Source organism: Embleya sp. AB8, assembly GCF_049739465.1.
Classification (GTDB): Bacteria; Actinomycetota; Actinomycetes; order Streptomycetales; family Streptomycetaceae; genus Embleya.
This window is the reverse complement of sequence record NZ_JBMHHY010000018.1, coordinates 115,344-173,014: the sequence shown is the minus strand read 5'-3', so window position 1 is coordinate 173,014 and position 57,671 is coordinate 115,344. Positions and strand designations below refer to the sequence as shown.

Annotated in this window: 50 protein-coding genes (2 of these 50 cut by a window edge); 28 read left to right on the top strand and 22 right to left on the bottom strand. The window is 71.5% G+C overall.

Going from position 1 to position 57,671, the window contains the following annotated elements; genetic code table 11:
• A protein-coding gene (locus ABIA38_RS26855; RefSeq protein ID WP_424641409.1) for an ABC transporter ATP-binding protein crosses the window boundary here: on the top strand, positions 1–969 show its final stretch. Its footprint begins 1,014 nt before the window's first position; 969 of the gene's 1,983 nt are visible here — the last part of the coding sequence; its start codon lies off the left edge, out of view; the stop codon is at positions 967–969.
• Between the two features lie 110 nt (positions 970–1,079).
• Here ABIA38_RS26855 and ABIA38_RS26850 read toward each other — a convergent pair whose 3' ends face one another.
• From ABIA38_RS26850 to ABIA38_RS26840, 3 genes are all read right to left on the bottom strand, one after another.
• Complete coding sequence (locus tag ABIA38_RS26850) at positions 1,080–1,805, bottom strand: hypothetical protein (RefSeq protein ID WP_424641408.1); 726 nt, start codon at positions 1,803–1,805, stop codon at positions 1,080–1,082.
• A gap of 269 nt (positions 1,806–2,074) precedes the next feature.
• Positions 2,075–2,719 (bottom strand): hypothetical protein, encoded by a 645-nt coding sequence (locus tag ABIA38_RS26845; protein ID WP_424641407.1) that lies wholly within the window; start codon positions 2,717–2,719, stop codon positions 2,075–2,077.
• 60 nt (positions 2,720–2,779) lie between these two features.
• Positions 2,780–2,989, bottom strand: a complete 210-nt coding sequence (locus tag ABIA38_RS26840; RefSeq protein ID WP_424641406.1) for a hypothetical protein — start codon at positions 2,987–2,989, stop codon at positions 2,780–2,782.
• A 316-nt stretch (positions 2,990–3,305) separates the two neighbouring features.
• Here ABIA38_RS26840 and ABIA38_RS26835 point away from each other — a divergent pair, with 316 nt between their 5' ends.
• The 7 genes from ABIA38_RS26835 (at position 3,306) to ABIA38_RS26805 (ending at position 11,486) form a co-directional block, all read left to right on the top strand.
• The gene (locus ABIA38_RS26835) at positions 3,306–4,460 is read left to right on the top strand and encodes a porin PorA family protein (RefSeq protein ID WP_424641405.1); all 1,155 of its coding nucleotides are present in this window, start codon (positions 3,306–3,308) and stop codon (positions 4,458–4,460) included.
• A gap of 88 nt (positions 4,461–4,548) precedes the next feature.
• Positions 4,549–5,508, top strand: a complete 960-nt coding sequence (locus tag ABIA38_RS26830; RefSeq protein ID WP_424641404.1) for a threonine ammonia-lyase — start codon at positions 4,549–4,551, stop codon at positions 5,506–5,508.
• A gap of 136 nt (positions 5,509–5,644) precedes the next feature.
• Positions 5,645–7,021, top strand: coding sequence for an alpha-L-fucosidase (locus ABIA38_RS26825; RefSeq protein ID WP_424641403.1), 1,377 nt, complete (start codon positions 5,645–5,647; stop codon positions 7,019–7,021).
• Between the two features lie 103 nt (positions 7,022–7,124).
• On the top strand, positions 7,125–7,796 hold the full coding sequence (locus ABIA38_RS26820) for a FadR/GntR family transcriptional regulator (protein WP_424641402.1): 672 nt from the start codon (positions 7,125–7,127) through the stop codon (positions 7,794–7,796).
• A gap of 223 nt (positions 7,797–8,019) precedes the next feature.
• The gene (locus ABIA38_RS26815) at positions 8,020–9,429 is read left to right on the top strand and encodes an L-fuconate dehydratase (protein WP_424641401.1); all 1,410 of its coding nucleotides are present in this window, start codon (positions 8,020–8,022) and stop codon (positions 9,427–9,429) included.
• Complete coding sequence (locus tag ABIA38_RS26810; RefSeq protein ID WP_424641400.1) at positions 9,426–10,184, top strand: SDR family NAD(P)-dependent oxidoreductase; 759 nt, start codon at positions 9,426–9,428, stop codon at positions 10,182–10,184. The genes ABIA38_RS26815 and ABIA38_RS26810 overlap by 4 nt, the downstream gene beginning before the upstream one ends.
• A gap of 354 nt (positions 10,185–10,538) precedes the next feature.
• Positions 10,539–11,486: an aldo/keto reductase gene (locus ABIA38_RS26805; RefSeq protein ID WP_424641399.1), complete on the top strand. Its 948-nt coding sequence runs from the start codon at positions 10,539–10,541 to the stop codon at positions 11,484–11,486.
• 73 nt (positions 11,487–11,559) lie between these two features.
• Here the strand turns inward: ABIA38_RS26805 and ABIA38_RS26800 are convergent, their stop codons facing one another.
• The 5 genes from ABIA38_RS26800 to ABIA38_RS26780 all read right to left on the bottom strand — a co-directional run bounded on the left by ABIA38_RS26800 (position 11,560) and on the right by ABIA38_RS26780 (position 18,373).
• Entirely contained in the window at positions 11,560–13,827 is a 2,268-nt protein-coding gene (locus ABIA38_RS26800; protein ID WP_424641398.1) for an alpha-L-fucosidase, read from the bottom strand.
• A 151-nt stretch (positions 13,828–13,978) separates the two neighbouring features.
• Positions 13,979–15,106 (bottom strand): ABC transporter ATP-binding protein, encoded by a 1,128-nt coding sequence (locus ABIA38_RS26795; protein ID WP_424641397.1) that lies wholly within the window; start codon positions 15,104–15,106, stop codon positions 13,979–13,981.
• A gap of 25 nt (positions 15,107–15,131) precedes the next feature.
• The gene (locus tag ABIA38_RS26790; RefSeq protein ID WP_424641396.1) at positions 15,132–15,968 is read right to left on the bottom strand and encodes a carbohydrate ABC transporter permease; all 837 of its coding nucleotides are present in this window, start codon (positions 15,966–15,968) and stop codon (positions 15,132–15,134) included.
• Between the two features lie 2 nt (positions 15,969–15,970).
• Positions 15,971–16,969 (bottom strand): carbohydrate ABC transporter permease, encoded by a 999-nt coding sequence (locus ABIA38_RS26785; protein WP_424641395.1) that lies wholly within the window; start codon positions 16,967–16,969, stop codon positions 15,971–15,973.
• Positions 16,970–17,053: 84 nt separating this feature from the next.
• On the bottom strand, positions 17,054–18,373 hold the full coding sequence (locus ABIA38_RS26780) for an ABC transporter substrate-binding protein (protein WP_424641394.1): 1,320 nt from the start codon (positions 18,371–18,373) through the stop codon (positions 17,054–17,056).
• 477 nt (positions 18,374–18,850) lie between these two features.
• Here ABIA38_RS26780 and ABIA38_RS26775 point away from each other — a divergent pair, with 477 nt between their 5' ends.
• From ABIA38_RS26775 to ABIA38_RS26765, 3 genes are all read left to right on the top strand, one after another.
• Complete coding sequence (locus tag ABIA38_RS26775) at positions 18,851–19,285, top strand: cytidine deaminase family protein (RefSeq protein ID WP_424641393.1); 435 nt, start codon at positions 18,851–18,853, stop codon at positions 19,283–19,285.
• A gap of 77 nt (positions 19,286–19,362) precedes the next feature.
• Positions 19,363–22,113, top strand: a complete 2,751-nt coding sequence (lanL, locus tag ABIA38_RS26770; RefSeq protein WP_424641392.1) for a class IV lanthionine synthetase LanL — start codon at positions 19,363–19,365, stop codon at positions 22,111–22,113.
• Between the two features lie 3 nt (positions 22,114–22,116).
• Positions 22,117–22,245 carry a hypothetical protein gene (locus ABIA38_RS26765; protein ID WP_424641391.1) on the top strand — a complete coding sequence of 43 codons (129 nt, stop codon included), beginning with the start codon at positions 22,117–22,119 and terminating at the stop codon, positions 22,243–22,245.
• An 83-nt stretch (positions 22,246–22,328) separates the two neighbouring features.
• Here the strand turns inward: ABIA38_RS26765 and ABIA38_RS26760 are convergent, their stop codons facing one another.
• Both ABIA38_RS26760 and ABIA38_RS26755 read right to left on the bottom strand, forming a co-directional pair.
• Positions 22,329–23,954 (bottom strand): TROVE domain-containing protein, encoded by a 1,626-nt coding sequence (locus tag ABIA38_RS26760; RefSeq protein ID WP_424641390.1) that lies wholly within the window; start codon positions 23,952–23,954, stop codon positions 22,329–22,331.
• 580 nt (positions 23,955–24,534) lie between these two features.
• Positions 24,535–25,131, bottom strand: coding sequence for a hypothetical protein (locus ABIA38_RS26755; protein ID WP_424641389.1), 597 nt, complete (start codon positions 25,129–25,131; stop codon positions 24,535–24,537).
• A gap of 84 nt (positions 25,132–25,215) precedes the next feature.
• Between ABIA38_RS26755 and ABIA38_RS26750 the strand changes: the two genes are divergently transcribed.
• Both ABIA38_RS26750 and ABIA38_RS26745 read left to right on the top strand, forming a co-directional pair.
• Positions 25,216–26,472: a helix-turn-helix domain-containing protein gene (locus ABIA38_RS26750; RefSeq protein WP_424641388.1), complete on the top strand. Its 1,257-nt coding sequence runs from the start codon at positions 25,216–25,218 to the stop codon at positions 26,470–26,472.
• A 105-nt stretch (positions 26,473–26,577) separates the two neighbouring features.
• Positions 26,578–27,228 (top strand): leucine-rich repeat domain-containing protein, encoded by a 651-nt coding sequence (locus tag ABIA38_RS26745; RefSeq protein WP_424641387.1) that lies wholly within the window; start codon positions 26,578–26,580, stop codon positions 27,226–27,228.
• Between the two features lie 269 nt (positions 27,229–27,497).
• On the opposite strand, the gene ABIA38_RS26740 is transcribed toward ABIA38_RS26745, so the two are convergent.
• The 3 genes from ABIA38_RS26740 to ABIA38_RS26730 form a co-directional block, all read right to left on the bottom strand.
• Entirely contained in the window at positions 27,498–28,238 is a 741-nt protein-coding gene (locus tag ABIA38_RS26740; RefSeq protein ID WP_424641386.1) for an SDR family NAD(P)-dependent oxidoreductase, read from the bottom strand.
• 65 nt (positions 28,239–28,303) lie between these two features.
• Positions 28,304–29,320: a GNAT family N-acetyltransferase gene (locus ABIA38_RS26735; protein WP_424641385.1), complete on the bottom strand. Its 1,017-nt coding sequence runs from the start codon at positions 29,318–29,320 to the stop codon at positions 28,304–28,306.
• A gap of 88 nt (positions 29,321–29,408) precedes the next feature.
• Complete coding sequence (locus ABIA38_RS26730) at positions 29,409–30,113, bottom strand: TetR/AcrR family transcriptional regulator (RefSeq protein ID WP_424641384.1); 705 nt, start codon at positions 30,111–30,113, stop codon at positions 29,409–29,411.
• A gap of 79 nt (positions 30,114–30,192) precedes the next feature.
• Here ABIA38_RS26730 and ABIA38_RS26725 point away from each other — a divergent pair, with 79 nt between their 5' ends.
• From ABIA38_RS26725 to ABIA38_RS26705, 5 genes are all read left to right on the top strand, one after another.
• A complete protein-coding gene (locus ABIA38_RS26725; RefSeq protein ID WP_424641383.1) occupies positions 30,193–31,662 on the top strand; it encodes a DHA2 family efflux MFS transporter permease subunit in 1,470 nt (489 codons plus the stop codon).
• An 80-nt stretch (positions 31,663–31,742) separates the two neighbouring features.
• Positions 31,743–32,936, top strand: a complete 1,194-nt coding sequence (locus ABIA38_RS26720; protein WP_424641382.1) for a GDSL-type esterase/lipase family protein — start codon at positions 31,743–31,745, stop codon at positions 32,934–32,936.
• 58 nt (positions 32,937–32,994) lie between these two features.
• Entirely contained in the window at positions 32,995–33,600 is a 606-nt protein-coding gene (locus ABIA38_RS26715; RefSeq protein WP_424641381.1) for a short chain dehydrogenase, read from the top strand.
• Positions 33,601–33,661: 61 nt separating this feature from the next.
• A complete protein-coding gene (locus ABIA38_RS26710) occupies positions 33,662–34,411 on the top strand; it encodes an ABC transporter ATP-binding protein (protein WP_424641380.1) in 750 nt (249 codons plus the stop codon).
• Positions 34,408–36,051 (top strand): DUF6297 family protein, encoded by a 1,644-nt coding sequence (locus ABIA38_RS26705; protein WP_424641379.1) that lies wholly within the window; start codon positions 34,408–34,410, stop codon positions 36,049–36,051. Before ABIA38_RS26710 ends, ABIA38_RS26705 begins: the two co-directional genes overlap by 4 nt.
• Positions 36,052–36,349: 298 nt before the next feature.
• Here the strand turns inward: ABIA38_RS26705 and ABIA38_RS26700 are convergent, their stop codons facing one another.
• The 4 genes from ABIA38_RS26700 to ABIA38_RS26685 form a co-directional block, all read right to left on the bottom strand.
• Positions 36,350–37,693, bottom strand: a complete 1,344-nt coding sequence (locus tag ABIA38_RS26700; RefSeq protein ID WP_424641378.1) for a hypothetical protein — start codon at positions 37,691–37,693, stop codon at positions 36,350–36,352.
• A 149-nt stretch (positions 37,694–37,842) separates the two neighbouring features.
• The gene (locus tag ABIA38_RS26695) at positions 37,843–39,192 is read right to left on the bottom strand and encodes a nucleotidyl transferase AbiEii/AbiGii toxin family protein (RefSeq protein ID WP_424641377.1); all 1,350 of its coding nucleotides are present in this window, start codon (positions 39,190–39,192) and stop codon (positions 37,843–37,845) included.
• A gap of 157 nt (positions 39,193–39,349) precedes the next feature.
• Positions 39,350–40,786, bottom strand: coding sequence for a GuaB1 family IMP dehydrogenase-related protein (locus tag ABIA38_RS26690; protein WP_424641376.1), 1,437 nt, complete (start codon positions 40,784–40,786; stop codon positions 39,350–39,352).
• A gap of 127 nt (positions 40,787–40,913) precedes the next feature.
• Entirely contained in the window at positions 40,914–41,798 is an 885-nt protein-coding gene (locus tag ABIA38_RS26685) for a sigma-70 family RNA polymerase sigma factor (RefSeq protein WP_424641375.1), read from the bottom strand.
• A gap of 387 nt (positions 41,799–42,185) precedes the next feature.
• Between ABIA38_RS26685 and ABIA38_RS26680 the strand changes: the two genes are divergently transcribed.
• Genes ABIA38_RS26680 through ABIA38_RS26670 form a run of 3 tightly spaced genes read left to right on the top strand, consistent with a single transcriptional unit; the run spans position 42,186 to position 45,385 of the window.
• Positions 42,186–43,775 (top strand): MFS transporter, encoded by a 1,590-nt coding sequence (locus ABIA38_RS26680; protein WP_424641374.1) that lies wholly within the window; start codon positions 42,186–42,188, stop codon positions 43,773–43,775.
• Positions 43,762–44,190 carry an OsmC family peroxiredoxin gene (locus ABIA38_RS26675; RefSeq protein ID WP_424641373.1) on the top strand — a complete coding sequence of 143 codons (429 nt, stop codon included), beginning with the start codon at positions 43,762–43,764 and terminating at the stop codon, positions 44,188–44,190. The genes ABIA38_RS26680 and ABIA38_RS26675 overlap by 14 nt, the downstream gene beginning before the upstream one ends.
• 58 nt (positions 44,191–44,248) lie before the next feature.
• Positions 44,249–45,385 (top strand): hypothetical protein, encoded by a 1,137-nt coding sequence (locus ABIA38_RS26670; RefSeq protein WP_424641372.1) that lies wholly within the window; start codon positions 44,249–44,251, stop codon positions 45,383–45,385.
• Between the two features lie 53 nt (positions 45,386–45,438).
• Here the strand turns inward: ABIA38_RS26670 and ABIA38_RS26665 are convergent, their stop codons facing one another.
• Positions 45,439–46,119: a class I SAM-dependent DNA methyltransferase gene (locus ABIA38_RS26665; protein WP_424641371.1), complete on the bottom strand. Its 681-nt coding sequence runs from the start codon at positions 46,117–46,119 to the stop codon at positions 45,439–45,441.
• A 212-nt stretch (positions 46,120–46,331) separates the two neighbouring features.
• Here ABIA38_RS26665 and ABIA38_RS26660 point away from each other — a divergent pair, with 212 nt between their 5' ends.
• Positions 46,332–46,838: a GNAT family N-acetyltransferase gene (locus tag ABIA38_RS26660; protein ID WP_424641370.1), complete on the top strand. Its 507-nt coding sequence runs from the start codon at positions 46,332–46,334 to the stop codon at positions 46,836–46,838.
• A gap of 83 nt (positions 46,839–46,921) precedes the next feature.
• Here ABIA38_RS26660 and ABIA38_RS26655 read toward each other — a convergent pair whose 3' ends face one another.
• Positions 46,922–48,007, bottom strand: a complete 1,086-nt coding sequence (locus ABIA38_RS26655; RefSeq protein WP_424641369.1) for a hypothetical protein — start codon at positions 48,005–48,007, stop codon at positions 46,922–46,924.
• A gap of 187 nt (positions 48,008–48,194) precedes the next feature.
• Between ABIA38_RS26655 and ABIA38_RS26650 the strand changes: the two genes are divergently transcribed.
• The 4 genes from ABIA38_RS26650 (at position 48,195) to ABIA38_RS26635 (ending at position 51,562) form a co-directional block, all read left to right on the top strand.
• Entirely contained in the window at positions 48,195–48,779 is a 585-nt protein-coding gene (locus ABIA38_RS26650) for a toxin-antitoxin system HicB family antitoxin (RefSeq protein ID WP_424641368.1), read from the top strand.
• A 29-nt stretch (positions 48,780–48,808) separates the two neighbouring features.
• Positions 48,809–49,645 (top strand): DUF4097 family beta strand repeat-containing protein, encoded by an 837-nt coding sequence (locus tag ABIA38_RS26645; protein ID WP_424641367.1) that lies wholly within the window; start codon positions 48,809–48,811, stop codon positions 49,643–49,645.
• A gap of 94 nt (positions 49,646–49,739) precedes the next feature.
• A complete protein-coding gene (locus ABIA38_RS26640; RefSeq protein ID WP_424641366.1) occupies positions 49,740–50,780 on the top strand; it encodes an ATP-binding cassette domain-containing protein in 1,041 nt (346 codons plus the stop codon).
• Positions 50,777–51,562: an ABC transporter permease gene (locus tag ABIA38_RS26635; RefSeq protein WP_424641365.1), complete on the top strand. Its 786-nt coding sequence runs from the start codon at positions 50,777–50,779 to the stop codon at positions 51,560–51,562. Before ABIA38_RS26640 ends, ABIA38_RS26635 begins: the two co-directional genes overlap by 4 nt.
• Before the next feature lie 318 nt (positions 51,563–51,880).
• Here ABIA38_RS26635 and ABIA38_RS26630 read toward each other — a convergent pair whose 3' ends face one another.
• Positions 51,881–52,663, bottom strand: coding sequence for an ABC transporter permease (locus tag ABIA38_RS26630; protein WP_424641364.1), 783 nt, complete (start codon positions 52,661–52,663; stop codon positions 51,881–51,883).
• A complete protein-coding gene (locus ABIA38_RS26625; RefSeq protein ID WP_424641363.1) occupies positions 52,660–53,625 on the bottom strand; it encodes an ABC transporter ATP-binding protein in 966 nt (321 codons plus the stop codon). Before ABIA38_RS26625 ends, ABIA38_RS26630 begins: the two co-directional genes overlap by 4 nt.
• Positions 53,626–53,827: 202 nt before the next feature.
• Between ABIA38_RS26625 and ABIA38_RS26620 the strand changes: the two genes are divergently transcribed.
• Together ABIA38_RS26620 and ABIA38_RS26615 are read left to right on the top strand one after the other, a co-directional pair.
• The gene (locus tag ABIA38_RS26620; RefSeq protein WP_424641362.1) at positions 53,828–55,048 is read left to right on the top strand and encodes a sensor histidine kinase; all 1,221 of its coding nucleotides are present in this window, start codon (positions 53,828–53,830) and stop codon (positions 55,046–55,048) included.
• Entirely contained in the window at positions 55,045–55,797 is a 753-nt protein-coding gene (locus tag ABIA38_RS26615; protein WP_424641361.1) for a response regulator, read from the top strand. Before ABIA38_RS26620 ends, ABIA38_RS26615 begins: the two co-directional genes overlap by 4 nt.
• Before the next feature lie 60 nt (positions 55,798–55,857).
• Here ABIA38_RS26615 and ABIA38_RS26610 read toward each other — a convergent pair whose 3' ends face one another.
• Positions 55,858–57,671: the 3' portion of a GH116 family glycosyl hydrolase gene (locus tag ABIA38_RS26610; protein WP_424641360.1), read on the bottom strand. Its footprint extends 1,654 nt past the window's final position; only the last 1,814 of its 3,468 coding nucleotides appear in the window; its start codon lies off the right edge, out of view; the stop codon is at positions 55,858–55,860.

Below are 57,671 nucleotides of genomic sequence, written 5' to 3'. Positions count from 1 at the left end.
CAGGTCAACCGGCTCTACGAGGATTCCCTGTATCTGCGCGACCTGGAGGACGCCTGTACCGAGTCCGCCCGCCGGGCGATCCCGGTCGGTGGCCGGCCGCTGCCCCGGGAGGTGGACGAGGTACGACTGGAGGGGGTCTCGTACCACTACCCCGGCAACGACACACCGGCTCTGGACAAGGTGAGCCTGAGCATCCCGGCGGGCAAGGTGGTCGCACTGGTCGGCGAGAACGGCTCGGGCAAGACGACGTTGTCCAAGCTGGTCGCCGGCCTGCTGCTGCCCAGCGAGGGCACGCTGAGCTGGGGCGGGGTGGACGTGCGCGAGGCCGATCGGGACGACATCTTCGATCGGGTGGCGGTACTCGGCCAGGACTTCCCCCGGTGGGGGATGACCGCCCGCGCCAACGTCTTCATCGGCCGCCCCGACCGGCCGATCGACCAGGCACGGGTGGCGGAGTCGGTGGCTCGCGCGGACGCGACGGAGTTGGTCGACTCGCTCCCGTATGGGTGGGACACCCTGATCGTCAAGGGTTACCAGCGCGGTTCGCAGATCTCCGGCGGCCAGTGGCAGAAGATCGGCACCGCCCGGACCCGCTATCGCGCCGCGCCGTTCGTGATCGTCGACGAGCCGACCTCGGCACTGGACCCGGAGGCGGAGATCGCCGCGTTCGCCGCGCTGCGCTCGATGACCGAGGACGGGACGACGGTATTGCTGATCACCCATCGGCTGGCAGCGACGGCGACCGCCGACCTGATCTACGTGCTTGCGGACGGGCGGCTGATCGAAGAGGGCGACCACGAGGAGCTGATGGCGGTGGACGGGGGTCGGTATCGGGCGATGTACACGGCACAGGCGGCGCAGTACGGGATCCGTGCGAACACCGCCGCAGGCACCGCCACGAGCGCCGACAGGGCCACCACCCGCGCCGGCGCGGTGCCTCGGGCGCGGGCGGGGGGTGGCGAGGGCTGACGCTGCGGACGTCGGGCAACATCCGGCCGGTCGGCAAGGGACCAGGGCCCCGGAGCGGAGCTCACCGCTCCGGGGCCCGACGGTCCGATCCAACCGCGCCGGGCCGCCGCCTACTTCGGGTCGGCGCCGCCGTTGCCGATGCGGCCTGCGCCGGTCGACAGCAGTGCGTGGTCGGCGAGGGCGTGGTCGGTGAGGGCGTGGTCGGTGAGGGCGCGGACCAGCGCGGGTGTACCGGGGGCCGGGTCGGCGGCGGCGAGCGTGCGGACGTGGTCCAGGGCCTTGGCGTAGGCGGGTTGGCGGCGGCCCGCGTTGGGCCGATACCTGGGTCGCAGGCCGACCGCGACGCCGGCCGCCTCGGCGAACAGCGGCTCGGCCTCGTCGTCCCGGCCGCCCTGGACGAGCCAGACGGCGACGGCGAGCAGCGCTTCACCCAGGTCCCACCGGTCGCCGGTGCCGGCTCGGGCCAGTACGAGCGACTCGCACCGCACGGCGTGCGCCTCGACGTGCCGGCCACAACGATCCAGCGCCCATTGGTGGGTGGTCAGCATGCCGGCCAACACCGCGTCACGGTCCCGGTGTTCGACCGGATCCAAGCCGCGACACAACTCGATCGCCTCGGTCAACCGCCCCAGCGCAAGGCCCATCTCGGCGCCGTTGCGGGCGAAGATGTGCCCGGTCGTATGCAACACCACAGCCAACCGCCGCGCGTAGTGCGCGGGCCCGTCGACCTCCCCCAACACCCGGTAGATCCCGACCAATCGCTCCGCCGAAACCCGCTCGACGTCGAACAACATGACCCGCGCGCGAGCCACGACATCGGCATTCGCCACATGCACCCCTGTTATCCGTATCCACCCCGCCGCACCGAACGGCACGACGCCACAACGAACCCGGATCGCGCACGCGACATCGGAACCACCGGACTCCCCCGGCGGCTCGAAATCGACATGGCTGACCCGACATCCGACACCGCACCCGATCCGGCGGCTCGTTGTCGCGGAACCGTACAGCGCACCATGCGCCTTCAGAGTGCACACGAATTCCCATAGAGTTACGGTGTATTACCCCCCGGGCGGGCAGAACGACGAGGCAGAGGATCCGGCGCTCAGTCCTCGTCCTCGGCCCCAGGCGCACTGATGTTCAACCCCGCGTCGATCCTCGCGATCAACTCGGTGGCCGATTCGGGCACATGTGTGTCGGCCCATTCCGCCGCCGAAGCCAGAAACCCGCGCAGGTTCTCGTGCACGCCGGCCAACAGGGCGGGCAGGTCGGCGAGAGCGATCTCCAGCCGCTCCTCGGCGGGCGGCGGCCCATCGGGCCGCACATCGGGCCACAAGTGCACGACGTTCCCGGTGAGTTCGACGCGCGGCCACGGATCGTGGCCGATCCACAGGGCCTCGCCGTCGAGCAGCCCGAACCACTCCCGCCAGTTCTCCAAACCCGTACAGCAGCCCGACACGACCTCGAGGCCGGTGTAGGTGTCGCGCACGCGCAGCCCGCCGGGGGCGGCCAGGTCCTCGCCGGCAAGAACACGACGGGCCAGTTCGGCGGGGTCCGTCGCCGGACCGTCCCTGCCGTCGGTCGATTCGCGGCCGTTGTACGACATCAGCACCGCCATCGCCCTGGAGACCTCCGAGGGCGCAAGCCGAGCGGACAGCGTCAGGCGTCGGTCGGCGGTTGGTTCGGCGATCGGCCACAGCACGAAGTCGCCGACGTCGAAGGTTTCCAGGAATGCGCTCATGATCAACACGGCCTCAGTCTGGCCGCCACCGGGATCGAGCGCTCCGAGATTTCCGCCGGTCGGCCGGGGTCACGGAACCTGGCGGAGGTAGAGGGCGCCGCAGGTGTGGCAGAAGGGTTGGGTTGGGCCCCATTCGTGGTCGGGGCGGGTTTCGGCGTCCGGTTGCAGGGCTCGGCCGCACAAGGCCCTGGTGGCCGCGTTGCGGATCATGTGCCACAGCCTGATGTCGCCGGGGTCGGGTCCGGCGTATTCGGCGCGCAGTTCGTAGACCGCCAGCATGGTTGCACCACCACCCGGGGCAGGAAAGCCAATTCAGCCTGGAGGGTAGTTTGGCATGGTTTGGCGCTTGATGCGACCAAGAGTGGTTCATCTTTTTGCCGGGTGAACGTCCGTTCGGCGGTGCGGAGTTGCCGGGTGCAGGCCGCTGCGCGCCCGATATACCAGCAATGCGGCCGCGCGGGGCGGGAATCCGGGTATCCGGCGCGATCTCGGGTGGATCCTGGTGGGGTACCGGCCATCAGGTCGCGTGCGCCGACGCGGCGGGGGGACATCCGGCCCTCCCGGGGCCATTCGGCGACCTGCGGAGGCTGGTTTGATGAGAAAGACGTCCTGGTGTCTCGGCGCCGCCGCCACGCTGCTCGTCGCGGCGAGCGCGGTGACCCGGTTCGCCGTGTTGCCCGCCGTGCACCAGGTGCCCGACGACGCCGACTTCACGATGCACTTCGCCGGCGCGATGACCATGCTGGACCCACACGCGTTGCAGGCGGGCAATCTGCCCGGGGCGATCGTCCGCGACCTGCCGGTGACCGTCGACCGGCATGTGCACGCGGTGCATACGTCCGGGTCGACGGTCGTGCTCAGCGACCACACGGTGGTGTCCGGTCCGCAGCGGCAGCCGCTCAACAATGTCGAGAAGCGCTGGGCCGTGGACCGCAAAACGCTGCTGGATCGGCCGATTCCCAAGGGTGTCGCCGCCGATCCGCACCAGGGGTTGACCGCGGGCTTCCCACTGGAACCGGAGCGGAAGAACTATCCCTTCTGGGACTCGCCGACCGGGACCACCGTCCCCGCCACCTACGTGCGCACCGAACACCGCGCCGGCCGCGAGACGTACGTGTTCTCGATCCGGGCCGGCGGCCCGCTGACCGACCCGGCCTCGATACGGGCATTGCCGCCGGCCATGCCGAGGGCCGTCGTCCAGGGCCTGGCCGGCGTGGCGTTCCCGGGCCGGGCCCCGGAGTTGGCCGGGGGGCAGACGGATCCGGTCCCGCTCGCCTACACCTCGACCACCGACCTCACCGGCTGGGTCGACACCGAGACCGGCGTCACCGTGGACCTGGAGTCCACGCAGGGGGTCGTCGCGACCGCCGCGTCGGCGAGCGGCACGCAGACCGAGGTCTTCCCGGTGTCCTCGCTGCGGATGACCACCACGCCCGCCTCGCGCGCCGAGTTGGCGGACACCGCCGCGAGCGGCGCCCGCGCGCTGTGGCTGCTCGGCGATGTCGGCCCGTCGGCTGCCCTCGGGCTGGGTCTGGCACTGCTCGCGCTGGCCGTGTACCTCGAACTCCGGTCCCGCCGCGCCCGGTTGGCCGCAGACCCGACGCTGCCCGGCCCACGCGCCGAGGCAGCGCCGGCGCCGGATGCGGCTGCACACACGGACCTGAACGCGGATGCGAACGCGGGTTCGGACGCGGACGCGAACGCGGGTTCGGACGCGGGTTCGGCGACGAACAAACCGTCGGCCACCTAGCGCCGTGCCCGGCACCGGGATTCCGCCGACCCCGGTGCCGGGCGATCGGCAGTGGACCGATGGGTCGGCAACCCCCCACCATGGCCCGATGGAAGCCGATCCCACCTTCGCCGACGTCCTGGCCGCCCGCGACCTGCTCGCCGCGCATCTCCCGCCCACCCCGATGTGGTCGTATCCCGCGCTCGACGCGGCCGCCGGCGCGCAGGTGTACGTCAAGCACGAGAACGTACAACCCGTCGGCGCCTTCAAGGTCCGCGGCGGCCTGACCCTGCTGGCCGGCCTGACCCCCGCCGAGCGGGCCCGGGGCCTGGTCACCTATTCGACGGGCAACCACGCGCAGTCCATCGCCTACGCGTGTGCCGCGTTCGACGCGGCCTGCACGGTGGTGATGCCCGCCGCCGCCAACCCGGCGAAGGTACGGGCGGTACGCGCCCTGGGCGCCACCGTCCTGCTCGACGGCGCGAACATGGCCGGCGCCCAGACCCGGGCCGAGGAGTACGCCGCCGCCGCGGACCGCCTCCTGGTCAGCCCCGGCGACACCGCCTCCCTGGTCGCCGGGGTGGGCACGGCGTATCTGGAGATCCTCACCGCCCGGCCGGACCTGGACGCGGTGATCGTCCCGGTCGGCAGCGGTACCGGCGCCGCCGGGGCCGTCCTGGTGGCCGCCGAACTCGCCCCGAACTGCCGGGTGATCGCGGTCCAGTCGGCCGCCGCACCCGCCGCGCACGACTCGTGGCGGTCCGGCTCCTGCGTCGCCCGGGCCAACACGACGGCGGTGGACGGCCTGGCCACCGGCCGCGGCTTTGCCCTGCCGCAACGTGTCCTGCGGGCCGGCCTCGCCGACTTCCACCTGGTCACCGACGCCGAGATCGCCGCCGCCCAGCGGCTGTTGGCGACCCATGCGCACACGCTCGCCGAGGGCGCGGGGGCTGCGGCACTGGCCGCCGTCCTGACCCGGCCGACCGAGTTCGCCGGGCAGCGGATCGCGATCGTATGCTCCGGCGGCAACGCATCCCCGGCCGAGATCGCAGCGTTGGGCGCAGCGTGAGCCCGGCGGCGTGCACACCGATCTTTTGGTGAGCAATATGCGGCTTATCAGCCGATCTTGCGCCCGCTGATCTTGTCAAACGATCCTCAAGTCGGAATATTGATCCTACCTTTCTGCTCCGGCCCGAGGATCCGCCATGCCCATATCCGAACCCACCCGCCCGCTGCCGCCGTGGTTCGACGACGCCAAGCTCGGCATCATGATCACCTGGGGGTTGTACTCGGTACCCGCCTGGGCACCACTGGACGACCGGCTGGTCCGGCTGCTCGCCGAGCACGGCGACGGTGCGGACCGGGATCGGTCGTACGGCGCCGAGCCGGACGCGGACGGGTTCGATCCGATCGTGACCACCAGCTACAGCGAGTGGTACCTCAACTCGGTCTCGGTGCCCGGCAGTCCCACCTGGCGCCACCACCGCGAGACCTACGGCGCCCGGCCCTACGCCGACTTCCGCGCCGAGTTCGCCGACGCCGCCGCCCGGTGGTCGGCCCGGCCGTGGGCCGAGTTGTGCGCCGCCGCCGGTGCGCGCTACGTGGTGCCGCTCGCCAAGCACCACGACGGCTACCTGCTCTGGCCCAGCCGCACGCCCAACCCGCACCGCCCGGACTGGGCCCTGGAGCGCGATGTGCTGGGCGAGCTGAAGGCGGCCGTCGAGGCGGACGGGATGCGGTTCGGGCTGTACTACTCGGGCGGGATCGACTGGACCTTCGCCAACCTGCCGATCCTGCGCGCCGACGATGTGGCCAAGGCCGTACCGGACTCGGCGCAGTACGCCGCGTACGCCGACGCGCACTGGCGCGAGCTGATCGAGCGCTACTCCCCCGCCGTGTTGTGGAACGACATCGGCTATCCCGCCGCCGCCGAGCCGGAGAAGTTGTTCGCGGACTACTACGCGGCGGTCCCGGACGGCGTGGTCAACGAACGTTTCTACGCCGGCACGCCGGACTTCGTCACGCCGGAGTACGCCGCGCGAGCCGACGCGGACGGGCCCAAGTGGGAAACCGTACGCGGGGTGGGCCTGTCCTTCGGCTACAACCGCCAGGAGGACGCGGCGTGGACGATGTCCGCGACGGAGTTGGTCGAGTTGCTCGTGGACGTGGTGAGCAAGGGCGGCAATCTGCTGCTCGGGATCGGTCCGGACGCGGCCGGGCGGATCTCCCCCGAGCAGGAGCGCGCGCTGCGCGGGCTCGGTGCATGGCTGGCGGTCAACGGCGACGCGATCTACGGAACTCGCCCGTGGCACACCCCGGAAGGTCGGACGGCTGACGGCGTCCCGCTGCGCTACACCACGCGGGACGGCGACCTGTACGTGACCCTGCTCGCCCGCCCGGCGAGCGGCACCGTCGACCTCGCGGAGCTGCCCGGCGGGCCGACCCAGCGTTGCGCCTGGTTGGGCGCGGCGGCGCCGATCGATCCGTACCAGGCCGCCGGTCCGGTGCCGTTGCCGCCTTCGGTCGCCGGGTTGCCGGCGCCGGCCGTGCTCCGGATCAGCCCGGCGCCGCGGGCGGACTGAGCGGCCGGCGGCCCGCCCCGCGCGTCGCGGCGGGCGGGCCTGTCCTTGTGCGGGTCGACCAGCCATACTGGGGAGTCATCGGATCTCTGGAAGGGTCATCGGCGTGGCGGTCACAGACGAAGCCATCGACAAGATCAAGGGCATGATCGTGTCCGGGGAGCTTCAGCCGGGCGAGAAGTTGCCCAAGGAAGCCGATCTGGCGGCGAAGCTCGGCCTGTCCCGCAATTCGCTGCGCGAGGCGGTCAAGGCACTGTCGCTGATCCAGATCCTGGACGTACGCCAGGGCGACGGTACGTATGTGACGAGCCTGGAGCCGAATCTGCTGCTCGGCGCGATCTCGTTCGTGGTCGACTTCCACCACGACAAGAGTGTGCTCGACTTCCTGCAGGTGCGCCGGATCCTGGAGCCGGCCGCCACCGCGCTGGCCGCCGAGCGGATCGACGCCGAGGGTATCGCCAAGTTGCGTGCGCTGGCCGACGCGCCGAGTCCGGACGCCGGGCACGAGGCGTTGATCGAGCAGGATCTGCGCTTCCACCACGAGATCGCCGCGTTCAGTGGCAATCAGGTGTTGTGCTCGCTGTTGGAAACACTGTCCAGTCCGACGATGCGGGCGCGGATCTGGCGCGGGCTGACCGAGGACGACTCGTGGCAGCGCACGATCCGCGAGCACCACGCGATCGTGGACGCGCTGGAGAACCACGACGCGGCGGCGGCGCACGCGTGGTCGACGGTGCACACGAGCGGCGTCGAGCAGTGGTTGCGGCGAATGGCCTGAGGTCGGACCTCGTGCTCATGATTGCTCCGATGTCTCTAGCCGTTTCACTGCCAAGGAAGCAATAAAAGCCGCATTATGCGATCAGTCATCCGATGAATCCTGGACTCGCGCTGCGAAACGGGATATACATCGGATGTCTGATCGCCGTTCACCCCCGCTCGGGCGGACTTCCGTTCCCGTGCCCGGTGATCGGGTCGCACGGCCGAGAACCGAGGAGCCGCACGTGATCCCGCACCACCCCGATGGCCCGCCCGGGCCCGGCGCAGCCGCTCGCGCGGCCGCCCCCGGCGTCGCCCTCGTCACCGAACTCGTCACCGCGGACATCCGCTTCCCCACCTCGCGGGAGTTGGACGGCTCGGACGCGATGAACCCCGACCCGGACTACTCGGCCGCGTACGTGGTGCTCCGCACCGACGCCGGCGAGGGACACGAGGGACACGGCTTCGCATTCACCATCGGGCGCGGCAACGACGTCCAGGTGGCCGCGATCGAGACGCTGCGCTCCTATGTGGTGGGCCGTCCGCTGCACGCGCTCCTGGACGACCTGGGCGCGTTCTCCCGCACCCTGGTCGGCGACAGCCAACTGCGTTGGCTCGGGCCGGAGAAGGGCGTCATGCACATGGCCATCTCGGCCGTGGTCAACGCCGCGTGGGACCTCAGGGCCAAGCACGCGGGCAAGCCGCTGTGGCTGCTGCTCGCCGAGCTGAGCCCCGAGCAGATCGTCGACCTGGTCGACTTCCGCTACCTCGGCGACGCGCTCACCCGGGACGAGGCGCTGGACATCCTGCGCCGCGCCGCACCGGGCCGGGCCGCGCGGATCGCGGCATTGCGCGCGAACGGGTATCCCGCGTACACCACTTCGCCCGGCTGGCTGGGCTACGACGACGCCAAGCTGGCCCGGCTGTGCCGCGAGGCGGTCGCCGACGGGTTCACCCAGATCAAGCTCAAGGTCGGCGCCGACGTCGAGGACGACGTACGCCGACTGCGGATCGCCCGCGCCACGGTGGGCCCGGACATCCGGATCGCGGTGGATGCCAACCAGCGTTGGGAGGTGGACCAGGCGATCGAATGGATGGGCCGGCTCGCCGAGTTCGACCCGCACTGGATCGAGGAACCCACCAGCCCGGACGAGGTGCTCGGCCACGCGGCGATCCGCGCGGCGATCGCGCCGGTCAAGGTGGCCACCGGGGAACACGTGCAGAACCGGGTCGTGTTCAAGCAGTTGCTGCAGGCCGAGGCGATCGACTTCCTGCAGATCGACGCGTGCCGGGTCGGCGGGGTCAACGAGAACATCGCGATCCTGCTGCTCGCCGCCAAGTTCGGCATCCCGGTCTGCCCGCACGCGGGCGGCGTCGGACTGTGCGAACTGGTCCGGCACCTGTCCATGTTCGACTTCGTCGCGGTCAGCGGCACGGTCGAGGACCGGGTCATCGAGTACGTGGACCACCTGCACGAGCACTTCGTCGACCCGGTCGTGGTCCAGCGCGGCGCCTACCTCGCGCCCACCGCGCCGGGCTTCTCGGCCACCATGCACCCCGAGTCGATCGCCACGTACCGCTACCCGGACGGCTTCTTCTGGACCGCCGACCGCGCCGCCGCCATCGCCGAAGCCCGTGTGGGAGCCGCCTCGTGACCACCCATCAGGAATTCGCCGGACTGCGCGCGCTGGTCACCGGCGGGGCCTCGGGCATCGGCCTGGCCACCGCCCGGATGCTCACCGCGCGCGGCGCGACCGTCGCCGTCCTGGACCGCGACCTCGCCGGGCTGCCGGCCGAACTCGGCGGCCACGTCGCCGATGTCACCGACGATCCGTCGGTGATCCGGGCGGTCGCCGCGGCCGGCGAAGCGCTCGGCGGGCTCGACATCCTGGTCAACAACGCGGGCATCGGCGCGGCGGGCACGGTGGCGGACAACGACGACGCGGAATGGCATCGGGTCCTGGACGTCAACGTGGTCGGTCTGGTCCGGGTCACCCGGGCCTGCCTCCCGTACCTGCGCGCGTCGGCGCACGCGGCGATCGTCAACACCTGCTCGATCGCGGCGACGGCGGGACTGCCGCAGCGGGCGCTGTACGCGGCGTCCAAGGGCGCGGTACAGGCGCTGACCCTGGCGATGGCGGCGGACCACGTGCGGGAGGGCATCCGGGTCAACTGCGTCAACCCCGGCACGGCGGACACCCCGTGGGTGGGACGGTTGTTGTCGGCCGCGGCGGACCCCGACGCGGAACGCGCGGCCCTCGACGCGCGGCAGCCACTGGGTCGGCTGGTCAGCGCGGACGAGGTCGCCTACGCGATCTGCACCCTGGCCAGCCCGCTGGCCGGCGCGACGACCGGTACGGCTTTGGCCGTCGACGGCGGCATGCAGGGCCTGCGGCTGCGGCCGTCGTGATTGGTCGGCCTGCGGCCGGCCTGTCCTCAAGCGCCGGACGGGCTGAGGGGCTTGGTGCGCCCGGGCGCACCCGCCACCGGCCTGCGGCCCGCCAGTCCTCAAGCGCCGGACAGGCTGGGGGATTTGGTGCGCCCGGGCGCACCGGCCACCGGCCTGCGGCCCGCTTGTCCTCAAGCGCCGGACAGGCTGAGGGGCTTGCTCGACCCGGGCTCGACGCGACAGCCCCGGCGCCGGGCTCGGCGCGACGCTTCCGGCACGGGCCTGCGGCCCGTTTGTCCTCAAACGCCGGACGGGCTGGAGTTGTTGGCTCGCCCGGCGTTTGAACGATTGTCCCAGCGACGAAAGGCGATGCTCGTGAAACGCAGTGTGGTCGGTCGAACCAACGTGTCGGTGACCGAAGTCGGGCTCGGTGCCGCGCCGTTGGGAAATCTGGGCGGGGCGCTCGATGGTGCTACTGCGGCGGCCGTCGTGGATGCCGCCTGGGCGGCCGGGGTTCGGTATTTCGATACCGCTCCGCACTACGGGGTGGGGCTGTCCGAAACCCGGCTGGGGGACGCGTTGCGTGGCCGCCCGCGCGGCGAGTACACCGTGTCCACCAAGGTCGGTCGGCTGCTCGTGGACGACCCCGAAGCGCCCACCGCCGGGGAGGGTTTCGTGGGAACACCCGCGCGGCGGCGCGTCCTGGACTACTCGCGCGACGGGGTTCGGCGCAGCCTGGCGGCGAGTCTGGACCGGCTCGGCCTTGATCGGGTCGACATCGTGTTGATCCACGACCCGGACGCGCACTGGGCGCAGGCCGTCGGCGAGGCCTATCCCGCGCTCGCCGAGCTGCGCGATCAGGGCGTCGTCGGCGCGATCGGAGTCGGGATGAATCAGAGCGCGATGCCGGCCCGGTTCGTTGCCGAGACCGATCTCGACTGCGTGATGCTCGCCGGGCGGTACACCCTCCTCGACCGCTCCGGTGCGGACCTGCTCGACCTGTGCGCCCGCCGCGGCGTCTCCGTACTGGGCGCCGGGGTGTACAACAGCGGTCTGCTCGCCGACCCGCGGCCGGGTGCCACCTACGACTACGCCCCGGCCGACCAGGCCCTCCTGGCCCGGGCGTTGCGGCTTCGGGAGGTGTGCGCCGCGCACGGCGTACCGCTGCGCGCCGCGGCTCTGCGCTTCGTCGCCGCGCACCCCGCCGTGGCCACGATCGTGGTCGGCGCCCGGGACGCGGCGCAGATCGCGGACACGGTCGCCCTCGCCGCGTCCGAGATCCCCGCGCGGCTGTGGGCCGAGCTCGACGCGGTCCAGGCTTAGCAAGGCCGCACGCACTTCGGCCGGGCCATGAGCACGATCCATGGCCCGGCCGAAGTGCGTTGTGGGTCGGCGGTTACCCGAAGACGCGCAGGCCGTCGATCTGGAGGTAGCTCCCGCCGGTCTTGGTCAGCGTCAGCGTGTGTTTGCCGGGCTTCAAGTACCGTGCGGTGTACAGCTTTTGCTGCGCCGCATAACCGCCGCCGCTGTCCGTGGTGACCGGGCCGACCGGCACCCCGTCCACGGTCAGTGTCGCCGAGCCGTAGCCGGCGCCCATCGGGACCAGCAGGTCCAGACCCGTGCCGGTGAACGTCGCGGTGACCGCGTCGCCGTCGGTGGCGGTATAGGTGACATCGTCGCCGAGGTCGCCCGCACCTCGGCCACCGGCGTGCGCCCAACTCCCCGTGTACCCGAACGCCGGATCCGTGTCGTTGAGTTCGACCGGGCTCGGCAGCGTCCGACCGCCGTCGATGCGCAGCGCGCGGCCGTCCACCTTGACCAGCTTGACGGTGTGCTGCCCGGGCGCCAAGTGTCGTGCCGCGTACAGGACTTCCTGCGCCTTCGGCCAGGCCGCGAAGGCGCTGAGCCGCTGCACGAGCGCGCCGTCCAGGTAGACGTCGTAGGCACCGCCGGTCCAACCGCGCGGACCGAGTACGTCGGCCCCGGTGCCGGTGAACGTGTAGGTCACCGAACTGCCGTTCGCGGTGGCCACCTGCACGTCGTCACCGAGGTTCCCGGCCCACGGCTCGGTCGTGCGCTTCCAGTCGCCGCTCCAGCCGAAGCTCGGCGCGTCCTGGTTGACGGGGGTCACGGTCGAGCGTTCCGCGGTGCCGCGCAGCGCCTGGCGTACGTCGGCCAGGATGGCCAACGAACGTTCGGAGACCCGGCCGTCCTCGTACATCATCAGGTCGAAGCTCAGCGGCACATTGCGGCGCGAGGCGTCCAGTGCCCAGTCCACCGCCTGCTTGGCCGAGAAGTTGGTCCAGTCGTTGGTGATCTTCTGGCCCTGGAGGTGGATGCCCCAGTCGTCCTCCATCCGGAACATCGCGTGCTGCAGCAGGCCCTTTTGCGGTCCGGACCGGAACACCCCGTCGCCGCCGACCGGCGCACTGCCCGGGACCGCCTCGCCGTGGCCGTCCTCGGCGAAGTAGACGTCCTGGAAGTCGGTGTAGCGGGGCAGGATCCAGGAGTTCCAGGACACCATGCGGTTCGGGTTGCCGGTCCGGGCCACCTTCTCCAACTCCTCGAACGGCGCCGGGTAGTAGATCAGCCCGTCGTCGAAGAAGAAGCCGTCCAGTTTGTTGCCGTACCGCGCGCCGATGTCGGCGACCACACGTTTCCAGTTGTTCAGCATCGTGCTGCGGTCACCGGTGCCGGTGGTGGACCACTCCGGCGGGAGTTTCTGCTGCGGCCACCACGCGGCGTCCTCGGTGCCGAGGTGGTAGTAGATGGTGAAGCCCAGGCCCTGTGCGTGCAGCGCGCCCGCCACCTCGCCGATCAGGTCGCGCTGGGCGGTGAGGTCGCCGTTGCCCACGATCGAGTCGATCGCCGCGTTCGGCCCATCCACGTGGTAGCCCCACCAGCTGTAGGACCAGATCACATACGCCGCGCCGGATTCCTTGACGGTGCGGACGAAGGCCGGTACGTCGAAGTCGGCGGCCTGCCGGTTCAGCGGCTTGGCGCCGCCCGCGTTGTCCGGGAAGCCCCAGGAGCCGTATTGGAACATCAGCCCGTAGCCGCTCTTCGCGAACGCGGAGGTGTTGGCGCGCGCGTCCTGGATCCGCCGTTCGCGGGCCGGGCGTTCGCGCTCACGGACCAGTTCGAGCGACTTGACCTGTGCGTCGCCGGCGGGCGAGGTACGGGTGAGCACGATCGTGGAGGTGCCGGTGGGCAGCGTCAGGGTGCCGCCGTCGACCCGGTTCCAACCGCCGGCGGGCTGTACGAAGCCGGTCGCCGCCGTACCGCCGCGCACCGCGACCTTGAACGTCTGGCCGGCGCCCGCGTTCACCATCGCGGTGATCCGATAGGCGTCGCCCTTGGGCACGTTGACGGTCCAGGCGAGGTAGTCATCGGCGGACTTGAAGTTCTCGACCCAGAAGTTCTTCCGACTGTCCGGGGCGTACACACTGATCGAGGGCGTACGTTCGGCCGCCGTCCCCATCAGCACCGTGACGTTGTCGGTCTTGGCGGACTGGTCGATCCGCTGCGGGACTTCGCCGGCCTGGGGCACGGCATTCGCAGCTGGGCCGGCGGCGCTCGCCGCCTGCGCGGTCGGGGATATCGCCCCGATGGGGACGGCCAGTGCGGCCGTCGCCACCAGGATGGTGCACCATCGTCTCAACACCTGTGAGCCTCCAAGCTCATCGTTGTACGGAGATGCGTGGGTGGAACGCGGCCGGCGCGGACCGGCGCCGACCGCGTACACGAATGCCCGGCGTACGGTCGTACGGCCGGGCATTCGCGAGTCTGGGAATGGGCGGGATGGACAGGCGCGCTCAGCGCAGCGCGAGTGCGGCGCCGGAGGCCGCGTCGAAGAGGTGGATCCGCGCCGGGTCCAGGGCCAGTTCGACCTTGGCGTCGGCTCGCACGCCGCTCTCCGCCGGGAAGCGGCAGGCGATCGGCGCGGGCGTGGAGGCCGCGTCGCCGCGTTCGGCACCCAGTGTGACGTAGACGTTCTTCTCCGCGCCGAGTGCCTCGACGTATTCCACGACGGCGGGGATGCGGACCTGTGTTCCGGTCCCGTCACCCGTGATCGCCGCGTCGAGCAGGTGTTCCGGGCGTACGCCGACCGTGATCGCACCGGTGGCGGCGCCCTCGGGCAGGGTCGCCAGCGGGATCTCCACGCCGCCGAGCACCACCGTGCCGGTCTTGCCCGCGCGCGTGAGCGTAGCGTCGACCAGGTTCATCGGCGGTGTGCCCATGAACGACGCGACGAACGTGTTCGCGGGTGTGCGGTAGATCTCGTCGGGGGTGCCGATCTGCTGCAACCGGCCGTCCTTGAGCACCGCGACCCGGTGGCCCATGGTCATCGCCTCGACCTGATCGTGCGTCACGTACACCATCGTGGTGCCCACCCGACGCTGGAGCCGGGCGATCTCGCCGCGCATCTGTACGCGCAGTTTGGCGTCCAGGTTGGACAACGGTTCGTCCATCAGGAACAGTTGCGCGTCGCGGATGATCGCCCGACCCATCGCGACCCGTTGCCGCTGTCCGCCGGAGAGTTGGCCGGGCTTGCGGTCCAGGTAGTCGGTCAGTTCCAACAGCGCGGCCACCTCGCGTACCCGCCGGTCGATCTCGGCCTTGGGGCGTTTGGCCAGGCGCAGTGGGTAGGCGATGTTGCGGGCCACCGTGTAGTGCGGGTAGAGCGCGTAGTTCTGGAAGACCATGGCGATGTCCCGGTCGCCGGGGTGCACGTCGTTGACGACCCGGTCGCCGATCCGCAGTTCGCCGCCGGTGATCGATTCCAGGCCGGCGATCATCCGCAGCAGCGTCGACTTGCCGCAGCCGGACGGGCCGACCAGGACCAGGAATTCGCCGTCCGCGATGTCCAGGTCGAGGCCGTGCACGGCGACGTGCCCGTTCGGGTAGGTCTTGGACACCTGGTCCAACGTCACCTGGGCCATTTCTCTCCTTGCTTGGGAATCCCGGTCATTCCTTGACGCCGCCGCTGGTCAGGCCCGCCGTGATGAAGCGCAGGCCGAAGACGACCAGGAGCAGGGCGGGGACCGCGAGCAGGACCAGGGACGCGTTGTACTTGCCGATGTCGGCGGGGCTGGTGGCCAGATACTGCTGGAAGGACTGCACGGCCTTGGCCGCGGTGGTGTACTTCTCCTCCTGCAGGAACAGGCTGGGGAAGAGGAAGTCCTGCAGCGACCACATCACGCACAGGATGGACAGGTTCACCAACGCGGGCCGGCACAACGGGAGATACACGGTGCGGAAGACCTGCCAGTGGGTGGCCCGGTCCATCCGGGCCGCCTCGACCAGCGAATCGGGGATGTTGTCGCCGAAGTTGCGCAGCAGCAGGACGGCGAACGGCAGGGTCAGCGCGGCCTCGGGCAGGGCCACGCCGAGGTAGTTGTCGAAGAGGCCGGCCTCGCGGATCGTGTAGTAGAGCGGTACCAGGATCGCGGTGCCGGGCACGGCCAGGCACAGTACGACGCCGTAGTACAGCGCCTCCTTGCCGCGGAAGTGCAGTTTGGAGAAGGCGTAGCCGGCGAGCGCGCCGACCACGACCACGATGCTCGCGTGCAGGATGGCGATGATGAACGAGTTGAGGTAGGTCTCGTAGATCGTCACGCCGCCGACCGGGTCGGTGAACAGTGCCGTGTAGTTGTGCACGCCGCCGCCCTCCAACGAGCGCTTGATCGCGGCGTAGATGGGGAACAGCCAGATCGCGCCCATCAGGAGCAACATCGCCTGGAGGATCCGCCGGTCGCGGGTGCGGCGCACGAGTACGCCCATGGCGTCGCCGGTGTCGGCCACCGTCACACCTCCTCGTTCTTCCCGGTGAAGCGGAGTTGGATCGCGGACAGGAGCAGTGCGAGCAACAGCACCACCACGGCCGCCGCGGACGCGTAGCCGACCTGTGGGCCGGGCGAGGTGGCGAAGTTGTACACGTAGGTACCGGAGATCTCGGTGCCGCCGGCGGGGCCGCCCTTGGTGGAGAAGAAGACGATCTCGAAGGCGCGGAAGGACATCAGCAGGATCGAGATGACCACGGTCTTGTGCGTGGTGCGCATCAGCGGGAAGAGCATGGTGCGAAGCAGTTGCCAGAACGAGGCGCCGTCCAGGACGGCGGCCTCCAGGAGCGAGGTGTTCAGCGCGCTGAGGTCGGCGGTGTAGTACATGATCGGCAGCCCGACCAGGTAGACGAAGATGCCGATGACCACGGCGTAGGCCAGGCCCGGGTCGGTCAACCATTCGCCGGTCAGCGAGTCGAGGCCGGCGCTGCGCAGTGTCTCGTTGAGGGTGCCGTAGCGGTTTTCCATCATCGCGCCGAACACCGAGGCGACCAGGGCGACCGGCATCAGGGAGGGGACCAGGAAGACCACGTAGTACCAGCGTCTGCCGCGCAGTCCGGTGCTCAGCACGACGGCGATGAAGAAGCCGAGGGTGAGCGCCGCGGCCACCGCCGCGCCGGCGAAGACGACGTTGTTCACCAGTGCGCCGAGGAAGCGGTCGTCGGTGAACAACAGTCGGTAGTTCTCCAGGCCGATCCATTCCGGGTCCAGGAAGGACAGGTCGGTGCGTTGCAGGCTGGTGCGGGCGAGGAAGACGAAGCCGAAGACGTAGAAGACGAGGTAGAAGCCGAGGAGCGGGACGAGGAAGAGCAGCGCGACGCGCCAGGCTCCCCGCTGTTGCGGCCCGTCGGCCGGCTTGTTGCGGCGGCGTGCGGGGCGCCTGCCGGGGCGCCGGCCGGGGTGGGCCGGTACCCCGGCCGCGGTCGACGCGGCGTCGACCGGGTCCGGGGCTGTGGTGGTCATGGGCGTCCTTGCCGATCGGGGGTGCATCCGGGCGGGGTTCGTGCGGGCCGGTTCGCGCGGGGGCGGTGCCGAGGCCCGGGCGGGCTACTTGCTGTAGCGGCCGCTGGTGAACTCGTCCTGGAGCTTCTTCGCCTCGGACTTGGGGTCGGAGCCCTGGATGACCTTTTTGACCGTGTCGCCGGTGATGGTGGAGAAGTCGCTCATGTTGTTGCGGTCGCTCGCGGGCTTGGCCACCAGGTCCTGGATGGCGGTGTAGCCGGTGCGCCCGGCGTCGCTGGTGAGCACGTCGGGGGGCAGCACGAAGTTCTGCTTGACCGGGATCAGGCCCAGGTCCGCGCCCCACACCTGGACACCGTCGCCGACGGTGAGGAACTTGAGCAACTCGGCCGCCTCCTTGGGGTGTTTGGCGTTCTTCGGGACGGCCAGGCCGGTCTCGATGAAGCCGCGCAGGGAGGGGGTGCCGGCCGGGTTCACCAGCGGCAGGGCGGCGGCGCCGACATCCTTGATCTCGATCTTGTTGGCCTGGCGGTAGGTCGGCGAGAGCATGCCCGCGTCCCACGTGCCGCCGAAGTAGAAGGCCGACTTGCCGGTGGCGAACAGCTGGGTGGCACGGGTGCCGTCCAGGTCCAGGGTGTCCTTGCCGAGCGTGCCGTCCTTGTACAGCCCGGCGTAGTCGCGCAGCGCGCCGATGTAGCGCTCGTCGTCCCAACGGCCCTTGTTGTAGCGGATGTCGTCGAACAGGGTGGGGGCGGTCTGGCCGGCGATGGTGAGCGCGACCTCGTCCTGGAACCACGAGTCGCCGGCCATGGCGACCGGGATGGTGTCCGGGGTGGACTGCTTGACCTTGGCGACGGCGTCCTTGAGTTCGGCCATGGTCTTGGGCACGGTGGTCACACCGGCCTTGTCGAGCAGGTCCTTGTTGTAGAACATCGCGGCGGAGCCGAGCCGGCCCATCGGGATGAAGTAGAGCTTGCCGTCCTTGACGAGCTTCCGGCTCTGCGCGAGGGCGGCCGGGGCGACCTGGCCGAGTACGTCGTCGCCGATGCCGAGGTCGGTGACGGGGGTGAGCTTGTTGGCGAGCTGGTCGGCCATCGCGGAGGCCTGCACGCCCACGAGATCCAGCTTCTGGCCGCTGTTCAGCGCCAGCGGAAGCTTCTTCTGGTAGTCCGAGTTGGTGTTGAGCTGGAGGTCCACCTTGATGTTGGGGTGACTCGCCTCGAACGCGGCGATGGTCTTCTTGAGCGTGGCGTCGGTGGGGAACCAGGTCCAGTACTTGAGCGTGACCTTGCCGTCCGCCGAAGTTGCCTTGTCGTCGCCGCTGTTGCCGCACGCGGTGGCGAGCAGGCCGGTGACCGTGAGGACGGCGAGCGCCGTGGTCAGCCGGCGTGTCCGTGAGCGTTCCATGGGTCTCCTTCGCACGAGGTCGACACCATGTGGTGCGCCGCCGTGTGCCCTGCCGGGCCGGGTCCGTACGTCACCGGGCGGCGGGGTCCGCCGGCGACACGATGTCGGGGATGACTGCGATGACTTCGGGGTCTGCGTGTGCAGAGCTGGAGCCTATACATCGGATCTCTGACGGCACAAGACTTTCATGGGCGTCACGGGCAGACCGTCTCCGAAGCGAAATGCAGCAGCCGGAATTGGCGGTTCTGCCTGATAGATGGGGCTATGTGGGCTCACTGCGGAGCACCGGTCGGTAATTCGGCGCGGATTTCCGCGTCAATAGGAGCAGTCCATACATCGGCTCTTTACGGAGAGTGGCGAAGAGTGGCGAAGTATCGGGGTGAGCAACGGGCGGAGGTGTGTCGGGCGTGGTGTCCGGCGAGGCCGGGCGGCGCTGATTGGATGGGTGCCGGCCAACGAATCGCCCCGGGAGTACCCATGAACCACCCCCACCCCCAGCCCCATCGACTCGACCGCGCCACCGATCTCGAACTCCTCGAGGCGGCGACGCACGCCGCCGCCACCGCATGCCGAGGCGACAACCACAGCGTGGCCGCGGCGGCCCTGAGCCGGGACGGCCGGATCTTCACGGGCGTGAGCGTGCACCACTTCACCGGCGGCCCGTGCGCCGAATTGGTGGTCATCGGCACGGCCGCCACGCAGGGCGCCTACGACCTGGACACGATCGTCGCGGTCGGCGACCGGGGCCGCGGTGTGGTCCCACCGTGCGGCCGCTGCCGCCAGGTCCTGTCCGACTACTTCCCGACGATCCGCGTCCTGGTCCCGATCGACGGCGAGACGACGGCCGTCCCGATCGGCGATTTGCTCCCGGCCGGCTACGTGTGGTCGAACCACCGGAACCCGGAGGAGTAGCGGGAGGACCCACCTCCCCAATCGTTTCGCCCACCGAATTGGCGTGATATATGGGTGAGTTCCTATGGTCCGGGCCGGTGGCGCAGTGGCATTCTGAGCCGGTGATGTCGAGCTACCAGTTGCTGGTCACGCAGGTCCTGGCAGAGACCGACGACACCGACTCATGGCGGTTGTGGCCCGGCGACCCCTGGTGCATGGTGGCGCCCCCGAAGCACATCCGGCGGCGGCAGGGCTGGAAGCTGCATCTGTCCTCGACCGCGCGGTCCGCCCCGCAGGTACTGGAGCGCGCGGCCCGGGTGCTGGTCGCGCACGACTGTGCGTTCAAGTTCGCGGTCACCCCGAAGGCGGCTGCCGAGATGAACGCGGTGCGGGCGACCCGGGCGATGTCCGGCAAGTTCATCACCGCGTATCCGGCCGACGACGAGCAGTTGGTCGTGCTCGCCGCCGAGTTGCACACGGTGACCGAGGGGCTGCCGGGGCCGGCCATTCTCTCCGATCGGCGGTATCGGCCGGGCAGCCTGGTCCACTACCGCTTCGGCTGCTTCGCGCATCCTCGGGAGTTGAACGACGAGGGGTTCTACGAAGGCCGCCTCGAAGCACCCGACGGCACATCGGTGCCGGACCGGCGCGAGGCCTGGTTCGCCCCACCCGCGTGGGCGGTCGACCCGTTGGCCCCGCCCACCCCACCGCGTACCGGGCGCAAACGTGGCGACCCGGTCCTGCTCGCGGACCGATACCGGGTCCGGGAGGCGATCAACCACTCCAACCGGGGCGGTGTATACCGGGCCCGCGACGAGCGGACCGGCGAGGACGTACTGATCAAGGAGGCCCGCCCGCACGTCGCCTCAGGGCCGGACGGCCGGGACGCCCGGGACTGGCTGCGCCACGAGGCCGAGGTGCTCGAACTGCTCGCACCCCGCAAGATCGTGCCGGCGGTGCGCGAGGTGTTCGAGCAGGGTGGGCACGTCTTCCTCGTCGAGGACCTGATCGACGGGGACACCCTCCAGCGGTGGACCACCGAACGTTTGGAACGCCGGCACGGCGACGACGGCCTGATCCCGGTCTCGACCGCCCGGGAACTGGCCCGTGAACTCGCCCGGTTGATGGCCGAGGTGCACGAGGAGTCGCTGGTACTGCGGGACTTCAAGCCGAGCAACGTGATGATCACGCCGCAGGGTCGGCCCATGCTCGTGGACCTGGAGGGCGCGGTGCGGCTCGGGACCCGGGCGCCCGTGATCGGTACCCGCGGATTCACCGCGCCCGAATACCTCGCCTCGGGCGAAGCCGAGCCGCCCGCACCGGGATACCCGGCGGACTGCTTCAGCCTGGGTGCGACGTTGCTGCATGTCACCGCCGGGATCAGCCCGGTCCTCGCCTCGGACGGCGCGCCGGCCCGATCGGCCGGCGAGCGGCTCGCGGCGATCGTCGCGGCCGCCGCGCCCGGGATCCCGGCACTGGGCGCGCTGGCACCGTTGATCGTCGGGCTCACCGCGGCCGGCCCGGAGCGATGGACGCTGGAGCAGGCCGCCGACTTCCTGGGAACGGAACCGGGACCGGGACCGGGACCGGGACCGGGACTGGGACGCCGACCGGCGTTCGCGCACATCGCGCCACCCGCGCCACCCGCGCCGGCCGCGCCGGATCGGCTGCTGGCGGACGGACTGGCGCACCTCACCGACACGATGGATCCGGAGGCCGCGTATCTGTGGCCCGCTCCGCGCTCACTGCCGGACAGTGACCCGTGCAACGTGCAACTCGGCGCCGCCGGGGTGCTCGCCGTCCTGGACCGGGCCGTGCGGTGCGGCCACGAGGCCGTGCGGCCGGCGTTGCGGACGGCCGCGGACTGGCTCGACCGCCGGTTGACCCGCCCGGAACGGGTGTTGCCCGGGCTGTACTTCGGGCGTTCGGGCACCGCCTGGGCACTGTACGAGGCGGCCCGGACGCTGGCCGACGAATCGCTGGCGGACCGCGCGGCGGCGTACGCCCTGGCCATCCCGCTGACCGGGAACAACCCGGACGTGTGCCACGGTCTGGCCGGTGCCGGCACGGCCCAGCTACACCTGTGGCACGCCACCGGGGACGACCGGTTCGCCGCGCGGGTCGGCGAGTGTGCGGACGGCATGTTGCGGTTGTTGGCGGCGGCCGACGGCGGGGTGGACTGGCCGGTGGGGCCCGAGGTACGTGCCGAGCTGGCCGGTTCGTCCCTGTACGGCTTCGGCCACGGGGTGGCGGGGAACGCGAACTTCCTGCTGGCGGCGGGCCGCGACCTGGATCGGCCCGACCTGGTGGACATCGCGATCGGCGGCGCACACGCGCTGGCCGCGGTCGCCGACCGGCGTTCGGACGTCGTGCTGTGGCCGAAGGGCCCCGGGCGGACCGAGCGACCGGGGCTGAACTTCTGGTGCAACGGCACCTCCGGCGTGGCCGGCTTCCTGCTCCGGTTGTGGCAGGTCACCGGCGAGGACCGCTGGCTCGACCTGACCGAGGGCGCCGCGCGCGCCGTGTACGAGGAACGGTGGCGGATGGGCCCCGGCTCGTGTCACGGCGTGGCCGGCAACGCCGAACTGCTGCTCGACCTGCACGCGGCCACCGGCGACGCGCGATACCGGGATCGGGCCCGGGAGTTGGCGGACTGCATCGCGCTGCGGGCCGCCCGCCGGCACGGCCGGCTGCTCGTTCCGGACGACACGTTGCGCGAGATGTACGCGTCGTACGGCGTCGGCATGGCCGGTGTGCTGGATTTCCTGCTCCGCCTGGTACACGGCGGACCCCGCGCGTGGCTGGTCGACCGGCCGGCCATCAGGCCGATTCCCGGAAAGGGGAGATGAGGCATGGAGAATTTCGTCCTGGAACTCCAGGAACTGCCGGCCGTCGATGAGCACCAGGACCTCGAGCCCATGCGGTGTTGCGACACCTGCGGCCGCAGCTCCTGGGTGGTCGACGTGGAGGACGTCGACTGATCCGCGATTCCGCCGAGTTCCGTACGGGCGGCCGGGCCGCCCGTACGGAACTCTCGCGCCCGGTGGGTCGGGCGCGGCGTCCGTCACCAAGTCGTGGGCGGCGCCCACGGCCAGTCGGCGTCCCGGCCGCGGGAGAGCAGGTCCATCATGGTGAACATCTTGTCGCTGAAGCCGCCGATCTCATGCCGGTTCGGCGTGCCGGACTCGATCGAAGTCGCGCTGTAGCCGGTGGTGTTGATGCCGAACATGGGCACCGTCGCGGGGATCGCGGCGGACACGGAGATCGTGCGCCGGTCGAGGCGGTAGCCCGTACCGGGATAGGCGAACGCCTGCATGTCGGAGACGATCACCACCCGATCGTGCCCCCGGTAGGCGGCCTTCAGCGCGGCGACGGTCTCGGTACCGTGCCCGACCTCGCCGACCCGCTGGGTAAACGCCTCGATGTTGCGCAGGACCGATCCGCCCCGGGCGAGCCGGTGCGCGAAGTGGCCGTCGGCGAACCCGACCAGGTCGACCAGGTGGCCCCGACGCGCCAGGACCGCGCCGAACAGCGCACCGACGTCGACGTGCCGGATCTGCGAGCGAGCGGACACCCGGGACTGCATGCTGGCGGAGGTGTCGACCAGGACGAGCGTGCGGCCGGTCGGCGCCGGGATGTTCGCACACGACGCGGTCAGGGCCCGGTCCAGCGCATGTCCCCATCGCAGGGAGGGCGCCGCACGGTAGGCGGACAGGAACCGGTAGGGGAACTGCCGCGAACGGACCACCTCGCCCGGATCGGCCAGGCGCGCCGCGATACGCGCCGCGACGTCGTCCGAGACTCCCGACTCGTCGAAGTTGCGCAGGTTCCGCAGCAGCGCCATGTAACCCATCGACGGCACCAGCGCCGACCACAACTCGGCCCGGTCGACCCGGCCGCCCACCAGGGACAGTGCGTCCTCCCAGGTCATGCCGGCCGCCGAGAGCGCGTCCGGGTCGAGCAGCGCGCGCGGGTCGGCCTTCGCGGCGCGGCGCAGTTCGGCGTTGGCGGTGACCGTACGCAGCCCGGGCGGCGGGACGGCCGCGTCCGGGTGGTGGCGCCGGTCGAGGGCGTGCGTGAACAGGTCGCCCTGCCACGGCTTCGCCGGATCCGGCGCGGGGTGGACCAGGTTGAGCACGTCGGCGAACCGGAAGCCCTTGCTCGCGGTGTCGTACTTGAGCAGCGAACGTTCGTTGTACAGGCGGCGAATCGCGTCGCCGACGCCGCGCTTGATCGGCTTGGGGATGGCGCGGCCGTAGTGGCCGGTCCAGTAGCCGAGCAGTTCGCCCGGCTCGTCGGCGCGGGCCAGGGCGGCGTCGACGACCCGGCGCGAGTATCCGGGTGTGCCGTCCGCTCCGGCGTCGAGGCGGGCCCTGACGGTCTCGGCCGCGGCGACCAGGGCGGCGCTGCGCATGTTCGCCTCGCCGCGCAGCCAGCGCACGAACTCGACCATCCAGTCCGGATGTTCCACGGCGACGGCACGCACCAACGTGGTGTATCGGTCGTCGCGGGCGCCGGCGCTCTCGTAGAACGTGTCGTTGCCGACCATGTTGACGACGGCGAGCATGAGCAGCTCGCTACGGGTGTCGCGGGTGTAGGCGGCACCACCCTCGTAGGTCGTGGCGGGGCCGGTGGTGGTGGTCGGGCCGGAGGCGCGCGACCGTGCGGCGCGGATGTTGAAGCGAGACATGTGGGGTTCCCCGGAGGGTGGGGGGAGGTCGTGCGTCGCGTGGGTGCCCGAGATCAGGGCGGCTGGGCGTTCCAGGCGCTCTGGGCCGCTGAGCTACCGACGACCGAGATCGTCGTCCGGGATTCGAACCCGGGTCGCCCCTTGTTGAGAGGGAAGAATTCCCGGCCTGCGCACCGGGCACCCGCGACGTCGTGCCTCCCGAGATCGAAAGCGGCGACGGAAAAGCCCGATGCTCTGTCCAGTTGAGCTACCTGCCGCCTTTCGACGACCGGGTGGGACTCGAACCCACAACCCTCGGATCCGAAGTATCCGTTGCCTGCGCACCGGGAGGTGCGTATGAAGTTGTCGAGGTCCGGAGATCAAAAGCGGCGGCGGCGTGATTCATCCAAAGAAGTAGCCGATGCCTGCGCACCCGGACGTCCCGAGCCTAGCCGGTGACCGCCCGACCGGAAACGCAATTTCCCGGCCCTGCCGCCGCGTTCGGGTCGCCCTCCCGACCCGGCCGGGACTCAGCCCGTGCGGAGGCGGTGCGCGGTGTGGTGGGTCCCCCGTGCTGCCGCTGCCGGGAGGTCCTGTTCGACTACTTCCCGACGATCCGCTTCCTGGTCCCGATCAGAGGGCCCACGGTCCCCACCGACACCTGCCGAGCGATGTCACGATCGGCGAAGGCGGCCCGAATGCCCTCGCTGTCGAGCCATCGGCCGAGCCGGTCGTGCAGTTCGACGACCTGATCAAGGGTCAGCCCGGTGACCGGAACGGAGCCGAGGTACATCCGAGGCTCGGGCGGTGCGGTGGTGGGGATCAGGTCGGGCCGGTATCGGCCGAGGTCGTCGAGGAGTTCGAGGCGGTGGTGCTCCTGGACGTGGACGATGACACCGGGCTCCTCGTCGACGGGGTCGACCACGAGCCGCAGCAGCAGGCCGAAACCGTCGCGGACCACCCGGGCCCGGCCGGGCTGCGGCTCCTCGAAGTGCCGGGGACGAAGCAACGTCTCGGCGAGGGCGGCCACTTCCCCATCGGTGAGGTGCACGGCGGCGCGCTCGGGCCGGTCCGCCGAGGGATAGGTGGCGGCGGAGACGGCATCGAGGCGCCACGGTCGACGGTGGTCGACCGGCTTCAGGTGGACGCTCCAAGCGGGCATGGTCACGGTCTCGACGACCGCCTTCGTTTTGATCACGGGGGGCTCCATTTCGTCACCATTGCGAGCGGAGTGGCCGTGAATCCATCCCGGTGTCCGATAGAACCCATCTACAGTCGGGACATGGTGGACGGCACGGACGCGGATGTGCGGCAGGTATGGCCGCACCCCCGGCTACGGGTTGCGGTGGCGGCGGAGGACTGGGCGGCGGTCTTTCGGGAGTGGCGGCGGTTGACCGGTCGGAGTCAGACGCGGCTCGGTGCGCTGGTCGGGCTTGCCCAGTCGGATGTCTCGGACATCGAGCGGGGTCGTCGGCGGGTCACGTCCCAAGAGGTGCGGCAGCGGATCGTGGCTGGATTGGGCGTGCCACCGGAGCTGTTGGGCGCGGAGCCGTCGGGCGGATGGCCGGTCGCGGCATTCGTGCTGCCCTCGCTCGCTCCCGACGCGGATCTGCTCGATCGGATCACCCGGGTGGTTCGGGAGCCGGGCCGGGTGGACGCGGCGTCGGTCGACTGGCTGGATCGGCTGCTCGCGGAGCACCGGCGGGTCGAGGACACCATCGGATCGGGACCGCTCTTCGACGTCATGCGGCGTCAGTTGTCGACCGTCGTCGACCTGCACGCGGGCGCCGTCGGCGAGTTGGCGACGCGTACGGTGCGGCTGGCCGCCGAGCACGCCCAGTTCCTGGCCTGGCTGTGCCAGGACCGAAACGAGCAACCCTCGGCGCTGGCCTGGTACGACCGGGCCCACGACTGGGCGTTGGCGGCCGAGGACGCGAACATGGCGGCGACCACGCTGAGTATGAAGGCGCACGCGGCCTGGTCCGCCGGGGACGCGCGCCGGTGCGTCGCGTTGGCGGAGGCGGCGCGTTGGCACGACGTGCGAACCTCGCTGGGCGTACAGGGCATGGCATCCCAAATGGTCGCGCGCGGCCATGCGATCGCCGGTGACTCCGACGCGACCCGCCGCCTGCTCGACGAGGCACAACTGCTCATCACCCGGGCCGCCGAGCGACCGGAGGACGAGCCCCCGTGGCTGTACTTCTACGACGAGGCGTGGTTCACCCTGCAACGCGGCATGGCCGAATTGCACCTCCGCCACTGGACCGAAGCAACACACCTGCTTCGGACCGGCCTCGCGGGCGTACCCGAGACCTACCGCAGGGACCGGGCCTGGTACCAGGCCTGCCTCGCCCACGCGTACGCGGGCGCGGGCGAGGTCGAGGCAGCGGCCACCACGGCCCTTTCCTGCATCCCGGACGCGGCGATCGTCGGCAGGCCGCACACCTGGAACGAACTGTGCGCCACGGTAGCGGTATTGCTGCGCAAGGGCGCACCGGAAGCGCACCCGATCCAGGACCTGATGCGCAGCCACGAATAACGGATGTCCAGTGACCGTCCCGACCCACCCACCCACCGAACCGACGGCCGACCGGCCGGCAAAACCCGATGCGGGGACCGTCGTCGCCTCCCTACCGTGGCCGACATGGCCGAGTCTCTCGAATCACCACCATCCGTCGTCGGCGCCGAGGCCCAGGACGCGTGCCGGTGCTGCGTTCGACCCAAGCGGCCTCGGCCGTGGCCACGCCGGGTGCGGCTGCATGCCGAGGAGCAGGACACCTCGGCGCCGGGCTGGTTGCACCTGCTGACGCTGATCGACGAGGCCGCCGCCGACGGCCGCGCGCTGTTCCGGCCGCTCGCCGAGCTGAGCCCGAGCGAGCGCCGGGACGTGATCACGCTGCCGCCCTCGATCGCGACTCTGACCGAGGTCGAGCATTTCGACCTCTACGGCAGCAACCTGGTCCGCATCCCGCCCGAGATCGGCGAGATGGCGAGCCTGACCGAGTTCACCCCATACCGGTCCTACCGACTGCACTGGTTCCCGTACGAGATCACCCGCTGTACACGGCTGATCCGCAGCACGGTCAGCACCCGGGCCCTGTACGGAAACGCCACGACGGACGCACCGTTCCCGGACCTGCCGGCGGCCTCTCCCGGGTGGCCGTGTGGGGTATGCACACGCCCGATCGGCACCGAAGCCGGGCACCCCCGCACCTGGGTCCGGAGGTTGGTGGGGACGGACGTCGTGCCCCTGCTCCTGAATGCGTGCTCGGCGGTCTGTGTTCGGCACGGGTAGCGCCGGTCGGGCACCTTCGGAGGAGGCCGGAACGTCCGGCCGGGATTGGTTTATCCGCGACCGGCCCGGTCCTCACTCTCGGGTGCCGGCTGCGCTCGCCTGCGAACACGACGACCTCGTCGACTGTCCGCACTTCCAACAGGCCGTCGCGGCCCGCCCCCACCCGGAATCGGCATCGGCGCGGCGGGCGGCGGGCCGAGCGGGTGGGGGCGGTCACTGACGAGTGCTCGGATGCTCGGACGTTGGATCCGCCATTGCTCAGACATTGCTCAGATGTTGAAGCCTCCGTCCACGTCGATGGTGGTGCCGGTGATGTACCGGCCGCTCGCGCCCGCCAAGTGCACGACCGTGGCTGCGATGTCGTCGGGGGTCGCGAAGCGGCCGAGTGCGGTGTTGGCGCGGATGCCGTCGGCGTTCGGGCCGTCGGCGGGGTTGAGGTCGGTGTCGGTGGGGCCGGGCTGGATCACGTTGACGGTGATCCCGCGTGGGCCCAGGTCCCGGGCCAGGCCCTTGGTCATGCCGACCACGGCGGCCTTGCCGAGCGTGTACAGCGTGAAGCCGGGGAAGATGGTCCGTGTGGCCACATTGCTGCCGATGGTGATGATCCGGCCGCCCGCGCCCAGGTGTCGGGCCGCCGCCCGCGAAGCCAGGTACGGGGCCCGGACGTTGGCGGCCAGCGTCTCGTCCAGTGCGGTCGCGCCCAGTTCCTCGATCGGGCCGAGCCGGAACACCGCCGCGTTGTTGACCAGGATGTCCAGGCGCCCGAAGGCCGCGACGGTCTCGTCCACGGCCGCGACCACGGCGTCCCCGTCCACCGCGTCCACCCGCATCGCCAGCGCCCGCTGCCCGAGTGCCTTGACCTGTTCGACCACGTCGGCCGCAGCGTCGGCGTTGTCCCGATACGTGAACACCACATCGGCGCCGTGCGCGGCGAGGGCGCGCACCGACGCCGCCCCGATGCCGCGGCTGCCGCCGGTGACGAACGCTACCTTTCCTTCGATCTCGTTCATGTGTCCAGCCTGCCCGCCGGCCCCTCGCGCAGCCGGCGGGATTTCGCCGTGGCGTTTTGCGACGCCTACTCGCCGCCTCCGCCACCACCGCCACCGGCGGCGGCGTCGTCACTCCAGGTGATGCCGGTGATCCGCCAGCCCGCCGGGGTGCGCAGGAACTGCATGCCCTTCGTCCCGCCCCCGGTGAAGGAAACCCCTTGCCGGGTACCGGACTTGGCGTAGCGGATCAGGCGCTGCGCGACGTTTTCGGACACCGCGGTGGTTCGGCTCGTCTCCCACTCCCGGAAGTCGGTCAGCTCGCCGCCGGTGAGCAACTCCTGTCGCGGCGCCAGGAATTCGGTCACCGACTCGACGCGCGCGGGGTCCGCGGCGCCGACGATGACCGCGCCGGGGACGAACAGCGACTCCAACGTGCCCAGGTCCACCTTCCGCCCGTCGGCGTTGGTGAAGGCGTCCAGGAACTCCACACCCACCGCGTCGACTTGTTCCTCGTCGGAGGAGGCAACCGAGGCAACCGAGGCAGCCGAGGCCCCCTCCCCGGCATCCCGCCGCCCGTACCATTCGTCGGCAGTGACCGCCCAGATCTCCATCGGCTCGGCGTGCGCGTCGCCCGCCTCGTCCGCCGAGTCGAAGCTCAGCCCGAGCCGGCGCGCCGTGTTGATGCTGCGTACGTTGGCGGATCTGGTGTGCCAGATGATCCGGCGGATGCCCCGCTCGCGGAACGCCCAGTCGATCAGCACCGCGATCGCCCGGCTGACCAACCCGCGCCCCTCGGCCGCCGGTTCGAGCCAGCAACCGACCTCGGCGACGCCCGTCTCGGGGTCGAGGGACACGAACATCACGCCGCCGACCAGGACCCCGTCCAACTGGATGCCGTGGATCCCGGCACCGGTCTGCGCCTGCGCCTGCCAGTAGCGGCGCAACACCGTCTCGGCGGAGGCCAGGTCGGTGGCGACGAAGCTCGCCGCCACCCAGGGCGCGATGTGCGTACGACAGCGATCGAGATTGGCCAGGAACTCGGCGGCCCGCCAGGGCTCCAGCGGGACCAGTTGGGCTCCGGGACCGAGGGGACGTGCGTACATGCGAACTCCAGGGGATCGATGCCGGCCGCTGAATGACATGTCACATTACAACCGCCGCCGACCCCGAGCACAGACGTCCGCGACCGTCCTATGCCACCAGGCTGCCGCCGTCGCTGCCGTTCCCGTTCCCGCTTCCGTCGCCGTCGCTGCCGTCGCCGCCACCCTCGGCGTCGGGCGCGCCGAACGCCCGCAGGAAGGTGGCGACCGCGCCGACGGCCATCTCCCGCAGCTCCGCGTCCTCCAGTTCCCGGGTCCCCATCCGGGTCCGCGCCTCCAGCGGCCCGGTCAGCAGGGCGATGAACTGCTCGGCGGCGCGGGCCGGTTCGGGCGCGCGCAGCCGGCCGGCCAGGGTCAGTCGGGCCAGCCGGTCGGCCAGCGCCTCGGTCAGGCGATGCGGGCCGCTCTCCCCGACGATGTCGAGCGCATCGGGGAATGTGGTGATCTCCGTGTACAACAACCGGCGCAGCGCGCACGATCGTTCGTCGCAGTGCAGGCGCAGCAGCTCGTGCCCGACGTCCTCGAGGGTGGCGCGCGGTTCGCCGTCGGGCCGGAGCAGCGGTGCCAACGCGGCCAGCCGCTCGTTCAGCGTGGCCTCGGCCGCCGCCGCCAGTGCGAGCCGAAACAGCGTGGCCTTGTCGGTGAGGTGGTTGTACACCGTGGGCTTGGCCACGCCCGCCTCGTCGGCGATCTCCTGGACACCCGCCCCGGCGTAGCCCCGACGGGCAAACACCGTGAACGCGCCGTCCAGGATCGCCTGCCGCTTGTCCACTCGCCCGCGCGCTGTCGCCGTCATGGCCCCGATTGTACTCACTGGTTCATTTCTCTGGTCGTAATGGTTGCATGTGAACCGATGAGATCATTATGTTGAACCCATGAGTTCAAATTCTTCTTCGGATTCGACTCCGGATTCGACCGAGGCCGAGGATCGTCTTGATCCCCGGCTCCTGACCCTGATCGCGGTGGTCCTGCTCGGCGGGCTCCTCGGCATCCTGAACAGCACGATGGCCGCCGTGGCCACGGACACCCTGGCCGCCACGTTCGACACCTCGCTCGACGCGGTCGGCTGGACCTCGACCGGCTTTCTGCTCGCGGTGACGGCCACCATCCCGTTCACCACCTGGGCCGTCGACCGGTTCGGCGGCAGGCGGCTGTGGCTGATCGGGCTGGCCCTGTTCGTCGCCGGCTCGCTCGCCGCCGGGGCGGCCTGGAACATCGGCAGCCTGATCGCCTCCCGGGTCCTGCAAGGGCTCGGCGCCGGGCTGCTCGACCCGCTCGTGCTGATCCTGCTGGCCCGGGCCGCCGGGCCGCGTCGTGCCGGTCGGGTGATGGGTCTGATGGGCGTCGTACTCTCGCTCGGCCCGGTCCTGGGCCCGATCGCGGGCGGCGCCATCCTGGAAAACCTGGCCTGGCGCTGGATGTTCCTGCTCAGCGTGCCCGTCGGCCTGATCGCCTTCGTGGCGGCCCGGTACGTACTGCCCGTCGACCCGCCGCCGAGCGAGGGTGGGCCGGCGCGCGTCCGGCTGGACGTGCTGGGCCTGGCCCTGCTCGGCCCGGGCTTCGCCGCGCTCGTCCTGGCCCTGTCCCGCACCGCCGACCAGGGCACGATCGCCGCCTGGCAGGCGCTTGTCCCGCTCGCGGTCGGCGCCGCACTGCTGATCGGCTACGCCGTGCACGCGCTGTCCATCCGCAGCTCGCCGCCGCTGATCGACCTGCGGCTGTTCGCCGGCCGCGGCTTCACCGCGAGCGTCCTCATCATGGGGTTGGGCGGACTGGCCAACTTCGCCGCCCTGTTCGCGTTGCCGCTGTACTACCAGCAGTCGCACGGACACGGCGTGCTCGCCGCCGGGCTGCTGATGGCACCCGCCGGACTGGGCGGCGCCATCGCGATGCCACTGGCCGGTGCGCTGTCGGACCGGCTCGGCACGCGCGGCCTGGCCGCCGGCGGCGCGATCGTGGCCGCGCTGAGCGCCTTGGTATTCACCCGAGTCGGCGCCGACACCACCGAACTCTGGCCCGTACTGGCCGCGTTCACGCTCGGCCTGGGTATGGGCTCGTTCAGCGCGCCGACGATGGGCTCGCTCTACCGGACACTGCCGGGGCCGATGGTGGCGCAGGGCAGTTCCGTGCTCTACATGCTCAACCAACTCGGCGCCGCGCTCGGCGTCGCACTCGTCACGCTCATCCTGCAGACCGCCGGCGATCCCATCACCGGCTTCCATCTCATCTTCGGCTTCGCCGCCGCCGTGCTGGTGGTCGTCCTGGCCGCCATCCCCCTGCTCCCCGGCCCCGAGCGCCCGCCGGTTCGGAACGAACTCGCCACCCCTGAAAGGGCATCCCGATGACTACGCCGGCCACGACGACGACCGCGACGACGACGACCACGACGGCCACGACCTGGACCGCCGCATTTCGATCCGCTCCGGTGAGCCCATACGAATCGATGCCGCTCATCCATCCCTCCCGCGGCTTCGCCGACGAGACGTTGCGGCAGATCGTGCGGGTGCGCGGGAGCGGCGAGCAGCTGCGGATCCGGCTGACGAACCGTTTCGGGCGGCAGCCGCTCACCGTCGGCCGGACCCGGGTGGCGGCCCACCGCGCCGGATCCACGATCGTCCCCGGCACCGACCGCGCGGTCACCTTCGCCGGCGCGGCGCACGTGGTGATCCCCGAGGGCGCGGAAGTCGTCAGCGACGTGGTCGAGTTCGCCACGACGGACGAAACGGACCTGGTGCTCAGCACCTACCACCCGGTGCCGACCGGGCTCGCCACCTACCATCCCTTCACCCTGCAAACCGGGTACGTGGCGCCCGGCGACGTCACCGCCGACCCGACGCTGCCGGCCGCCGTACCGGTCGAACCCCGCTTCCACCTGGGCGGGATCGACGTCCTGGCCGCCGAACCGCGCCGCGTGGTGGCGGTGTTCGGCGACTCGCTGACGGACGGCGTGGGCACCACGCCCGGCGCCCACCTGCGCTACCCCGATCTGCTGGGCCGACGCATCGGCGCCGCGACCGTGCTCAACCTGGGCATCGCCGGCAACCGACTGCTCGCCGACGTCTTCGGCGAACGCGGGGTCGCCCGCTTCGACCGGGATGTGCTCGAACTGCCGGGCCTGGACCGGGTGATCGTGCAAATCGGGCTCAACGACATCGGCCTGGCCACGATGTTCGACACGCCGGCCGTCTCGGCGGCAGACCTGATCGCCGGGCCCACCTCGATCGCCCGACGAGCCGGCGCGCGCGGAGTGGGCACGATCGCCACCACCGTGACCCCGTTCGGCGGCGCGGCGGGGCTCGCCCCGGGCCTCGACACCCCGGAGAACGAGGAGACCCGACAACGCGTCAACGACTGGATCCGGACCACCCACGAGTTCGACGCCTACGCGGATCTCGACCACGCGCTGCGCGATCCGGCGGCGCCGACCGCACTGCGTCCCGAGTACGACAGCGGCGACCACATCCACCCCAACGACGCCGGCGCCGAGGCGATGGCGGCGGCAACGGCCGAGGCGCCGCCGCGGAACCGACCGCTCGCCGGATCCGGTCCGGCCCGCCGGGGAGTCGGCGGGCCGGCGGGCTGGCGGGCCGGTCGCGGACCCGATGTTTGCTCATCTTGATCGAACACGTAAGGATCGGGGGCGATATTCGTTCCGGGCGGACGTTGCGGAGGTTGTGGTGAAGGTCCTCGTGGTTGGTGCCACCGGCACCCTTGGTACGGCGGTCACCGCACTGTTGTCGGCGCGGCACGAGGTGGTCACCGCGTCGCGCAGCGGGAAGACGGACGTCTCCGTGGACATCACCGACCCGGCGTCGGTGGCGGCGATGTACGCGCGGGTCGGCCGGGTGGACGCGGTCGCCTGTGCGGCCGGCGGCGTGCCGTTCAAGGTGATCGGCGAGCTGACCTACGCGGACACCAAGGGCGCGGCGCTGGACAAACTGCTCGGGCAGGTCGAACTGGTCCGCGCCGGGCTCGACTTCGTCGCGGACCACGGGTCGTTCACGCTGATCACCGGCATCCTGGCGGGCGAGGCGATCCGGACCGGGTCGATGGCCTCGATGGCCAACGGCGGCGTCGACGCGTTCGTACGCGGCGCGGCCGTCGAGTTGCCGCGCGGACTGCGGATCAACTCGGTCAGCCCGACCGTGTTCACCGAGTCGGCCGAGGCATACGACGCGTTCTTCCCCGGCTTCCCCCCGGTCGACGCCGCCACCGCCGCGCTCGCCTACCGGCGTTCCATAGAGGGCGCGCAAACCGGGCAAACCTTCCGTGTGGGCTGGTAGCCGGTCGTCGCGCCGCAACTTTCGATGGTTGGGATCCAGGCTTGGAAAGGCAGGACGCACCGTGAGCGCCGATCGTGACGACGCCGCGCTGCTACGACTGGAGGACGTCGGTCATCACTACGGCGATCGGCCCGTCCTGGACACGATCAGCGCCGCGCTCGGCCCGGCCGAGTGCCTCGTGCTGACGGGCGACAACGGGAGCGGCAAGTCGACCCTGTTGCGGTTGGCCGTCGGGCGCGAACGGCCCACGTCGGGCGCGGTGTTCTTCGCCGGCGCGCCGGTGGACGAGGACGACCCGGCCACCCGCGCCCGGATCGCGACGGTGATGGACGCCGGTGCGTACTACCCGGATCTGACGGTACGGGAGCACCTGATGCTGGTCGCCGTGGCGCACGGCCTCGGCCGGGACGCCGACGACGTGGTGGACGAGATGCTCGTCGAGCACCGGCTGGCCGAGCACGCCGACGTCTTCCCCGGCGGGCTCTCGTCCGGACAGGCGCAGGCGATGTTGCTGGCCGCCGCGTTCGTTCGGCCGCACGACCTGCTGGTGCTGGACGAACCCGAGCAGCGGTTGGACACGCGGGCGCGCGGCGAGTTGATCGAGCGCCTCGTGGCGCACAAGGAGAGCGGCGTCGCGATCCTGCTGGCCACCCACCGTGCGGACCTGGCCCGCGCGGTGGGCGACGAGATCCTGGTGCTGGGCGACGCGGCCGAGGAGGACGAGCCCGAATCGGCGCACGGCGTCGGCCGGCCTCGCCGCAGCGAAACCGACACCCCGACCGAGTCCCGAACCGCCGGGACCCTCGGGTGAACCACCCGACCGAGTTCGCGGCCACCACCACCCGAACCCTGGCGTATCTGCGCGACGCGCGTGCGGACCGGCGCCGGCAACGACGCGGGCGCAACGCGTTCGCCCTGTACGTGCTCGCGCTCGTCGCGGCCATCTGGGGCGTGCCCTACCTGGTGGCCGCCGCGCACACCGCCCGCACGGGCAGTTGGCACGGCCCGGTGGCCGACCACATCCTGACCTCGCTCCCGGTGACCGCACCGACGCTGATCGCGCTGATCCTCTACGCCGCCGCGCGCGACGCGCTGTGGCGCGGACCGGTGCGGATCGACGGCCCCACCACGATCTGGCTGCTGCCGCTCCCGGCGCTGCGCCGACGGTTGTTCCTGCCCGGACTGCTCGGCGCGACGCTGATCGCCGGCTCGGCCGGGCTGGTCGGGGGTGGCACGATCGGTTTCCTGCTGTACGTCCTGGGCGCCCGGCCCTGGGCCGCCCCGACGGCCGCGGGCGCCTTCGCGGGACTGTCCACCGGGCTCGGCGCGGTCGCGGTCGGCGTACTGGTGCAGCGCCACGACCGGGCCACGATCCGGTACGCGGGCCGGATCCTGGCCGGCGTACGGGTGTTGCTGGTCGTACTCGTCGCGCTGTCCGCGTGGACGGCCGGCGGGCGCGGTACGTCGTGGCCCGGCACCGTGGTCTCCTGGTCCGGCCCGTGGGGGTGGGTGAGCCAACCCCTCCTGGCGGCCACGACCTCGGGCGGCGTCCCGGCCTGGCCCGTGGCCGGCGCCCTGGCCCTGGTCGTCCTGGCCGGCGGAGTCGTACTCGCCTGGCGCGAGGTGGGCGCCATCCCGGCCGAATCGTTGCGGCTGCGCACCGCCGTGGTGGCACGGGTGGCCGCGTCCGTGATCACGCTCGACCTGCGCCAGGCCGGCACCGCCGTCCGCAACGCCCGGGGGCACGGGCGCGCCCGACCCCGGCTGCGACTCCCGATGCCGCATAGCAGCCGGCTGCTCGTGCCGTGGCGCGACGCGACCGGCCTGCTGCGTGCGCCGCGACTGCTCGCCTGGGCGGCCCTGTGGACCACGATCGGCCTCGCCGTGGCCGCGACCGCCCCCGAACTCCCGTCCCGAGCCCGGCTCGTGGCCTGCGCGGGTGCGCTGATGGGCACCTACCTGGCGGTCGCCCGGCTGGCCGAACCGGCCCGCGCGGAGACCGACGACATCCGCCGAGCCGGCAATCTCCCGTACCCCGCCGGGCGGTTGGCCCTGTGGCACGGCGCCGTCCCGGCCCTGCTCACGATCGTCGCCCTGGTCCTCGGCAATACAATCTGCGCGGCGGCGGGCCACTGGCACCCGGCCCTGCTCCTCCTCCCGGCCTCGGTCCCCGCCCTCACCGCCGCGGCCCTGATCAGCGCCCACCGAGGCCCGCTCCCCGCCCACATCCTGCTCGGCACCGACACCCCGATGGGCAACACCGCGCTCGGCCAGGCCACCGCCTGGTACCTGCGCGGCCCGATCGCCGCCCTCCTGACCACCACCCCGCCCCTCGCGATGGCCACCGCCGCCGGATCCATCCCACCGGCCACCCTGCTGTGGCTACCGGCCGCCACCGCCGCGTTGACCTGGTGGACCCACCACACCGCGCACCGCCTCCGCACGGGCTGAGCCCCGGCCGGGTCTGCGGGTCGGTGGGTCGGGGTTGTGGGGGCTTGTCTGTTGGGTCGGACATCATGGGTGCATGAATATGCACCGGGCGCGCGGGACCTGTGGGGTGTGTGGGCGGCGGGTTGCCGTGACGGAGGGGCATGCGGTGTGGCGGCACGATGATCCCGGGCAGGCTCGGGTCGGGGATGCGCCGATTTCCTGTCGGGGGTCGTGGACGCCGGCGGCGGAGGCCGAGGCGGTCGAGCGGCCGATCGGGCATGTGCAGCTCGATCTGCTCGGGATCGGTGAGGCGCCGACGTCACTCGCGCGTTGAGCCGACGCCCCCGTCGGCGACCATCGCTCGGGCGGTGGCGAGGAGTTCGGGGATGGTGCCGGTGAAGTCGGGGAACAGGCCGAGTGCGACGATCCAGGCCGCGGCATCGTCGCCCAGGAACTCCTCGACCAGCGTGTGTGCTTCGGCACGGGGTGCGCCCGAGGCCCACCGCTCGGGCAGGGTACGGCCGTCCAGGCCGGCGAGTACGGACAACACCACCGGCGCCGGCCGGGCGTGGCGCAGCACGTCGGCGCCCGACAACCGCCCGCGCACCAGCGCCTCGTGCAACCACCACCGCTCGTCGTCGCCATCCGGTTCGGCCAGGCCCTCGGCCAGCAGTGCGATGAGCAACTCGTGGGGACAATCAGGGACTTCGGCCAGGCGGGCATGGAGCCGGGCGGGCAGCGCGGTTCTCCTGTGCGCGTCGATCAACGCCGGCCACGGGAGCGTGCCGCCGTCGCCGAGCAGGTCGTCCACCCGCTCGGGCTCGCCCCCACGCAGCAAATCCACGACCCGTTCGGGCAGTTCCCACTCGGCCAGCCGCGCCCGAAGTTCGGCCAGGCCGTCGGGCCGGGCCAGCGCGTCCTCGATCGACGCGCGGGTATCGGCCGGGTAGTCCGCCTCGCCCAACACCCCCCGCGCCGCCGCCGACCCGTGCCGGGTCCAGACGCCGACGACCACCCGCAACCGGCCCGCCTCGGTACGCAGCGGCAGGCGGTTGACGATGACCCGGGCCACCTCCGGGTCCCCCGAGGCCATCCCGGCGGTCAACCACCGGGCGCACCGCCCCAGGTCGGCCGCCCACAACAGCTCGGTGAGCGCCTCCGGTACCGGACCCCGCGTACCGTCGCGCCGGATGCCCGCCAACAGCCGGGCCCGCTCGGCGACATCAAGCGCAGCGCCGGCGAACAGCCGGGCGTCGACCGCCGGATCGTCCAGGTCGAGCAGTGCGTTCGGATCATCCAGATCGTCCAGGTCGAGCAGTGCGTTCAGGTCGCCCGCGGTCGGGTCGGCGCCACCGCCCCGATCCTCGGCCGAGCGCTCGATCGCCCCGGACCCGGGATGCGCCCGCGCCGGCGCGACGGACAGGCCCGGCCGAGCGTCGCGCCGGCGGCGACGCCCATCGGCCAGCGCGCCGACCAGGAGCGCGTCACCGGAGGCCCGGACCGCGTCGGCCAGTGCCTCCGGTACGTCGGGCATCGTCCGCAATACCGCACCGAGTCGGCTGCCGAGCCGCTCGACCAACACCGGCGCCAGAGCCGGATCCGCGAGCGTGAAGACGGCCTTGACCACGGCCGGCTGGATGTTGTTCACCACGGTCCTCACCACGAATCCATGAAACGGCGAAACGACGAAACGGCGAAACGGCGACGGCTACGGCTACGGCGAACCGGAAAACCAGCAGAACCGGCAGAATCAGCAGAACAGGCAACCCAACCAACCATCACGGGACCCCGATCGACGTGCGCCCGACCCGATCAGACCTGCGCCCGCAGCGCGGCGAGCGCGTCGCGCAGTGCATCCGGATTGCGGGACAAGTATCCGAGTTCGCTTGAGGTGACGGAGAGTTGCGACACATACGCGTCGGCCGCCTGCTCCGGGGTGCACCGGTCCGGGCCGACCACCTCGCGGATCAGCACGATGCATTCCGGCAGTCCCAGCGCCCGGTCCTTGAGCCAACACGTCAGCCTCGCCAACCCGCCCTCCGCCGCCGCCAGCCGGCCGTCCGGGAGCAGCGGGGCGAGCCAGCGCAGCCGCCACGCGTAGCCGTCCACGGCCGGGCCGCCGCTCTCCTCGGCGAAGACCGGCGCCAGTGCCGTGGTCAGGCGGTCGGTGAACTCCTCGGCGGTGCCGTCGAGTCGGGGATACTCCTTGGCGAACTCGGCCCAGTCGGCGTCCAGATCGGCGAACGCGTCGGCCGTGATCCGCCGCCCGGACCAGTGTGGCTCCACCGCGACCAGCGTGCGGTGCAGCAGGTCGGCGCGCAGCGGCGTGGACTCGGCCAGCAGCACCGCGTCGTAGAGGTCCTTGCCCTGCGGGTACGCGTCGGAGAGCAGCCACAGCAGTTTCCAGGCCAACGACTGCTCGGCGGTCGCGGCCGGGATACGATGCGCGCCCGACCCGTCCGCGCGTGGCACGTCGGTGTACTCGGCCGCCGAGGGCAGCACCTCGTTGAACACGAAGTCCAGTTGGATCGTGCCCGACGGCAACCCCGGGGCCTGCCAGGGCAGCACCAACCGGCGACCCGGCACCCGGTCGTAGGTCCAGATCTCGTCGCCGATCGCGCCGCCCGCGTCGATCCGCACCTCGCCCGCGAAGCCCGCCGTGCCCACCGCACCCACCGCGCGCGAGTGCTCCTCGGCGCCGCGCGCGATCGCCGCCAACAGCCGTTCGGTGCGCGGCTCGACCAGTTCCCAGGTGGCGGGCACCACGACGAAGTCGAGATCGCCCGGCTCCCGGGCGGCCGGGCCGTACCAGGCGCGCAGCAGCATGCTGCCGCGCAGTACCAGGTGCTTCGCCCACGGGGATTCGGCGATCGCAGCGAGGACGTGGTCGACCGCGCACCGCCGCGCCGCGTACCAGCGCTCGGCGATCCCGGCGGACGCGAACTGCGGCTCCCCCGCCCGCATCGCGCTGCCGTACTGCTTCAACGCCGGTTCGAATACCGGCCGTTGCCATACGTCGGGACCGGTCACCGCACGCAACGACCGGGGCAACGTCCAGCGTTCCCGGGTCTGTTCGTCCAACGGCTCCTGCGGGACGACCTCGTCGTCGTCCCACGGCCCCCACCCCAGGTCGCGCCAAGTCCGGTGCCCGTCGCTGGTCATCGCCGCTTCCGTTCGTTCGTCGATCCCGCCCCGCCCCCGCGACGATGATCGCAGCAGCCCCCATGCCGCGCGCAAAGGAGTATTCCGCCGGCCGGCGACACCGGCGGCGCGGCACCCGGACCGATGCCGCGCCGCGCCGCGCCGCACCGTCCGATGCCTACCAGCTCTCCGGGAGCGGTTTGCCCTCCGCGTACCCGGCCGGGCTCTGGATGCCCAGCACCGCGCGCTCATGGAACTCGGTGAGGTTGCGCGCGCCGGCGTACGTACACGCGCTGCGTACGCCCGCGCCGATCGAGTCCATCAGGTCCTCGACGCCGGGGCGGGCCGGGTCCAGGTACATCCGGGAGGACGAAATGCCCTCCTCGAACAGGGCCTTGCGGGCCCGGTCGAAGGCCGACTCGGTGGCCGTGCGCAGCCGGACCGCGCGCGCCGAGGCCATCCCGAAGCTCTCCTTGTACAGCCGGCCCTCGCCGTCGCGGTAGGCGTCGCCCGGTGATTCGTAGGTGGCCGCGAACCACGACCCCACCATCACGTTCGACGCCCCCGCCGCCAGCGCCAAGGCGACGTCGCGCGGGTGTCGCACGCCGCCGTCGGCCCAGACGTGGCGACCGAACCGGGCCGCCTCGGCGGCGCATTCCGCGACGGCGGAGAACTGTGGACGGCCGACGCCGGTCATCATCCGGGTCGTGCACATCGCGCCGGGACCGACGCCGACCTTGACGATGTCCGCGCCCGCCTCGATCAGATCGCGGACACCCTCCACGGTGACCACGTTGCCCGCCACGACCGGTACGGGCGGGTCGAGCGCCCGGACCGCGCGCAGCGCTCGGATCATCTGCTCCTGGTGACCGTGCGCGGTATCCAGGACCAGGGTGTCCACGCCCGCGTCGAGCAGGCTCCGGGCCCGGCGCGCCACCTCGTTGGTGATGCCGATCGCGGCGGCCACCCGCAGCTGCCCGCGCGCGTCCACGGCCGGTGTGTACAGGGTCGAGCGCAGCGCGCCGGTGCGGGTCAGTACGGCCACCAACCGGCCGTCGGCGTCCACGATCGGCGCGAGCTTGTGCCGGCCCTCGTAGAGCCGGTCGAACGCCTCGCGCGGGTCCACCCCGTCCGGCAGGGTGAGCAGGTCGGTGGACATCACCCGGGCGAGTTGCGCGAACCGGTCCACGCCCACACAGTCCGCCTCGGCGACCACGCCGACCGGCCGCCCGCCCTCGGTGACCACCACCGCGCCGTGCGCCCGCTTGGGCAGCAGGTTCAGCGCCTCGCCGACGGTGTCGGTGGGGGCCATCGTGATCGGGGTGTCGTAGACGAGGTGCCGGGCCTTGACCCAGGCGGTCACCTCGGCGACCACGTCGACCGGGATGTCCTGCGGGATCACCGCGAGTCCGCCGCGCCGGGCGATGGTCTCGGCCATCCGGCGACCGGCCACCGCGGTCATGTTGGCCACCACCACGGGGATGGTGGTGCCGGTTCCGTCCGAGGTGGTCAGGTCCACGTCCAGGCGCGAACCCACGCCGGAACGCGACGGGACGAGGAAGACATCGCTGTAGGTGAGGTCGTGGGGCGCTACCTGGTCGTGGAGGAATCTCATGCCGCGGAACGTACCCAGCCGCACGGTGGATATCGATCTTCCCGAGCCCCGGACCGAAACCGCACCGAACGGCCGGCCGGCCGGCCGAGCACCGAAACCGCCCGGCGCCGGCCCACGTCACCGCACGTCAGCTCGCCAACACGGTCAGGTCCAGGCGGCGCAGCCGTTCCGGGTCGGCCAGGATGTCGATGGTGACGATCCGGCGCCGCGCGATGGTGAAGGCGAGCACCGACATCGGCTGCCCGGCGACGATCGACACCACCCCCGCCGTGCCGTTGATCAACGCCGGTCGTGCCACATCGGCCAACCGGGCGAAGGCGAGCGCGTTTCCGGCCACCTCCGCCGCACCACGCACCACACCGCCCGGGCGCAGCGCGCCGCCGTCGGCCCGGGCCACCACGTCCGGGTCCAGCACCGCGACCAGCGCGTCGAAGTCGCCGCCACGCGCGGCGGCCAGGAACGCGTCGACGACCTCCCGCTGCACCGCGAGGTCGCCGTCCGGCGCGGGCGCCGCGCCCTGTACCCGACGCCGCGCCCGGCTGGCCAACTGCCGCGCCGCAGCCGGGGTTCGATCCACGATCGGCGCGATCTCGTCGTACGGCACCGCGAACAGGTCGTGCAGGACGAACGCCAACCGCTCGGCGGGGGCCAACGTCTCGAGCACCACGAGCAGGGCAAGACCGACCGAGTCGGCCAACATCACCTCCTGTTCGGGATCGCCGCCCGACATCGCGGTGACGATCGGGTCGGGGACGTGTACCCGCGCGTCCAGGGACTCCTCGCCGCGCGACCGACGCGAGCGCAGCATGTCCAGGCACACCCGACCGACCACCGTGGTCAGCCAACCGGCCAGGTTGTCCACCGCGTTCGGGTCGGAGCGGCTGAGTTTGAGCCAGGTCTCCTGGAGGGCGTCGTCCGCCTCGCTCAGCGAGCCGAGCATCCGGTAGGCCACCGCCGACAGATGGCCCCGGTGCGCTTCGAAACGTTCGGCCAGGAAGTCGCGCTCGTTCATGGGTTTCACCTCGTTCTCCGGCGGTCGCGTCCGTCGGTTCCCGTCGCGACCCTCGGTGCCATGACGTAGCCGGCCCGGCCGATGTGACACGGGGTGGGTCGAGGCCCGGGAAGCGTGGGCGCAGGGTGGTCGGCGAGCGGCGGGCCGCGGAAATCGGTACGGGCCGGCTGTCACATTCGGGTGCGCCGATCCGTCAAGGCGGTGACGAGGCGGGGACGAAGCGGCGAAGCGGGGACGAGAGCGAACCGGGGCGGAACGTACGCCGCGATCGGTTCGGTTGCCGCCGGGCCCGGGACTCCCGGCGTCCGCCCGCACATCTCGACATCTCGAACGCGCCCACCGCCGGCGCCCGATCATCCCATTCCGCATGCCCTGAGGAGATTTGTCATGTCTGCCATCGACTCGGCCGCGAGCCGAGCAAAACCCGGTGTCGGCACCGGCGCGATCCTGGCCTTCCTGTGCCTGGGCCAGTTCATGGTGTTCCTCGATGTGTCGATCGTGAACCTGGCCCTGCCGTCGATCAAGGACGGCCTGGACATGTCCGAGGTCAGCCAGAACTACATCGTCACGGCGTACGGCACCGTGCTCGGTGGCTTCCTGCTGCTCGGCGGGCGACTTGCGGACTCCTTCGGGCGACGCCGACTGCTCCAGGCCGGTTTTGTGGTGTTCGCGCTCGCGTCGCTGGCCTCGGGCCTGGCTCAGAACGGCACGATGCTGATCACCGCGCGCGGGTTCCAGGGCCTCGGCTCGTCGATGATCGCGCCGGCCGCGCTGTCCATCCTGACCAGCACGTTCCCCGAGGGCGCCGAGCGCAACAAGGCGCTGGGCATCTGGGGTTCGCTCGCCGGGATCGCCTCGATCCTGGGCGTCATCCTGGGTGGTGTCCTGGCCGACGGGCCCGGTTGGGAGTGGATCTTCTGGATCAATGTGCCGATCGGTCTCGGCGTCGCGGCCCTGGCGCCGAAGGTACTGCCGGAGAGTGTGGCCGAGGAGCGCGCGGGGCGGTTCGACCTGGCCGGCGCGATCACCCTCACGAGTGGACTGCTGCTGCTGATCTTCACCCTCGGCGAGGCCACCACCGTGGGCTGGGGCACCGCCCGGACCATCGGCAGCCTGAGCGGCGTGTTCGTCCTGCTGGCCGCCTTCGTCGCGATCGAGGCGCGGGCCGCGGCGCCGATCCTGCCGCTGCGGGTGTTCCGGCTGCGCACGATGCGTACCGCGAACCTGTCCGCGATCCTGGTGTTCGGCATGTTCGGCGCGATGTTCTTCTTCGCCAGTCTGTTCATGCAGAAGGTCTACGACTATTCGCCGTTGAAGGCGGGCTTCGCATATGTACCGCTGGCCGTGAGCGTCGCGATCGGCGCCGGAGTCGCGTCGGGGCTGATCACCAAAATGGCCGCGCGGCCCGTACTGATCGCCGGGCTTGGGATCACCACGGTCGGTCTGCTGCTGCTGTGGCGGGCCCCGCTGGACGGGAGTTATGCGATCGACCTGCTGCCCGCGTTCGTGGCGTTGGGCCTGGGTTGCGGAATGTGCTTCGTGACGCTGCAGATCGCCGCGTTCGTCGGGATCGGCGAGGAGGAGGCGGGGATGGGTGCCGGGTTGATCAACACCAGCCAGGAGGCGGGCGGCGCGCTCGGGCTCGCGGTGGTGGCGACGATCGCGTACAGCGGCTTCGCCGGCGACATGGCGGCGGCCGGTGGCAACGTACACCGGATCCGCGAGGCGCAACTGGCGGTCAACCACGACGCGTTCCTGTCCGCGGCCTGCTTGGGGGCGGTCGCGCTGCTGTTCGCGGCGTTGCTGATGCCTCGGGGGAAGGGGTCGATGAGTTCGACGGTGGCGGGTGCGGGTGCGGGTGCGGGTGCGGGCGTGAGTCCGGCACGGTCGGCGTCGGAGGCGTCGGAGGCGTCGGAGGCGTCGGCCAACCATTTGCCGGTTGGTCACGCGCTAGCATCGGACCATGACGATTCGTAGCGCAACCGCTCAGTGGCAGGGCACCATCCTGGAGGGTGCCGGCACCATTCGTACCGGTAAGGGCGGCCTGCAGGGCGCCTATTCGTTCAAGTCCCGCTTCGAGGAGGGCGAGGGCACCAACCCCGAGGAACTGATCGGCGCCGCGCTCGCGGGCTGCTACTCGATGGCCCTGGCCAAGGGCCTGGGCGACGCGGGCTTCCCGGCCACGTCGGTGGACACCACCGCCAAGGTGCACCTGGTCGCGGTCGAGGGCGCGCCGACGGTGACCCGGATCGACCTGGAGACCGCGGTCGTGGCGGCCGGGCTCGACGAGGCGGAGTTCCTCAAGATCGCCGATGTCACCAAGCAGAACTGCCCGATCTCGCGGCTGCTTTCGCCGGGTACGGAGATCACCCTGACGGCCTCGCTGGGCTGAGTCCCCGCTCGGACGGCGGCGGGGGCGGCGGTGCGCACCGGTTCTCTACGATGACCGCATGCGTGAACCGACTCCCTCGCCGTCGCCGCTCGACTGGCGGGCCGCCGCGTCGTCCGGCGTGCACCTGGTCACCCTGTGGGACGCGGGCGGCCTGCTGTGCCGCGCCGTCCGGGGCGGCGCGGGCGACGCCGTGGTGGTCGCCCTGCACCGACGCGCGGCCGACGGCGAACCGCAGGCCCTCTATGCCACGATCGGCCCGGATGGGGTTCGCGAGACGCTGGTCGAGAACGTGCCCGGGACCACTCCCGAACTGTGCGCCGGCCCGGACGGGACGCCCTGGGTCCGGATGGTGCTCCTTCTCGACGGCTCGGACCAGGAGCCCGACACGGTACTGCCGTTGCGCGGTCGCGGCGATTGGCCCGAGCCGCCCCGGACCACCGCGTTCGCGGGCGAGTTCGTCGGCTGGGTCGGCGACCGGGCGTTCTGGCACGTCGACGACGTCTTCGATACCGACAAGCCGTCCCGGGTACAGGCGGTGGATCTGGACCACGGGCCGAAGGGGCCGCGGCTGCGCTTCCGGCGTCCGGTACGGCTGCCACTGCCGCAGTCGGCGGACGCCGTGGTGTGCGTCGACGGGACGCATCCGGCCGTACTCGCCGTCGACGCCGACCCGGACGGGCCGGCATGGCTGCGTATCCTTGCGCCCGACACGCTGAGCGTGGTCCGGGAGACGCCGGTCACCCGGGATGCCGACGAGGCGCATCTGGTACTGGCCGAGGCGCACTCCGACGGCAGCGCGCTGCTCTACGGGGTCGCCGCGGACGGGCGAGTCGACGCGATCCACCTGGCCGCCGACGGGACCCGGACCACCACACCGGCGGGTCGGCTGCCGGGCGAGCCCTTCTCGGTGTGGCCGATCCGCGCACCGGGACGACACGCGCTGCGCTTCCGAACGGAGGACGCCGGCGGGTTGTTGGTGCCGGGAAGTACGGACGGGGGCGCTCCGGCGGCGCTGTGGATCGGCACCGAGGACGCCTGCCACTTCCGCGACACGATCGGCGGACGCGAGGTGCGGTTGGCTGATGCCGATTGGGGTCGACCGACAGTGGTCGGTGCCGTCGCGAACGCCGAGGGCCATGTGTTGGTTCTGGCCCCGGAGGACGACCCACACCGCCTGGCACTGCTGTTCGTCTGATCGAAGCGCCGACTGGGCGCGGGGCCTGGCGACTACCGTCGGGAGCGGGACAGTCACGTGGCCTGAGCGCTGGGAAGCGGCTTGCGGGCCAACAGGTAGGCGTGCTGCGTCGGTCGCACACCCTCGCCGGGAACGGGCTCCTGGATCGTCCGGGCCTGCATGGCCGGCCCCGACGCGGTGACCAGGTCGGCGATCCGCTCGGGTGGTCGCCGATGGAAGTCGAGTGCCACCGCGTGCCCGAACGCCTCGGTCAGCCGCAGTGGTTCGTCACCGACCTGGAAGGCGAGCAGCAGATAGCCGCCGGGGGCCAGGGCACGCTCGAACCCGGCGAACACGCCCGGCAGTTCCTCGACCGGGACGTGGATGATCGAATACCACGCGACGAGTCCACCGAGGCTGTCGTCGGCCAGGTCGAGCGCGGTCATCGAGCCCACCTCGAAGCGCAACTCGGGGTGCTCCCGCCGAGCGAGCGCAACCATCTCCGGCGACAGGTCGATCCCGAACACCCGCACGCCCAACCCGTGCAGATGGGCGGCGATCCGCCCGGGCCCACACCCGATCTCCGCGACCGGCCCGCCGCCGTCCCCGGTAGCCCGCACGAGTTCGGCGAAGGTGGCGAGTTGGGCCCGGTCCAGTGGCTTGGCGGCGAGTTCGTGCCGGGCCCGGTCGGCGTATTCGGAGGCGATGGCGTCGTAGGAGGTCCGGGTGGCACGCAGATACTCGGCTTCGATCACGCCGCAGCACGCTACCGACCGCCACCGACAGCACTGCGCTCGTACCACCCCGGTCGGGCCGACGCCTTCATCGTGCCCAAGGACCAGGCCCGCGGTTTCGTCTTCGACGTCGCCACGGGCAAGTTGAACGAGGTCGACTGAGCACCGGGCCGGCCCGCCCCCGGCTCGGACTCGATCGGGGGTGTGTCGGTCGTCGTGGGTAGTCTGGCGCGATGGGTAAGACCGTGATGTACCTGGAGATGACCTCCCGCGACGACCTCCGGCCCGCGCCCGTCGTCCCGGCGCTCGGGCTGCGCCGCGCGGATCCGCCGACGCCGATGATCCACGCCCTGCAGGCTCGGATCGGCGCGCCGTACGGCTGGCGCAGCACGACCCGAACCCTGGCCGAGTGGGCGGCATTTCGGACCGAGCACCCACTGCTCGAGTCCTGGCTGATCACCCACGACGGGGATACCGCCGGCGTCGGCAACCTCGAACCCCAGCCCGGTGGCAACGTGGAGATCGCCACGTTCGGTCTGCTCCCGGAATACGTCGGCAAGGGCCTCGGCGGCCACGCGCTGACTCTGGTCCTCGACCAGGCCTGGCGCACCACTCCGCTCACCCCGACCGAGCCGGTGCGCCGGGTCTGGCTGCACACCTCCTCGCAGGACCACCCCAACGCCCTCCTCAACTACCGCGCGAGGGGCTTGCGCCCGTACGGGATGGAGGCTCGCGGGTAGGTGCCGAGACCTCCCGGGCGCGGCCCGGCCGGTGGCTTGGCCCGTTCCCGGTCGGCGCGCGCGTGCGGTTCGGGTGCGGGGGTTCAGCAGGCGAAGGGGTCGGTTGGGTCGGTCGCGTCGCTGGGGTGGGTCGGGCCGGAGGGGCGGGGCAGGGTCGGGGCGGTTCGGCCGGGCGATGTCGGTGCCATCGGCGGCCCGACGTCGGAGCGGGATGCCGGGCCGGCCGGCGGTGCGCCGGGGGTTGCCGAAGTCGGGCCGGACGGTGGGGTGGTGTCGGTGGATTGGGTCGCCCCGACGGGCACGGCGAGGTGCGCGGCCGGGGCCGGCCCGGAGCCGGGTGGCGTTGCCTCGGTGTCCAGCGCCGGGTTCTCCTCCTCCGCCGGCGCGAGTTCGGCTGCCTGATCGCGTTGGGCTCGGAGTTTGGCTGCGATCGTGTCGGTGCGGGCTCGTAGGGCGGTGGTGCGTTCGGCTGCCGTTGAAGAGTCGGCCGGCGCGGTGACCACGGCCACGCCCTTGGCTCGGGCCGTGGCCACCAGGCTGTCCGCCACCGCCGTCTGGCGGGCCGTCAGGGCCGTGGCGAACAGGCTTGCGCGTAGCGTCTTTTGCCGGCCCAGGTGGCCTCGGTAGGTGATCTCGCAGGGCACCGGCACGCTGTCGAGGCGGCGGTCGTCGGCCTGTTCCAGCGATGCCAGGACGACCGTGAGCAGGCCCTCGACCACCTTCGTGACCGCCCACTTGCGTCCCGGCAGCGGCGGCAGCACCTCGCGGATCCGGTCCACCTCCGCGTCGAGCGCGGCCGTGGTCATCGCACCGAAGGCGTCGTGCACGGTCAGCCGGACCACCTTCTCCCACGGGATGTCCTCCCCGTCGAAGCCGATCGTGTCCGGCCCGAACCGCACCGCGCCCAGGCCGTCCAGTAGGCGCAGCGGTCGCGCGGTGAGCGCCGGGACCTTCGGGTGCCGGCACACCAGGGCGCCCAGCGAGAACTCCCAGGCCGCCGTGGCCGGCACGGCCGGCGCCGGCAGCGCGTCCAGGGTCACCCGTACCCAATCCCCCGACACGACGCTCGCCCGGCCGGCGCCGATCCGGCTCCCCACCACCGTCCGCCCCGACGCCGCCGCGGAGCCCATCGCCCCACCGATGCCCCGCAGTTGATCACGTATCGCCACGTCCCCGTGTCCCCTCGCCGTACGTCCTACGCCACCCGTCCATGATCACCTTAATCGCAGGGTCCCCGTCGGATTGGCGCAGCAATGGCACCCCATGGCGCTTGATCGCGCCAGATGGCGCGATGCGATGTGATTCTGACATCACTAATGGCTCGCTATGACGCCATCTTCGTGCCATGATGGCGTCATGGACCTCACGCCGTACGTCGACAACCTCCGTCGCGAGCTCGCCACCGCCGCCGCGGTGGCAGGTGGCGCCGAGGCCCGGATCCTGGTCGAACGCCTCACCGCCCCGCTGGAATCGGCCGCCCGACTGACGTTGCTGAACGCACTGTCCGCCGCCATGGCCGAGGTCACCGGCGAGTTGGCGCCAGGTTCGGTGGACATCCGGCTGCGGGGGCTCGACCCCGAGTTCGTGGTGACGGCCCCGCCGCCCCAGGACGAGTACGCGGCACCGGACGAACGTGAGCGGGCACCGAGCGGCGCACCCACGCCGTCGAGCCCCTCGGCCACGCCGTACTCCGCGGCCGGCAACGACGGCGGCATGGCCCGGATCAACTTCCGCCTGCCCGCCCACCTCAAGTCCCGGATCGAGGAGGCCGCCGCACGGGAGGGCCTGTCCGTCAACGCCTGGCTGGTCCGCGCCGTGGCCGCCGCCGACACCCCGACCAGCACCGCCAGGCCTCCCCGGGGCGGAGGCCCGGCGCTCGACGCGCACACCGAATTCCGAATACCCGACCAGAGCACCACTCGATACCCCTTGACCCCTTAGCTCTCGCGCAGTCAGAGGACAGCCTCGCCATGCCCACCTTCCCCACCCCCGAGCCGATATCCGCCACCGTCGAGTTCGACATGGGCTCCGCCCGGATCACCGCGAGCAAGCGCACCGACACCGTCGTCGAGGTACTGCCCGCCGACGTCACGGACGAGTTGGACGTACGCGCGGCGCAGCGGACCTCGGTCACCTGCGCCGACGGCCGGCTGCTGGTCAAGGGCCCCAAGGAGCGCTCCCTGTTCGGCCGGAGCGGCTCGATCGAGGTCGTCGTCGAGCTGCCGGCCGGCTCCGACGTCCGGGCCGGCACCCCGGTGGCCGACTTCACCTGTGTCGGTCCGCTCGGCGCCTGCCGGTTCAAGACCTCCGTCGGCGTGATCCGGATCGACATCGCCGAGTCCCTGTACGCCCGTACCGACCACGGCGCGATCCAAATCGGCCACGTCGCCGGCGACGCCGAGGTCTCCGGCGCCGGCCGGATCGAGATCGGCACCGTCGGCGGCACCGCGGCGGTCAAGAACGCCAACGGCGAGACCACGATCGGCGAGGTCGCCGGCGACCTGCGGATCACCTCGTCCAACGGCCGGATCGACGTCGGCCTCGCCCACTCCGGCGTCGACGCCAAGTGCGCCAACGGCGCGATCCGGATCGACGAGGTGGCCCGAGGGCAGGTGCACCTGCGGACCGGCGCGGGCGATCTCGAGGTCGGCATCCGCGAGTCCACGGCGGCCTGGCTGGACGTGCAGACCCGGATGGGCAGCGTGCGCAACACGCTCGGCGTGACGGAAAGCCCCGACCGCACCGAGGAGACCGTCGAGGTCCGCGCCCGCACCGCCCTCGGCCACATCGTGATCCGCCGCGCCTGACCGGATCGGACCGGACCCAGTCGGACCTGATCAAACCGGATCCGACCGAATCGAACCGAATCAAAGAGCCACGACTCGAAGGGATACGACTGCCATGACTTCGACTTCCGAAACCCCCGGAACCCACGGAAGCCCCCGGACCTCCGAGTCCGCCGCGACCCGCCACCGCGCGTCCGCGATCTCCGCCGTCGGGTTGTCCAAGTCGTACGGCGACAAGCTCGTGCTGGACGGTGTCGACCTGGACATCCCCGAGGGCACCGTCTTCGCGCTGCTCGGGCCCAACGGCGCGGGCAAGACCACCACCGTGCAGATCCTGTCCACACTGATCGCCGCGGACGCCGGGGAGGCCCGGGTCGCCGGGCACGACCTGGTACGCGAGGCCGACGCGGTACGCCGATCGATCGGCGTCACCGGCCAGTTCGCCGCCGTGGACAACCTGCTCACCGCCCGGGAGAACCTGATCCTGATGGCGGACCTGCAACGCCTGGGCCGGATCGAGGGTCGGCGCCGCGCCGACGATCTGCTCGCGCGCTTCGACCTCACCGACGTCGCGAACAAGACCGTGGTCACCTTCTCCGGCGGCATGCGGCGCAAGCTCGATCTGGCGATGACCCTGGTCGGCAACCCCCGGGTGATCTTCCTCGACGAGCCGACCACCGGCCTCGACCCGCGCAGTCGGCGAGTGATGTGGGAGATCATCCGCGGTCTGGTCGCCGACCACGGCGTGACCATCCTGCTGACCACACAATACCTGGACGAGGCCGACCAACTCGCCGACCGGATCGCCGTACTCGACCACGGCCGACTGATCGCCGAGGGCACCGCCGACGAGCTCAAGCGGCGCATCCCGGGCGCGCACGTCCGGCTCCGTTTCGCCGATCAGCACCGACTCGACGCCGCCGCCGACCTGTTCCGCGACACCACGCGCGACGAGGAGGCGCTGACCCTGCGCATCCCCGGCGACGCGGGCATCCCCACACTGCGCGCGATCCTCGACGCGCTCGACGACGCGTCGATCCCCGCCGAGGAACTCACCGTGCACACCCCCGACTTGGACGACGTCTTCCTCACCCTCACCGGCCGGCCGCAGACGGCCGACCGGGTGCCGAGCCCGCGAAAGGAAGCCCTGCGATGAGCACCATGTCCTACGCGGTCACCGATTCGGCCACGATGTTGCGCCGCAATCTGCGACACGCGCTGCGCTATCCGTCGGTGACCGTCTCGGTCGCCGTGATGCCGATCATGATGTTGCTGCTGTTCAACTACGCCTTCGGCAACGCCCTCGGCGCCGGCATCGGCAACACCCCCACCGGCGACACCAAGTACATCGACTACGTCGCGCCCGGGATCATCCTGATGACCGCGACCGCCGGCTCGGTGTCCACCGCGATCGCGGTCTGCGTCGACATGACCGAGGGCATCGTCAACCGGTTCCGCACGATGTCCATCTCCCGGGCCGCGTTCCTGACCGGACACGTGCTGGGCAGCGTGCTCCAGACGCTGGTCAGCCTGGCCCTGGTGATCGGCACCGCACTCGCACTGGGCTTCCGGCCGAACGCCACGCCGATCGAGTGGCTGGCCGCGATCGGTCTGCTCACCCTGTTGGCCTTCGGCCTCACCTGGCTGGCGGCCGGTATCGGTCTGGTCGCCAAGAACCCGGAGACGGCGAGCAACGTCCCGTTGCCGTTCATGTTCCTGCCCTTCCTCGGCAGCGCCATCGTCCCGACGGACTCGATGCCCACCGGACTGCGCTGGTTCGCCGAGTACCAGCCGTTCACGCCGATCATCGAAACCCTGCGCGGGCTGCTGGTCGGCACCGGGATCGGCAACAACGGGCCGATCGCCCTCGCCTGGTGCGTCGGCTTGGCCGTGGTCGGGTACGTCTGGGCCCGTCGTACCTTCACCAAGGCGCTCTGAAGGCGAGCCCATTCGCAGCATCGAGTCGAAGCACCGAATCGAAACACCAAATCGAAGCACCGGATCGAAGTACCGGATCGAAGTACCGAAAAGCACTCTGACCAGGTACTTGCATGGCGAGCTGCATGGCACACTGCAACGTGACTCGCATGGCAATCCGCACGGGAAGCCGCGACCCGATCCGCTCGGCAGGACGCCCCCGATCCAGCCCCGAACAGGTGCCGCCGCACCCACGTGAGCGTGGCCGCCGCAGTCCGGCAGGGAACCCGGACCGCAACGGCCACGCTCGCGGCCGGGTCGAGGCGAGGACGCCTCCGCTCACACGTCCCGGCGCTCGATCGCCCACCCGGCCACGGCCAGCGCCACACCCAGCCAGACCAGGCACACCACACACGCGCCCGCCGTCGACGGGCGGTCGGCCGCAGGCGGACCGGTCGTACTGCTCAGCGCCTGGAACGCGGCCTGGAGGGTGCGCCGCTTGGCGCCGTCGCCGGCCGCCTCGGTGAGCATCGGGGTGACGAAGAACAGGCCGAACAGGGCCGCGATCGCGCCCGCCGTATGCCGCACGATGATGCCCAGGGCCAGCCCGATCAGCGCGATCACCGTGACGAACGCACCGGCGGTCAGGACCGCGCGCAGCACGTGCGGCGCGCCGAGCCCGACGTTCAGGTGCTTGTCGGCCAGGATCGCCTGTCCCAGGAAGAATGTGGCGAACGCGATCACCTCGCCGACCAGCAGCGTGGCCGCGCCGACCACCGCGACCTTGGCGGTGAACACCCGGCGCCGCCGAGGTACGGCGGTGAACGTGGTCCGGATCAGCCCCGACCCGTACTCCGAACTGCCCGTGAGCACCCCGAGCGTGCCCACCGCGAGCACCACCACGTAGTAGCCGCCGCTGAACCCGAACCGGACCGGATCGAACCCGGCCCGGCGCTCCGCCGACATCCCGTCCCAGTCCGCGACCAGATTGCCCAGGTCGAACGCGCCGAGCCCGAGCGCGGCGAGTGCGGACAGCAGCACGGTCAGATACGTCGAGCGCAACGTCCGCAACTTGATCCACTCCGCCGCCAGCACGCCGCGCGGCACCAGGAGCCCCTTCATCGACCCACCCCCTTGCCGGCGGCACCCGCAGCACCCGCAGCACCGGCCGCGCCGCCCGCACCCGCCGCCCGGTGCACCACCTCCTGCTCGGTGATCCGCAAGTACGCCTCCTCCAACGACCCCTGCCGGGCCGCCAGTTCGTGGATCACCAGGCCGTGCGCGGCGGCCAGCTCGCCGATCCGGGTGAACGCCAACTCGGCGACCGCGAGCGCGCCGTCCGGCTCGACCGTCACCTGCGCGCCCTCCCCGGTCAGCACCCGGGCCAGCGCATCGCCCTGCGGCGAGCGCACCAGCACGTCGCCGCGCGAGCCGTCCCGGACGAACTCGGCCATCTCGGTATCCACGATCACCCGCCCCCGTCCGAGCACGATCACGTGGTCCGCGGTCAGTGCCATCTCGCTCATCATGTGGCTGGACACGAACACCGTGCGCCCCTCCGCCGCCAGGTCGCGCAGCAACATCCGGATCCACCGCACACCGTCCGGATCCAGGCCGTTGACCGGCTCGTCGAACAGCAGCACACCCGGCTCGCCGAGCAGCGCGGCGGCGATCCCGAGCCGCTGTCGCATGCCCAGCGAGAAACCGCCCACCCGCCGCCGCGCCACCTCGGTCAGACCGGTCCGGTCCAGTACCTCGCCGACCCGGCGACGCGCGATGTCGTTGCTCGCGGCGATGCTCGCCAGGTGGTGGTACGCGCTGCGCCCGCCCGGTACCGCGTCCGCGTCCAACAGCGCGCCGACCCGGCGCAGCGGCCGGTCGAAGGCACGGTACGGCCGCCCCTCGACCCACGCGTGGCCCGCCGTGGGCCGGACCAGGCCCAGGATCATCCGCATGGTGGTGGACTTGCCCGCCCCGTTGGGACCGAGGAACCCGGTCACCCGCCCCGGTTCGACCGTGAAGGTCAGGTCGTCCACGGCCACGCGCTCGCCGTATCTCTTGGTGAGCCCGTGTACTTCGATCATCTCTGCTCCCGGTTCCGCGTCGGCCGCCCGGCACCCGAATGCGGCGCCGTCGGCGATACGTGTCCCACCGTCTCGGTTCGGCGCGGCGCCGTCGTCGGGCCGTGGTCCCGGTGCCGGGACCGGATTCGCGGGCGCGTGCGACCGTGGTCATAGGTCTCCCGAGCGATGAGCGGCGCGGGTCGACCCGCATACCCTCGACGGCATGAGATCGGAGCCGTTGCCCCCGCTGACCAAGAGGCTGCGCGCCGGGCACTGGGCCGCACTGGACGTGGTCGCCGCCCTGGTCGGCACGGCCATCGCGGTGAACCGAGTCCTGGACGCCTACCACCACTACGATCCGCACCGGCGCGGCTACGGCGAGCCGTCGACGGCCCAGTTGACGGTGACGCTGATCGCGGTGGGCGTGCTCGCCGGTGCCATGATCCTGCGCCGCTTCCGGCCCGCGCTCGCGATCTGCATCGTGGTCGCGACCTGGGCGGTCGTGGTGGGCGTGGCCGGGCAGGTGACCATCGCGCTCGCGCTGGGCGGTCCGTTCGTGGTGCTCGTGGCGATGGCCGCGGCCTACAGTGCGGCCGTGAAGTATCCGCCGCCCAACGGGGTCCCGGTGCTCGGGGTGGGGATGCTCGGCGGGGTGTTGTGGCTGTTCGGGTCGGCCGAGTTGCGGCACAATGCGCTCCTCGCGGTGCTGTTCGTGGCCATCGCGTGGGCGGTCGGCTACGCGATCGGCCGACACCGCGCGTATGCTGCCGCGCTGCGCGAGCACCACGCCGAGCTGGCCCGGTCCGAGTTCGCCGAGGAGCGGTTGCGGCTGGCGCGCGAGTTGCACGACGTGATCGCGCACAGCCTGGGGGTGGTGAACGTGCAGGCCGGGTACGGCGGTTACGTACTCGATCAGCGTCCGGAGGAAGCCCGGGAGGCGCTCGCGGCGATCCGCCGGGTCAGCGGCGAGACGATCCGGGAGATGCGCGGCCTGCTGGGTGTGCTGCGGGCCGACGGTCCGGCCGAGCGGCTGCCCGCGCCGGGCCTGGCCGACCTGCCGGCCCTGCTCGACCGGACCGCCGCCGCCGGCCTGCGGGTGGACCTGGACATCGGCGGCAGTCGGCGCGAACTGCCGCCCGGGATCGAGCTGTCCGCGTACCGGATCGTCCAGGAGGCGCTGACCAACATCGGCCGGCACGCGCGCACCGCGCAGGGGCGGGTCAGCGTCGACTACCGGGCGGACGCGCTGGCGATCGAGATCACCGATGCCGGCGTGGGCTGCGTCGCGGGCGGCCCGTCGGCGGACGAACTGCCGTACGGACACGGGCTGGCCGGGATGCGTGAGCGGGTGGGGCTGTACGGCGGCGAGTTCAGCGCGGGGCCGCTGCCGGGGCACGGGTTCCGGGTGGCCGCGGTACTCCCGCTGAGTGAGCCGGTCGGATGAGCGCGGGCACTGGCACGGGCACCGGCACTGGCACGGGTACCGGCACGAGCCCCGACGTCCGGGTGCTGGTCGCCGACGATCAGGCGCTGGTGCGCGCGGGCTTTTGCGGCATCATCGACGTGGCGCCGGGGTTCACCGTGGTCGGCGAGGCGGGCACCGGGTCGGCCGCGGTCGAACTGGCCCGCCGGGAACGGCCGGACGTGGTGCTGATGGACATCCGGATGCCGGACCTGGACGGCCTGGCGGCGACCCGGCTGATCACCGGCGCGGGCGGCCCGCCGGGCGCGCCGGGGGTGCGGGTGTTGATCCTGACCATGTTCGACCTGGACGAGCACATCTACGAGGCGCTGCGCTGCGGCGCGAGCGGGTTCCTGCTCAAGGACACCGCGCCAAAGGACCTGCTCGGCGCGATCCGGGTGGTCGCGGCGGGCGAGGCACTGCTGGCGCCGAGTGTGACCAGGCGGCTGATCGCGGAGTTCGCCGGCCGACCGGTGGGGGCGGCGGCACCTCCGCCGGCGGCCCGCACACCACCGCCGCCCGCCGCCCTGCGGGCGATCACCGCGCGCGAACACGAGGTGCTGGTACTGATCGCCCAGGGCCGTACCAATGCCGAGATCGCCCGGCATCTGCACATCACCGAGGGCACCACGAAGACCCACGTCGGCCACCTGCTCACCAAGCTCGGTGCGCGGGATCGGGTGCAGCTGGTGATCACCGCGTATCGCGCCGGGTTGGGCCCGACGACGTAGCGCCGCGCCCGGAGGGGAACCCCGGGCGCGGCGCTGCGTGGCATTCGGACTCGGTCGAGTTCAGAGGCCCAGTCGCACCTCGATCTTCGCGCCGGTGGGCACGGTCGTCATGGCGGGCAGGGTGACGGTCGCCGCCGTGCCGTCGACGCGCAGCCTGGCGCCGTGGATCGGATGCCCGTCCACCTTGACGGTGACCGACTTCGCCGGACTCGCGGTGACCAGCCGCAGGGTCTTCAGCTGGAGCTTCCCGGAGACCACCTCGACCCGGTCGGTTTGGGTGTGGTTGGCGCGGGACTGGCCGAGCGAGCCCCAGCCCTCGGCGCCGGTGAAGAACGAACGGTGGTCCTCCGGGCGGTACTTGGGCGCGAAGCCGAGTACGCCCGCCGGGCCGTCGTAGGTGTAGCCGGACAGCGCGCTCAGCAGCGACCACGACGACAACGTCCGGCCGTACCACTTGCCGCACTCGTCGTCACCGAACGGATTGCCCGACATATTGCCCAACGCGCAGACCGAGAAGTCGAGTTGCGGGTCGGTTTGCGGGGTGCGCGCCCGGCCGTCGTAGCGGTCGGAGACCGCCTTGACCATGCGCAGTCCCTCGTCCACGTGTCCGCGCTGGATGAGCGTCGCGGCGGCGGAGTACTCGAATCCGGACATCGTCTCGTCGAAGTAGAGCACGCTCTGCTTGGGCCGGTCCCCGTCGGGCCAGGTGAGCATCACCGTGCCGGCGCCGGTGTCCTCGACGAAGTTGCGGTTCTCGTGGGTCAGCGAGTACGGCTGGGTCGAGCTGCCGCCGCCGAGGAAGTCGGTCTTGAAGTTGTTGTCGTAGATGGCCTTGGCGGCCTGGTCGGTGTGCGCGCTGTCGTAGATGTCGCCGAGGCCCAGTTGGGTGGACCACCACTGGCCGAGCAGCATGTCGATCTCGACGCCGTTGCCGTAGCCGGCCACGCCGGGACGCATGTTCTCGGTGTACCAGCGCCCGTTCCACAGGGTCTTCTCCTGGGTGACCCGACCGGCGTTGTACATGCTCGCGTACAGGCTCGCCGCGGCCCGGTCGCCGGTGATGCCGGCCATCTTCGAACTCGCGTCAAGTGAGGCGAGATAGAGCGAGCCGAGCCAGGAGGAGTCGGTGCTCTGCCCGCCGTCCAGGGTGGTGTCGCCCACCCCGGTCATCACGCCGGTGTGCCGCGGGTCGTAGGTGGTCACGACCCAGTCCATGGCCTTCTTGATCCTGGGCCAGTTGGCGACCAGCCACGCGTTGTCCTTGGCGGTCAGATGGGCGCGGTACGCGGACAGGATCACGCCGGTCTGGCCGTCGATCGCCTGACTGCCGGTGAAGTCCCAGCCGTTGTTGAAGCGTTGCGGTATGCGCCCGTCGGGCTGTTGGTTGTCCAGCCACTGGCGGGTCCACAGTCGGCCGACCTCGGGCCACAACCAGGCCTGCGCCTGGGCGTATTGGAAGACGTGGGTGGGCATCCCGGGACAACACCCGACACCTTCGCGGGCGCCGAAGAAGCCGTCCTTGGCCCAGTAGACGGTGGGTGTGTGCAGTACGGCGGTGGCGGCGGTCATCCGGTCGAGGACGTAGGTGGGCAGGTTCGAGCCGTAGAGGGTGTCGTGGTAGAGCGCGGTCTGCGCGGTGAGCTTGTCCCAGTTGGCGTCGACGTGGTGGGTGACCTGGTCGGCGTCGGCCCACCAGTTGGAGTACATCTCCCCGGTGCGGCCGTCGTAGTGGGTGGCCTGCGGGAAGTTCCAGCTGAGCGCGATCGGCACCTCGGCGGACTGGCCCGGGCGCAGCGTCAGGCCGACCGACAGGGCGCCGTTGACCGTGGTGTCCGCGGCCGGACTGGCGGCGGCCCTGGGGCCGTTGAGCGTGC

Coding starts and splice junctions, on each gene's coding strand:
- ABIA38_RS26840 (WP_424641406.1), bottom strand. CDS start 2,989: ATGCTGGCGGTCTACGAACTGCGCGCCGAATACGCCGGACCCGACCCC.
- ABIA38_RS26835 (WP_424641405.1), top strand. CDS start 3,306: ATGAGAAAGACGTCCTGGTGTCTCGGCGCCGCCGCCACGCTGCTCGTC.
- ABIA38_RS26830 (WP_424641404.1), top strand. CDS start 4,549: ATGGAAGCCGATCCCACCTTCGCCGACGTCCTGGCCGCCCGCGACCTG.
- ABIA38_RS26825 (WP_424641403.1), top strand. CDS start 5,645: ATGCCCATATCCGAACCCACCCGCCCGCTGCCGCCGTGGTTCGACGAC.
- ABIA38_RS26795 (WP_424641397.1), bottom strand. CDS start 15,106: ATGGCCCAGGTGACGTTGGACCAGGTGTCCAAGACCTACCCGAACGGG.
- ABIA38_RS26785 (WP_424641395.1), bottom strand. CDS start 16,969: ATGACCACCACAGCCCCGGACCCGGTCGACGCCGCGTCGACCGCGGCC.
- ABIA38_RS26780 (WP_424641394.1), bottom strand. CDS start 18,373: ATGGAACGCTCACGGACACGCCGGCTGACCACGGCGCTCGCCGTCCTC.
- ABIA38_RS26775 (WP_424641393.1), top strand. CDS start 18,851: ATGAACCACCCCCACCCCCAGCCCCATCGACTCGACCGCGCCACCGAT.
- ABIA38_RS26765 (WP_424641391.1), top strand. CDS start 22,117: ATGGAGAATTTCGTCCTGGAACTCCAGGAACTGCCGGCCGTCGATGAG.
- ABIA38_RS26760 (WP_424641390.1), bottom strand. CDS start 23,954: ATGTCTCGCTTCAACATCCGCGCCGCACGGTCGCGCGCCTCCGGCCCG.
- ABIA38_RS26750 (WP_424641388.1), top strand. CDS start 25,216: ATGGTGGACGGCACGGACGCGGATGTGCGGCAGGTATGGCCGCACCCC.
- ABIA38_RS26745 (WP_424641387.1), top strand. CDS start 26,578: ATGGCCGAGTCTCTCGAATCACCACCATCCGTCGTCGGCGCCGAGGCC.
- ABIA38_RS26740 (WP_424641386.1), bottom strand. CDS start 28,238: ATGAACGAGATCGAAGGAAAGGTAGCGTTCGTCACCGGCGGCAGCCGC.
- ABIA38_RS26735 (WP_424641385.1), bottom strand. CDS start 29,320: ATGTACGCACGTCCCCTCGGTCCCGGAGCCCAACTGGTCCCGCTGGAG.
- ABIA38_RS26730 (WP_424641384.1), bottom strand. CDS start 30,113: ATGACGGCGACAGCGCGCGGGCGAGTGGACAAGCGGCAGGCGATCCTG.
- ABIA38_RS26725 (WP_424641383.1), top strand. CDS start 30,193: ATGAGTTCAAATTCTTCTTCGGATTCGACTCCGGATTCGACCGAGGCC.
- ABIA38_RS26695 (WP_424641377.1), bottom strand. CDS start 39,192: ATGACCAGCGACGGGCACCGGACTTGGCGCGACCTGGGGTGGGGGCCG.
- ABIA38_RS26690 (WP_424641376.1), bottom strand. CDS start 40,786: ATGAGATTCCTCCACGACCAGGTAGCGCCCCACGACCTCACCTACAGC.
- ABIA38_RS26685 (WP_424641375.1), bottom strand. CDS start 41,798: ATGAACGAGCGCGACTTCCTGGCCGAACGTTTCGAAGCGCACCGGGGC.
- ABIA38_RS26680 (WP_424641374.1), top strand. CDS start 42,186: ATGTCTGCCATCGACTCGGCCGCGAGCCGAGCAAAACCCGGTGTCGGC.
- ABIA38_RS26675 (WP_424641373.1), top strand. CDS start 43,762: ATGACGATTCGTAGCGCAACCGCTCAGTGGCAGGGCACCATCCTGGAG.
- ABIA38_RS26670 (WP_424641372.1), top strand. CDS start 44,249: ATGCGTGAACCGACTCCCTCGCCGTCGCCGCTCGACTGGCGGGCCGCC.
- ABIA38_RS26660 (WP_424641370.1), top strand. CDS start 46,332: ATGGGTAAGACCGTGATGTACCTGGAGATGACCTCCCGCGACGACCTC.
- ABIA38_RS26650 (WP_424641368.1), top strand. CDS start 48,195: ATGGACCTCACGCCGTACGTCGACAACCTCCGTCGCGAGCTCGCCACC.
- ABIA38_RS26645 (WP_424641367.1), top strand. CDS start 48,809: ATGCCCACCTTCCCCACCCCCGAGCCGATATCCGCCACCGTCGAGTTC.
- ABIA38_RS26640 (WP_424641366.1), top strand. CDS start 49,740: ATGACTTCGACTTCCGAAACCCCCGGAACCCACGGAAGCCCCCGGACC.
- ABIA38_RS26635 (WP_424641365.1), top strand. CDS start 50,777: ATGAGCACCATGTCCTACGCGGTCACCGATTCGGCCACGATGTTGCGC.
- ABIA38_RS26630 (WP_424641364.1), bottom strand. CDS start 52,663: ATGAAGGGGCTCCTGGTGCCGCGCGGCGTGCTGGCGGCGGAGTGGATC.
- ABIA38_RS26625 (WP_424641363.1), bottom strand. CDS start 53,625: ATGATCGAAGTACACGGGCTCACCAAGAGATACGGCGAGCGCGTGGCC.
- ABIA38_RS26620 (WP_424641362.1), top strand. CDS start 53,828: ATGAGATCGGAGCCGTTGCCCCCGCTGACCAAGAGGCTGCGCGCCGGG.
- ABIA38_RS26615 (WP_424641361.1), top strand. CDS start 55,045: ATGAGCGCGGGCACTGGCACGGGCACCGGCACTGGCACGGGTACCGGC.